Below are 56,476 nucleotides of genomic sequence, written 5' to 3'. Positions count from 1 at the left end.
GACGCACAAGGCGACGGTTATCCCCGAAACTCCGTTCGATACCGAGAACGAGCGCCTCAGAGCCTAAAAGACTTCCAACGGTTTGAAAGACAGGAAACGGCGTCCGCGAGGGCGCCATTTTCGTTGGCGTTCAATAGAGCGTGAACGGACTGTATCGGGCTTTGTATTGTGGCCGTTTGCGTTACACTTCCCCATGGCATCGCAACAGAAAGCTTCCGGCGGTTTTCTTCTCCTTGCTGCTTCGTTGGCAAGCTCAATCGCATGCGCCCAGCCGTCCCCCGTTGATGTTGATGTTGAACTGGTGCTGGCGGTAGATGCCTCCCGCTCCATGGAACCCTTTGAACAGAAGATTCAGCGTGACGGCTATATCGCTGCGCTGCGCCACAAAGAGGTGATCGATGCCATTCGCGAGGGCGTGCACGGCCGCGTGGCAATCACCTATGTCGAATGGGCAGGCGCCGGTGTGCAGCGGATCATCGTGCCGTGGACGCTGGTGGACGGCGTGGAATCGGCCGAACGGCTGGCTTCGGCACTGGACCAGCCTATTCCTTCGACGCAAAGCCGCACGTCCATTTCCGGGGCGATCGATTTTGGCGCGACGCTGTTCGACAACAATGCGTTCCGGTCGTCGCGCCACGTGATCGATATTTCCGGCGACGGCGCGAACAATCATGGCAGGCCGGTTGTCGAGGCGCGTGAAGAGGCGATAGCCAAGGGCGTGACCATCAATGGCCTGCCGTTGATGACGCAGAGCGATTTCTATTCGGACTGGGCTGTTTCCGATCTTGATGCATATTACGGCAACTGCGTCATCGGCGGGCGCGGCGCCTTCATGGTGCCTGTCACGTCATGGGAGCAGTTTCCCGAAGCCGTGCGGCGCAAGCTCGTTCAGGAACTGGCGGGCGATCCCGGCATCATAAGACATGCGGAATGGTCACCCCGAGCGAAGCTCCCCGTTGTTCTCGCCCAGGCGAAAAAAGACTATGATTGCCTCTCCGGCGAGAGGATATGGCAACGCCGCATGCAGGACTGGGAGACGCGATAGGCTGCATGTGCATTGTGCGTGGTTCGACAAGCTCACCATGAGGAAGAGTGGTGCTGCAAGGCTAACCGAAAACAGTGCAGACGCTATTCACCTACTTTGCAGAACTTGACTCCCTGCAACCCTCACTCCCCTCGTGGTGAGCTTCCTGAGCCTGTCGAAGGGCGAACCACGAACCACAGTCTCTGCCGCACCGTGCAGCAGAGCAAAACGGGAGAAACTCGTCCTAAGCCGCCATCAGCTGCTTGCGGTCGGCCCGTTCCTGCTGCGGCGAACGGCCATACAGCTCGCGGTAGCATTTGGAGAAATGCGATGCCGAGACGAAACCACAGGCAACGGCGACTTCAACGATGGGCATGGATGACTGGATCAGCAGGTGGCGGGCTCGGTCGAGCCTGATCTCCAGATAGTACCGTGCCGGGGACCGGCCCATTTCCTGCCGGAACAGGCGCTCGATCTGGCGGCGCGACAGGCCGACATGATCGGCGATCTCGATCAGCGACAGCGGTTCGGAAAGCCGGGCCTCCATCAACTCGATGATGGTAAGGACCTTGGAATTCTGCACGCCGAGGCGCGCGCGCAACGGCAGGCGCTGGCGGTCATGCGGGCTGCGGACACGATCTGTCAGCGCCTGTTCGCAGACGCGATTGACGATGTTGTCGCCGAAATCGTCGCCGATCAGCTTCAGCATCATATCAAGCGCGGCAGTACCGCCGGCGCAGGTGTAGATATTGCCATCCACTTCGAAGAGGTCGGCATAGACATCGGCTTTGGGGAATGATTCGGCAAACCCGGGCAGGTTTTCCCAATGGATCGCGCAGCGCTTGCCCGAAAGCAGCCCGGCGGCCGCCAGAATATGCGCGCCCGTGCAAAGACCGCCAACGGCCACGCCGCGGTTGAACTCTTCACGCAGCCAGGCATAGACGGATTTGTTCTGGAATTTTTCGACATGCACGCCGGAGCAGACAAACACCATCGAGGGGCGGTCTTCGCCGGTCAGGAAACGGCGCTCGTCTTCAAGCGAGGAGTTGGCAGCGCATTCAACGCCATTGGAGGCAGTGACGGGCTTACCGTCCACGGAAGCAAGGCGCCAGCGATAGGCCTCATATCCGAGCATGCGATTGGCAATGCGGAGCGGTTCGATGGCCGTCGCAAAAGCGATCATCGAAAAGTTCGGCACGAGGAAAAAAACAAAAGACCGCTTATTGAGGCCCGTCTGGTTCATGATGATTCTTGGTTCCCGTTTTTTACTACGAGGCCATGTCGCACCTGAAGTAGAGTCTTCAAATCACAAACGTGGTCTCTGGAGCTTTTTTTCAGATAGAACCATAGAATTATTCTAAAGGGAAGAGAGTGCGCCTGTGTCGCAAAAGCGCAGGTAGATGACATGATAAAGGGAGCAGACGTGGACCGGTCTGCTCCCTTACTGTTGTGTTCTCATGGCTTATTGGCGCGTACGGTTGACGTCGTTGCACTCGATAACCTGACGCTCGTACAAATCCGGCCAGCCAATATCGAAACGGATATTTTCCGGCAGACTGTCCAGAGCCGCTTCCGTTGCACGCAGACGGCGTTGGCGGACAATTGTATCGCGCGAGCTCGCTGCTATTGATGCTACGTTTTCCGCTGTGCGCGTCACGGCGGCGAAAAGACGTTCACTCAAACTTGCCTCGTGCTTGACATGAAGTTCATTGCAGACACTCATTTTACTGCTCCTATGCTTTAGATGACTGTTTTTCTACAGTCAGTTTGTTGTGTGATCTTGACTATCTGCTCAAGTTCATGTTCAATCAAACGAAATTATAGAACGCTATGGTTCAGAAAAATTGATGAAGGAGACGCCGCAATGTCAGCACCGATGCAGCATCCCATACCGATCCTTGATCTCGATGTGTTGCGCACATTTGCCATGATTGCCGAGACGGGCAGCTTTTCGAGTGCAGCTAACGCCGTGTTCCGGACGCCGTCGGCGGTATCCATGCAGATCAAGAAACTGGAAGAGACGCTTGGTCATATCCTGCTTGAGCGCGATGCGCGGTCGGTCAAGCTGACGCCGAGCGGCGAGCTTCTGCTGGGTTATGCGCGCCGCATGCTCGCGCTCAACCGCGAAACAGTTGCGAAGTTCATCACTCCGACTGTTTCCGGCGTGGTCCGGCTCGGTGCGCCCGATGATGTCGGCGAAAAGGTTCTGCCCTTCGTTCTCAAGCGCTTTGCCGAATCGCACCCGGATGTGACCGTCGATGTGGTCATCGACCAGAGCAACAGCCTGCGCAAGCGGCTCGATGAGCAACGGCTTGATGTGACCCTGGTCAATGTCAATGAAACACTGGCAAGGCTTGATGACGTCGAAGTCCTGATGACCGAAGATATCATCTGGGCCGGCGCCAAATGCGGTACGGCGCATGAACGCAATCCCTTGCCCCTGTCCATGTGGGAAGAAGGCTGTATCTGGCGCGCCAATGCCATCAGTGCACTGGAAAGTGCGGGCCGGGACTATCGCGTCGCCTATATGAGTGCGCATACAATGGGGCAGCGTGCCGCCATCGTGGCTGACCTTGCGGTTGCGCCATTTTCAAAATTCCTGCTTGAAGACAATATGGTTGAGCTTGGCGCCGAACACGGGCTGCCGCCCCTCGGGGAATCAAAACTCGGCATGCTGGTGGCCAAGAATGCCGGTGCGCATGTCAAAGCCGTCGCCCAGCATCTCCGGGTGTATTTCGAGGGTTATGAGCGGACAGGAAAGCTTTAGGGGGGTGAAAACGCACCCCAACACCTCAACGCGCGAGGCAAAACGCCTTCAATGCCCTGACCAGTTCAACACTGGTGCGTTTTTGCGTGGGGGTTTCGAAACCGAGCCGCTGTGCGGCAGCGCTTACCGGTTCAGCCGGCACAGCACAGGATGAATGGATTTCCCGGAAAGGAATGCGTTGTAAAAGTGCATCGGCATTACCGATGTTGACGCCGGAGCCGGGCATGACTTTGATGCGACCGGCAGCGAGCGCAAATGTCTTTTCCAGATCGTCGATCCCCTGCGCCGAGGTCGGCATCCGGCCCGACGTGAGAATGCGTTCGAAGCCGATTTCGACGGCTGTTTCAACGGCTTCCCCGAGGTCGGGCACAAGATCGAAGGCCCGGTGCAGCGTGACGCCAAGCCCGTCACAATTGCGTATCAGACGTTCCAGCGTGGTATGATCGAGGCTGCCATTAGCGTGGTTCGCACCGAAGACGACACCGGCAAGGCCGGCACTGCGGATCATGTCGATTTCCCGCAGCATCGCGTCGATATCGGCCTCGGCGAACACGAAATTGCCGGGGCGCGGGCGGATCATCGCATAGATCGGGATGGGTGAGGCAATCGCTTGGCCGATCAGGCCCGGTGTCGGGGTCAACCCGCCCAGTTCAAGCGCCGAGCACAGCTCCACACGGTCGGCACCGCCTGTTATGGCAGCGGCAAGGCCGTTGGAATCGTCCACGCAGACTTCCAGAAGAATGCCGCTCATTTCGTTTCGCCCATCAATCCGAGAACACCTGCACCGATCAGCCCGGGTTCGATTTTCAGCTGCCCCGGAATGACCAGCGGCTTGCCGGTCTTCCATAAGATGCGGTCGCGCACCGCCCGGTCCAGCCGCTCGATCAACGGGACGGCATTGGCCAGACCGCCGCCGACGGGCACAACCGACGCGCCGAGCACATTCAGCGTCATGGCCAGCGGCCCGCTGACGATATCGATATAGCAATCGATGGTGCGCTCGGCCGCCGCGTCGCCATTGTTCCATGCCGCGATGATTTCGGTGCTCGGCAGGTCGACGCCGTGGATATGGGCGTGCAGCCGCTCCATACCGCGTGCGGCGCCCACCGCATCGACACAGCCCACCTGGCCGCAGCCGCAGGCATAGCGCGGGATGGCAATGGGCGGATTGCCCGCCCATGTCGCGGAAATCGGCCCATGGCCCCATTCCCCGGCAAACCCGCCTGCGCCTTCGTGGATTTTGCCGTTGATGACCAGACCGCCGCCGACGCCGGTGCCCAGAATGATCCCGAACACCACGCGGTGGCCGCGTCCGGCGCCGACAACGGCTTCCGACAGGGCAAAGCAATCGGCATCATTGGCGACGAGGACCGGGCGGCCGAGTTTTTCACTCAGGTCCTTAACAAGGGGACGGCCATGGATGCAGGGGATGTTGGCGCAGGTGATCCTGCCGCTTTCGGCATCGACCACGCCAGCAACCGAGATGGAGATCAACGATGCCGGATCAGCGCCGCCGTCCGCCGCGATTTTTTCGATGACACTGGCAAAGGCGTCGAAATCATGCAGGGGCGTCGGCACTTTCGGTAGGGGCCTTATGTCTTCAGGTGCATAGGCCATTGCACCCTTGATGGCCGAGCCACCGATGTCAAAGCAGGCAATCATGGGAAAACAGGTCCGGAATCAATCATGGTGAATGTTGATAGCGGAATTTCCCCGCATGGCAAACTCAAGTGAATGGATTTATTCGCGCGACCGGCGGGCAGCCCTGTCCTCGCGTGAGCGGCGGCGCGGCGTTGCATCGCCGACCTGGCCATCCTCACCGACATTCTTGCGTGGCGGCAGACTGACGGCGAGCGAGAGTTTGGGGAAAGGGTCGACCTTGTTGGGCATGGCCATGGCATAGACGAAATGCTCCTGGAACTTCGGTTCCAGTGCCGTCTCGATCTTTTCGATGCGGGTGACTGTGTCTTCGATCTCGCGGCGGTAATCGCGGTTGAGCAGCGCCATCCGCGCACCGGTGCCGGCCGCATTGCCGACAGCCTTCACCTTGTCGAGGTCGCAATCGGGGATAAGCCCGAGCACCATGGCGTACTTCGGATCGATGAACGAACCGAAGGCTCCGGCAAAACGAATCTGGTCGACGTGATCGATACCCTGCTTGTCCATCAGCAGCTTGACGCCTGCATAGAGCGCAGCCTTGGCCAGCTGGATCGCCCGCACGTCGTTCTGCGTGATGATGATCGTCGGCGATCCCTCGTGCAGAAGATAGGAGAAGGTGCGGCCCGTTGGGCGGATGCGCGGTGATTTCGCGACCAGACTGCCATCCACCACGCCGTCTTCGGAAATAATGCCGGAAAGATACATTTCCGCGACGACTTCGATGATGGCCGAGCCGCAAATGCCTGTTATGCCGCTGGCCTGTACCGCTTCGGCAAAGCCGGGTTCATCCGACCATTGTTCCGTACCGATGACGCGGAAGCGCGGCTCCAGTGTCACCGGATCGATGCGCACACGCTCAATGGCACCCGGCGCGGCGCGCTGGCCGCCTGAAATCTCGGCGCCTTCGAAGGCAGGACCCGTTGGAGAGGAGGCGGCAACGGTGCGCTGGCGGTTGCCGAGCACGATTTCCGCATTGGTGCCGACATCGACGAGCAGCATCATCTCGTCCTGCCGGTGCGGGCCTTCCGCGAGGGTCGCGGCTGCCGCATCGGCGCCGACGTGACCGGCGATGCAGGGCAGCATATAGACCCGCGAACCCGGATTCATGGCGAGGCCGATTTCGTTGGCTTTCAGATGCACAGCACCGGAAACGGCAAGCGCAAAAGGCGCACCGCCCAGTTCGGTCGGGTCGATGCCAAGGAAAAGGTGGTGCATGATCGGATTGCCGACAAAGACCGCATCGAGAATATCTTCGCGTGCGACATTGCCTTCGGCGCAGACCTTGCCGATCAGATCATTGATGGCTTCACGCACCGCATTGGTCATGCCTTCGCGCCCATCCGGATTCATCATGACGTAGGAAACGCGGCTCATCAGATCTTCGCCGAAGCGGATCTGTGGGTTGGATGTTCCGGCCGAAGCAATGGTGCGCACCGACAAGAGGGACGACAGGTGCATGGCGATGGTGGTCGAACCGATATCGCAGGCGATGCCATAGGCCTCGTTCTTCAGGCCCGGCCACAGGCCGATCATGGTCGGCCGCGATGTTTCCTCATCGTGGTGGATGGCGGCGGTGACCGTCCATTCGCCCTTGCGCAGGATTTTCTGGATCTGCGGCAGAAGATAGGTATCCACATCGAGGTTGCGGATGCCCCATTCCTGTTCCAGCGCTGCCTTCAGGCGGTCGAGATCGCCGAGCGGCTTGTGCATGTCAGGCTCTTCCACCTCGACATAGCACATGTGCACGGCGGGATTGCGCTCGATGATGCGCGTGTCGGCATCCTTGCGCACGACCTGCGCATTGACCTGCACGTCCTGCGGTACGTCGACGACAAGATCGCCGAGAATGGTCGCCGAGCAGGAAAGCCGGCGTCCGTCCTTCAGGTCACGCTTTTCGGCATAGCGCTTTTCTTTCGGGCCGAATTCGGAAATGTGGTCGTTGGAGGAGGTGATGCCGTGTTTGGCAAACCGGCCTTCCTGCACATCAATCTGGCAGCGCCCGCAGATGCCGCGCCCGCCGCACACGCTTTCGACATAGACGCCCAGCGTCCGGGCCGCTTCGAGCACTGTCGTACCGACCGCAAAATGCCCGCGCTTGCCCGACGGCATGAACAGAACGAGGGCGTCCTTAGCCGATGCTTCAGTGTCTTTCACGGGTGCGTCCACGATCAATGCTCCAAGTCCCGCATGCCATTCGCCTGCAACGCCATTATGCGTGGTGTGTGGTTCGTGGTTCGACAAGCTCACCATGAGGGAGAGTGGTGCTCTCCATGAGGGGAGTGAGGCTCTCCATGAGGGAGATGGAGGATTGTAGGGAGCTATACCCTGCAATCTTTCCGGTTAGCCTTGCAGCCACCCATCTCCCTCATGGTGAGTTTGTCGAACCACGAACCACGCACAATGACTGATGCCGCCAATAGCGTGGCATTCCAAACCAATCAACCCGTCGCGCCGCGCCGCGCTTCACGGCCACCGCGCCGGCGTCCGCCGCCATTGGCATCGGCCGGTACTGAAACAGCAGGTGCTGCCCCGGCAGCGGCCGGCTGATGGTCACGATACTTCTTGATCCAATAGGTGCAGTTGGGGTCGGTGCCGTTGAGAACGTTGGCGGCGTGAACCGCTTCCATTTCCTGCGGACGGCAGGGATTCATGATTGCCGATGTCATGCCGGCGCCGATCACCATGGGAATGAACCCGGCATTGATGCCGTGACGATGAGGCAGGCCGAAGGAGATATTGGAGAGACCGCAGGTGGTGTTGACCTTCAGTTCTTCGCGCAGACGGCGCAGAAGTGCAAAAACCTGACGGCCCGCATCGCCAAGGGCTCCAATGGGCATGACCAGCGGATCGACGACGATGTCATGGGCTGGAATGCCGAAATCGGCGGCGCGCTGCACGATCTTCTTGGCAACGGCAAAGCGCACATCCGGGTCCATGGAAATACCGGTTTCGTCGTTCGAGATGGCGACGACGGGGACATTGTACTTCTTGATCAACGGCAGGATGGCCTCAAGCTTTTCCTCTTCACCGGTCACGGAATTGACCAGTGGACGGCCCTTGGCGACCTTCAGCGCAGCTTCGATGGCAGCAGTGACCGAACTGTCGATGGACAGGGGAATGTCGACGAGATTCTGCACGATTTCCAGTGTCTTGACGAGCAGACCGGGCTCCGTCGCATTCGGGTCGACGGAGGTGACACCCGCATTGACGTCGAGCATGGTTGCACCAGCGGCAACCTGTTCCAGCGCATCCTTGATCACCGTATCAAAAATGCCGGCAGCCATCTCGGCCGCAAGTTTCTTGCGGCCTGTCGGATTGATCCGTTCGCCGATCACGCAGAATGGCTGATCAAATCCGATGATGATTTCTCTGGTCGCCGAGGCAACGATCGTGCGGGTCATTCAGGAAATCCTTAATTCGCTGCTGCGGATGCGTATTGGGCCGATGCAACACTCCAGGAGCCGCGATCAACCAGCCATTCGGACGACTTCTTCAGGCCGCCGAACGGGAAAATGTGGATCTGCTTGATGGCAGAAGCCGGATTGTTGATGACATGCTGCTCGATCGGGCCAACAACGCCTTCCGGCGAATGGCTCGTGGCGAGTGCTGTCAGCGACAGGGCATTCTTCTTCAGGAAGCTGATCGAGTTGCCGACGCCGCACATGGCAGCATATTTGATCAGCGTGGTGATCTTGGCCGGACCGGCAACGCCGAGATGCACGGGCAGATCAACGCCATGTTCGCGCAGCGATTCCGAGTAGCGGATGAAACGGTCGGCATCAAAGCCGAACTGGGTAACCACGCGCAGACGGGCGCCGGTGCGCTCACCGAAATTCTTCTTCAGGCGCAGTGCTTCAAGGGCAACCGCCTCGGAAAATTCCGGGCTGCCTTCGGGATGGCCCGCGACGCCCATTTCTGTGATGCCGTATTTGTCGAAAAAGCCGGTTTCCAGCACTTCCATGGTGGAGGAGAAGTCGCCAGCCTGCCGTTCGAGGCCGCCGCCGATGACCAGAACATCGGTCACGCCAGCTTCTTCAGCGGCACGGCGAATGCGGGTTTCCAGAGCGGCCCGTGTTCCAAGGCGGCGCGATGCAATGTGCGGGACGGGCTTGTAGCCGAGATCATGGATGCGCTTGGCCGCAGCTGTCAGCGTGTCGACGCCATCGGTGCCCATATCTGTGATATAGACGCGGGTTCCCTCGGGGAACAGACCCGGCAGGTCCTGTGAATCAATCGCCTGGCGTGCCGCCACTTCGATGGATGCTGCGATCTTTGTCATGGGCTTTGCTTTCAATTCATGAATTGTCATGTCCGCCTGCCTTTACGAGCGCTACAAGCCGCTCCCGGTGATATTCACTGTCAATACGGGCGAGGGCTGCATCAGCCTCTGCGTCCAGATCATCACTCACTGGCACCGGAGTTCCCCGGCGCCATTCTGCCAGATAGGCGTCCGAATCCCGGGCACCTATACGCATCGCACACATGTCGATGGCTTCAGTAAATCGAAGAGGAAGTTCGCGCTTTGCGGCTTGACGTCCTTTTTTGACGGTCACCTGTGCAGGAATGTCCCGCCAATAAACGACAATAAGATCGGCCATGCACTTTATCCTCCAACAACGACCGTTTTGCCGGAAAATCAGGGGTTAAGCTTGCTATCTCACGACGTGCGTGCACTCAAATGCGACGTGCGCCATTGTTGCTTTTGCGACAGGAATTTTAGTGAAGGGATTGCATTCCCACTGTGCGTGGTTCGTGCTTCGACAAGCTCACCATGAGGGAGAGGGAGGATTGCAGGGAGTCAAGTTCTGCATCGCAGGTGACTAGTGCCTGCAATATCTCCGGTTGGCCTTGCAGCCTCCCTCACCCTCATGGTGAGCTTCCTTAGCTTGTCGAACCACGAACCACGCACCCGAGTATTGCAGTAATGTTCAAAACGGCCAGAAGGTAAGGAGATAGGCAAACACATTGGCGGCGATGAAGGCAAAGCCGAAGACAATGCTGATGGAAATGACGCCCAGGATGAGACCACCGAGCATCAAACGGCCATCGCGTTCGCACAGAGCGATACCGACTATGGCGGTTGCAAGGGCCGGGAGCCAGTTTGACAACGGCATGGGCAGGACGACGGACATGCCAAGGACTGTCGTAAAAGCGCCAAGCCAGCGATCACCCTGACGCTGCGAGAATGGCCAGTTGCGCGGGCGGATGAACCGCTCGAGCCATTGCAGCCACGGAACGACCCTGTTCGAGACCTGACGGAAGCGTTCCGGCGCGATTGTCTTGGTTCGCATGAACGCGGGCAACCAGACGGATTCGCGTCCCATGACCATCTGCACCGAGACCAGAACAAGCGGGATGCCGGTGACGATACCGGTCCCCGGCGGCAAAGGTAGCAGGTTGAGAATGGCAAAAAATGTCAGAAGGGCAGCAAAACTGCGATCCGTGAATGCGTCTTCAAGTTCTGTGAAAGAAACGGGCGCGTCGGTTGTCCGTGCAAGGTCTTCGAAAACCTGTGAGAGCGGGCGCGGATCATTGTCCGCATGCGTGGTCCCGTCCGCTTTCTTCTGATTTTTCGTGTCTAATGCAACCATGAGCTCATCTTTATTCAATCTTTGCCCATATGGAGGGGCAAAGGTGACATTGCAATGACGGAAAAGAGCTAGCGTCTGAATTCCATGACGTTGAGCAAGGATTCGTAATAGGGTGCGGGAAGCTCGATGCGAAAGGCATTTTTCCCGGTACGATAGGCATAACCGGCTTCGTCGGTTTTCGGTCCTGCGCCGTATTTGACCGGCTTTTGATCCGAGACATAGCCGGTGCCGAGATAGGTCAGGCGCGTATCGCTTTCGGTGTAGAAGCGGCCTTTGGTGCGCTGCGAGCCCGAAATCTTTTCCAGCGCCCAGCCCGAGCCGTCGTCGGTGACCTTGCATTTGAACCAGCCATAGACGATGAGCGCCGGTGCCATGCCACCGAGCTTGATGGTCCGGCATTGCCAGTTTCCGGTCATGTCAAAATCCTGGCTGAACGGAAGTCCGGGTTTGTTCAGCAAATCGTCCACCAGACGTACATCCGCTGCCGCTCCGGTGGCCTTCGCTTCTGCAACCGCTTTGGTTTTTGTCTGCTGATATTGCTCGAGACGCTTGCTGTCAGCGGCAGTGATGATCTTGGTGATCGCGCCGTCCGCATGGGCGGCACTCACCGTGCTCAAGCCAATCGTTGCAAGAAAAAACGTGCGAAACAACATGAGACAGTCCTTTGCTTTCGATTCCATCCGGGGCAGGAACATGCCGATTTCAGAACGCAAAGGAAAGCGTCAAAGAGCCGTAGCCGCCGCCTGTTGAAGAGCAGGTGTCAGATCGCCATAGGCGGTAAAGCGCCGTTCATAGGCAAGGCCGAGGAATTCCGCTGCCCGCTCCGCATTGGCATTGAGCTTGGGATCATCCGTCTGCGCGAGGTAGATCATCTTGGTATAATTGCCGAAATACATGTCGCGCAATTCCGGATGCCGGTCGAGGCCGAGGGGTTTGACCATGAAGGCTTCAAAATGCCGGGCGAGGAAATCGGTCATGAAAAATGACGTCATGTCATCGTCCCATTTGGACGCAAAAGCATTATTGCCCACGTAGAACGAGAAACAATGTGGTCCCTCAATGCGCTCCACTCCGTGTTTCTCACACACACGGTCAAGCATGCCGCCGGTGCCGCAATCCGCATAGCCGACGAAGATGCGCTTGATGCCCTGCGCCTTGGCTCGCACAATGGCCCGGTCAACGGATGGTGCGATCTTCTGGGGATAATGATGATAGACGGCGGGCAGGCATTTCAACTCGATATGATTGAGGCCAAATTGCTCGCGTATCGCCAGAATTTCACGGGCGATCATTCCGCAGGCAATAACGCGAACGGTGTCCGGTGAATTATTCGGTTTCTGGCTCATATTCATGGAACCGATTTCGCTCCATTGCGTTATGCGATTGTTGATTAAATTCTATCAGAACGGGAGACCCTGTCCATGAAACTATCACGCGTTGTACCAATCGCCGCTGTTCTTGCTGTTGTAGCCCTTTCCGGCTGCGCCAACACAATCCGCGGCATGGGTGCAGATACAGCCAATACAGTGAATGCAACCCAGTCCGCTGGTCATCGGGTAGCAAAATCTGCCAACTGATGACTTGATCCAGCCAGATCAATTTCAGCAAACTTATATTGCATGTATTGCATGAAAAAGCGGCCGCATTTGGATGCGGCCGTTTTGTTCTGGTTCAGGCACCGGCCAACTGGTTGTGCTTGCGCTTCATATAGTCCTTGGCGGTTTCAACCGCGACGGCCGCATCGCGGCAATAGGCATCCGCGCCCACGGCTTTGCCGAACTCTTCGTTTAGGGGAGCACCGCCAACGAGCACGACGTAATCGTCGCGAATGCCCTTTTCCTTCATCGTGTCGATAACGACCTTCATATAGGGCATCGTCGTTGTAAGCAGGGCGGACATGCCGAGAATGTCAGGCTTGTGTTCTTCAATGGCGGCCAGATAGTTTTCGACCGGATTGTTGATGCCGAGATCGATGACGTCGAAGCCAGCGCCTTCCATCATCATGCCGACGAGATTCTTGCCGATATCGTGAATGTCGCCTTTGACGGTTCCGATAACCAGCTTGCCCTGTTTCGGTGCGCCAGTTGCTGCAAGGAGAGGGCGCAGGATGAACATGCCTGCCTTCATGGCATTGGCTGAAAGCAGAACTTCCGGCACGAAAAGGATGCCGTCGCGGAAATCCTCGCCTACGATACGCATGCCTTCGACCAGCGCTTCGGTCAGAACCCGGTAAGGGACCCAGCCGCGCTCCAGAAGAATATTGGTACCTTCCTCGATCTCTTCCTTCAATCCGTCATACAGATCGTCATGCATTTGTTCGACGAGTTCGTCGTCCGAAAGCTCCGAAAGAATGATTTCATCGTCGGCCATGGGTGTTCTTCCTCTCAAGCGTTATGCACAGCTTTGTATCGGTACTGGCATTCCCTTAACATATCGGGCAAGTTGCTGAAAACGCATTGCTTAAATGCGACCTCGTAAAAGACGAAAACGACTGTCTGGTTGTCTTCCATGCGCCATTGTTTGACGCACACGGAAACGCCCCGATATGTGTCGCGGGTAGGATTTGACTGTTGAGGTCATGACCGAAGAACCAATCCGCGCATCAAGCGCCGGGAGAGAGAAAATGAATCAGGAAACGCCAGTCGATGCACCTGCGGACACGGCAGAAAGCGGCGGACGCCGCGGACGTGGTGCCGGTGCAGGCGCAGCTGCCCGCCGAGCAGCCCGTTCCGGCGGCGGCCCGGGCAAGTCGCTTACCTTTATCACGCGCAAGATTCGCGAATATGAGGTGCTGGATGAAGAAGGGCTGGCGCTGATCGAAGCCAATGCGGATACGGTGCTTGAAGAGATCGGCATCGAGTTCCGCGACGATGCGGAGGCCCTGCAGCTCTGGCGTGAAGCCGGAGCCGACGTTAAAGGCGAGCGGGTGCATTTCCCCAAGGGTCTTCCCCGGTCGCTTCTGAAAACGGCTCCTTCGGTTTATACGCAGTATGCACGCAACCCTGAACGGTCTGTACAGATCGGCGGCAAGGCCACGGTGTTCGCGCCGGTTTACGGTCCGCCCTTCGTGCGCGATCTCGAAGGCAATCGCCGTTATGCAACGATTGAAGACTTCAATAATTTCGTGAAGCTCTCCTACATGGCGCCGTCGATCCACCATTCCGGCGGAACCGTGTGCGAACCGGTTGACGTGCCCGTCAACAAACGCCATCTCGATATGGTCTACGCCCACATCAAATATTCCGACAAGCCATTCATGGGCTCGGTCACGGCGCCGGAACGGGCAGAAGACACGATTGCCATGTGCAAGCTGGTGTTCGGCGAGGATTATCTCGACCAGAACACGGTCCTGACCAGCCTGATCAACGCCAATTCCCCCATGGTCTTTGACGAGACGATGGTTGGCGCGCTGAAGGTCTATGCCCGCAACAATCAGGCCTGCATCGTCACGCCGTTCATTCTCGCCGGAGCGATGAGCCCGGTGACGGTGGCCGGTACGTTGACGCAGGTTCTGGCGGAAGTGCTGGCAGGCGCGTCCTTCACCCAGCTGATCCGTCCCGGCGCCCCGGTCATTTTCGGCACCTTTGCCTCATCGATTTCAATGCAGTCGGGGGCACCGACATTCGGCACGCCGGAGCCGTCGCTTGTTTCCTATGGCGCGGCACAGCTGGCACGGCGGCTCGGACTGCCGTTCCGTACCGGTGGTTCGCTCTGTGCCTCGAAGGTTTCCGATGCGCAGGCGGCCTATGAAAGCGCCAATACGCTGAACTCGACGCTTCTCGCGGGCACGAATTTCGTGCTACATTCGGCCGGCTGGCTCGAAGGCGGTCTCGTGTCTTCCTATGAGAAGTTCATGATGGACATCGACCAGCTCGGCATGGCGCAAAAATTCGCCGAGGGCATTGATCTTTCCGAGAACGGCCAGGCGATGGATGCGATCCGGCAGGTGGGTCCGGGCAGTCACTATCTCGGCTGCGATCACACGCAGGCGAACTTCCAGACGGCGTTCTACCGCTCGAACATTGCCGATAACAATTCCTACGAGCAATGGCTGGCCGAAGGCGAGAAACGCGCCGATCAACGCGGCAACGATCTGGCACGCCGATGGCTCGAAACCTATGAGGCACCCTATCTCGACCCGGCCATCGACGAATCCCTCAAGGAATTCATTGCGAAGAAAAAAGCGTCGATGCCCGACGCATTCACCTGAAAGAAGCCCGAAGACGGCCGGGCTAAAGTGGCCGATTTGATCCATCACGAAGTCTGGGCCTCTGCTGTCAAAGGTCCGGGTCCGGGATGACCGCTATTGATCCGATCATTGACCAGATCACCGCCGCGCTGGAACCGCATGGTCTCGTTCCGCGCGGCGGTTTTGTGTTTGGACCCGATGACGATGCGCCCCGCCTGAGCCATGGCGCTGCAGCGTGCAGCGTGGTTCTCGTCGGCCATTTTGGCTCATCGATCTGGCCGCCTTTCACACAATGGCGGCAGTCCCACAGGGATCAGCCCGATCCGCTGGACACGTGGTCCAAGGAGGTTCTCACGGACGTGGCTGGTGCGGTGGGAGGACAGGCGGTGTTTCCATCCGACAAGCCCTACATGCCGTTTCAGCAGTGGGCAAAACGCGCGGAAGGCCTGTCTGCCTCGCCACTGGGGCTCCTGATTCATCCCGAATACGGCCTCTGGCAGGCGTTTCGCGGTGCGCTGCTTTTTGACAGGATCATCCGTTTCGCACCCCACCCATCCAACAACCATCCTTGTGACAGCTGCGTCGAAAAACCGTGTCTGCATACCTGTCCGGTCGATGCCTTCGATGGAACCGGTTTTGCCGTTGACCGTTGCCGCAGCTATCTGGCGAGGCCGGAGGGCGCGCTTTGCATGGGTGGCGGGTGCCTCGCGCGTCTGGCCTGTCCGGTGGGGCAGGAACACGCCTATATGCCGGATCAGCAACGCTTTCACATGGCTGCGTTTGCCCACGGCTGATCATGGGCGAAAAATATTTTGATTGATTTCGATTTTTCACCCAAGGATTGATCCGGTTGCATCGTCAAAGGGGCGATGAACATGGTGACACGCATTTTGGACACTTCCGGTTTGATGGATGACACGGCTGATGTTTCAACCCTTGTGGCGCAAGCGCGGGCAGGGGATCGAACAGCATTCAGCGTTCTGGTTGAACAGAACTACGACTTCATCCATCGCATTGCCTGGCGCTGGTCGGGCAACCGCAACGATGCGGAAGATATCGCGCAGGATGTCTGTATCAAGCTCGGCAGTGCCATCCGGCAGTGGCGCGGGCAGGGCGCATTGCGCACGTGGCTTTACCAGATGACCCTGAATGCCGCCCGCGATCACATGCGCAGATATTCAAGGGAAAAGCGCAAGGCGGAGGCCTATCATCGCGAATTGCTCAACGATGTGCCGGTTGCCGATGGTTCGGATATCGACGCGGACGTTGGTGCCCTGTGGGCAGCGGTAAAGACATTGCCCGACAAGACCGCCGATGCGGTGCTACTGGTCTATGGAGAGGGATTGAACCACGCGCACGCAGCCGAAGTGCTGGACTGCGCCGAGGCCACGGTTTCGTGGCACATACACGACGCCAAAAAACGGTTGAAGCGCATTCTGCGCGCGCCGGAGGGCTTTTAGACATGACGAATGATCAGAAATTCAGCGAACTCGGCAAACTGACACCGCCGCAGCCATCTGACGCCGCAAAGCGCGCAGCCATGCATGCCGCCATGCAGGCGTTTGATCAGGCCGATGCGAAAAAAACTTCAGAGCAGACCCAAGGAAGCGGATTCATCCGTCGTCTTAGTTCCATCGCAACCCAATTGTGGAGTGAAACGATGGAAAAGAAGTTTCTGCTGTCAACGTCGGCCCTTGGCGGCCTGCTCATCCTGCCGATTGCCGGTTATCTCACCTGGAACATGATGCATGACCCACGCATGCTCACGGGCGATCAGACGCAGGACGAGACCACCATAAGCCAACCGCCGCTTGCAGCCGCACAGCAGCAGCCGGCGGAACCTGTCGTCCCGTCCCGTCCCGTTGTGGAACCGCTGGCAAAGCCTGCTCCCGCAGAGCGGCGCGTTGCGGCGCCGCAAACGGCCAAGCAGCAATCCGCGCCCGTAATGAAGGAACAGGCTGCGGCTGGCGCTCCGGCGGTCGTTTCACAGCCGTCGAGTGCAACAGTGGATCTGGCGCAGGACAGAACGGCTGTGCCGGCAGCCGAGCCTGTTCCCCCCGCTTTGAACCAGGGTTATGCGCGGATGGATGCCGAGGGATCGGCACCCCCGCAACCATCGCGTGATCGGGTTGCACAGTTCGAAACCAATCCGGTGAAACGCGTGGCCGATGATCCGGTGTCGACGTTCTCGATCGACGTGGATACGGCGTCCTATGCCATGGTGCGCCGTTCGTTGAAGGACGGCGTGCTGCCCGATCCCGACAGTATCCGGGTCGAGGAGATGATCAATTATTTCCCCTATGACTGGAAAGGACCGGACAACCGCGACACGCCGTTCAACGCGACGATTACCGTGACGCCCACGCCGTGGAACCAGAACACCAAGCTGATGCATATCGGTATCAAGGGATACGACGTTATCCCGGCGGAAAAGCCGCGTGCCAATCTGGTGTTCCTGCTTGACGTGTCGGGTTCCATGAACAAGCCGGACAAGCTGCCGCTGCTGAAATCCGCCTTTCATATGCTGGTAAGCAAGCTCGATCCGAAGGACACGGTGTCCATTGTCACCTATGCGGGGAATGCCGGAACCGTGCTTGAACCAACCGAAGTAAAGGACAAGGCCAAGATTTTTGACGCGCTGAACCGGCTGGAGGCAGGCGGATCGACAGCGGGCGAGGCTGGTATCAAGGAGGCATACCGGCTGGCCAAAGCCAATTTTGTCAAGGACGGTGTTAATCGCGTGATGCTGGCCACGGACGGCGATTTCAACGTCGGCCAGTCCAGCGACGAGGAACTGAAGAAACTGATCGAAGATGAGCGCAAATCCGGCGTCTTCCTGTCGGTCTTCGGGTTCGGCGAAGGCAATTACAACGACCAGATGATGCAGATCCTCGCACAGAACGGCAACGGCACCGCTGCCTATATCGACACGCTGGCCGAGGCTGAAAAGACGCTGGTGCAGGAAGCGACATCGACATTGTTCCCGATCGCCAAGGATGTGAAAATCCAGGTCGAGTTCAATCCGGCTGCCGTCGCGGAATACAGGCTCATCGGGTATGAAACCCGCGCACTCAAGCGCGAGGATTTCAACAATGACCGCATTGATGCCGGCGAAATCGGCTCTGGTCATACGGTCACCGCCATCTACGAGATAACGCCGAAAAACAGCCCGGCGGTGCTCACTGATGATCTGCGTTACGGCAAACCCGATGCAGCGGCTTCTGATGCCAAGACAGGTTCTGACGAATACGCGTTCTTCAAGATCCGCTACAAGCTGCCGAATGAAGACACCAGCAAGCTGATCACGACGCCTGTGACGAAAGCCAACGAGATTGCCGATGCAGTATCCGCATCGAGCGATGTGCGGTTCTCGACGGCAGTGGCGGCCTTCGGTCAAAAGCTGCGCGGGACGGACAGTCTGGCGAACTACAGCTATGCCGACATAGCCAAGCTCGGTGCCGGATCACGCGGCGACGATGCCTTCGGCTATCGCAGCGAGTTCCTGTCGCTGGTGCGCCTGGCCGATGCGCTGGAAGGCAAGAAGTAGCGCTCTGCAGGATTGTTCAAAAGCCAATGGCCGGGTTCGCCCGGCCATGTCTGTTTCATTGGGCTGCACGGCCATCGTGCGTGGTTCGCCAGGCTCACCATGAGGGAGGGTGAGGATTGCAGGGAGTCATATCCCGCAACACTTCTGAATCCTGCAATATTTCCGGTTAGCCTTGCAGCACCACTCTCCCTCATGGTGAGCCTGTCGAACCACGCACGATGGCCATGCAGCCGCGAATCAATAGGGCAGTTTCACCCCCGGCGGCCGCGGCGCTCACGTTTGGGCAGGTCATCAGCGTGGGCGGCGAGCTTGTTGCGCATTGGCCCAATGGTTTCCACAATGGATTCGATTGTTGGCCGCGTGCCCCGAATATGGCTGTCAAGCGCCTGCCGCATTGCTGCCAGATGCTGGAAGGAGGTGCCGCAGCAGCCGCCAATGATCTTCGCGCCGCCATCAATGGCTAACTTTGCATAGTCGGACATGAGTTCGGGCGTGCCTGAATAGAAAATCTCCGCGCCGCGAAATTCCGGAATGCCGCAATTGCCCTTGATGACGATGGTGGCCGACGGATCGGCTTCCGACATATCGAGGAGAGAGGCGAGAATATCCGAGGCGCCGACACCGCAATTGGCACCAACGGCGACAGGACGCGCCTCAAGTCCATCGACAACGGCGTGAATGTCCTTCGGTGGCAGGCCCATCATGGTCTTGCCAGCTGTGTCGAACGATCCGGTATAGACATAGGGCAGGCCGACTTTGACGGCTGCTTCCGCAGCGGCGCGAATTTCGCCGGGAGCCGACATGGTTTCGATCCAGGCCACATCGACGCCGCCAGCTTTCAGGCCTTCCAGCTGTTCAGTGAAGGCGGCAACAGCGTCCTCTTCGGTCAACGCGCCAAGCGGAACCAGCAGTTCACCTGTCGGGCCGACGGAGCCGGCAACAATCACCTTGCGGTCGGCCTTGTCGGCAACGGCGCGGGCCAGTTCAGCTGCCTTCTTGTTCAGTTCGAAAACACGGTCCTGCGCGTGATGTAGTTTCAGGCGATGCCGGGTGCCGCCGAACGAATTGGTGAGAATGATATCAGCCCCGGCATCAACGAAACCCTGATGCAAGGCGAGGATTTTTTCCGGCTGGGCTTCGTTCCACAGTTCGGGCGCTTCACCGGCTTCCAGCCCTGTCGCGAACAGGTTCGTGCCGGTTGCGCCGTCGGCCAGCAGTACACCTTTTTCAGCAAGAAGATCGGCAAGCGGATTGGCTGGGGTCATGGCGCGCAGTTCCTGTGATGATATCTAGATAACGATATAAGGAAGTCTTTATATGTGGTCAATCTTCATTTGCGACAAGACCTGCCGCATCATTCGACCTTGAGCGAAGAAATATAGGTGCCGACCTCGTGGGCATTGATCTTCGCCACCCGGATCAGCCCGTCGAAATGCCGCTGCATGGTCAGGACTGCTTCCGTGGTATTCAGGACAAGATACATCTCGCCGACGAAGATGGCGGCGCGGTAGGGGCCGAACACGGTGTAGGGCACCGAAAAGCGCTCACGCCCGTCAAACAGGTAAAGCCGGAAAGAGGGGTAGAGCTCGTCGATCAGCGCGCTCATATGCTCCAGCTGCTCAATGCGCGTGTCGCGCGGCAGGTCGCCCCAGATGCCGCCACCCATCGCGAAATCGCGCAGGGTCTGGTAGGGCATGCACACTTCCATGTCAGTGCCCGGCTGGCGGTTGTAGTCCAGCCGGAATGCCGTTTCGGTGATCTGGGTGGCAGGGTCGCGGTGCACCAGCGATGTCTCGTAGGCAATCACCGCCTGTGTGCGCAGGAGATCGGGGATGCGGGCCGGTACATAGCGGATCTTGCTGCCGGATGCTTCGCCGTGCCAGCGCACGAGGAGTGTCCGCTCGAAGCCGTCAACACCCTCCTCGATTTCCATACTGGCGCGCAGCTCGCCGATAATGCCTTCGTCCTGACTGAGGCCCAGCAGCCAGTCCAGCGACACCGCATAACGTTCGGCAATGTTGAGCAATGTTTCCACACGCGGCAGGCGCGTGGACTGGCCGGACAGGAGCTGGGACAGGGCAGAACGGTCAATGCCGACGGCGGAAGCGAAGGATGACTGGTTGTCGCCGCTGCGATTGAGCAGCATCCGGATCCGCTCCTGAAACAGGAGCGAGAGGTCGCGTTTATCCATTTTCCTGTCCTTTTGTTTACTAAATACAACAATTGCGCGATTTGGTGCGCAAAATCAACGGTTTCTCACAATAATATCATTGCTGACAGTTTCGGACGGTGAGACCATGAAAGTCATGGAATCAGAAGCACATACAACAAAATCAACTGACAAATTGAATCGCGAGCGCAAGCACGCGGGCTTGGAATGGCCAACCCTGGGATTGATGATTGTCTGCTACGGCTTGTGGTTCATCGCTGGCCTGTACATCTATACCGCCGCGCCCTTCTTTGCTTTGGTGCTGATGGCTGTCGCTGTCGCATTTCACTCATCGCTGCAGCATGAAGCCCTGCATGGTCACCCGACCCGCAGCGGTATGCTCAATGAAATTCTTGTCTCGCTGCCGATCGGTCTGTTCTATCCCTATCGCCGCTACAAGCATCTGCATCTCAAGCACCATGCGGACGAGCGTTTGACCGATCCCTATGACGATCCCGAGAGCTACTATCGCGCGCTTGGTGATTGGGAGAAGCTGCCTGCCGTCCTGAAGGCGCTTCTCAACTGGAACAACACATTGCTTGGCCGCATCATCATTGGTCCCGCGCTGATGATCGTTGGCTTTCTCTTCACCGATATCAAGTTGATTGCCGGCGGTGACCGTAAAGTGCGCACAGCATGGCTGCTGCACGGCATAGGGTTCGTGCCGATGTTCGCGCTGCTTCTCGCATTCGGCATTCCGCTCTGGCTCTACGCGCTGACGGCTGTCTACTGGGGCTTGGCGATCATTGCCATCCGCTCCTATTGCGAGCACCAGTGGTCGGAACGGCCGGACGGACGCACCATCATTGTCGAGAAATCGCCACTGGCGCTGCTTTTCCTCAACAACAATCTGCATTTCGTCCACCACAAGCGCCCGACCGTGCCGTGGTATCAATTGCCAAAGCTCTATCGCGAACAGCGCGAGGAGTGGAAGACGATGAATGGCGGCTATGTGTTCCGCAATTACTTCGAGATATTGCGGGCCTATGCGTTCCACAGCAAGGAAGACGTGGTTCACCCGGTATTGCGCCGTGAACCTGCGACCGCTCGTGCGTTCCGCCCGCGCCGCCATGGCATTTCCCTGCAGGGCGGAACAAGCGTGCCTATTCCCGCCGAGCCTCCGACAGAGTAAAATCTCCGCATGACCCTTGTTGCAGCCTTGCCGATGTATGACTGGCCGGAACGCCGTGCCGAAGTGGACGCACAATGGGTGGCCATCCGCGACAGACTTCGGGCCAAAGGTTTTGATGCGCCCGAACTTCTGACACGGCGCAATGGCGATCTTCCGGCTGTGCCCGGCGGCATTCGCGACGCTTCAGGCGCGGTCATTGCGCCGGACCCGGCAACGCTTCCGCCGGATGAGCTTGACTTGCCGACCCTCTGGCGCCATCCGGCACTCTTGTTCACCCAGACCTGCTGGGGGCCGATGGAGCTTGGTCTTGCCCCCCATGTGCATGTGGCGGGGCAGGATGATTATTCCGGCATGGCGGGCGGCGATGATGCACTCTATTCCAGCGCGCTGGTGATGCGCCGGGGCGAGGGGCTGGCCGTGCCCGCGCCTGATGGCAGCGAACCTGCCTTGCCCGCGAGTGCCCGGATGCGCGGCAAACGTCTTGCCTTCAACAGCCTGGACTCCATGTCCGGTTATCTCGGCATTCAGCGGGATCTGGCGGCTCGGGGTGAGGGTTTTGAGCTGTTTGCGCGGCTTGTCGAGACGGGCGGCCACCGTATGTCCATCGAGGCGGTTGCTTCGGGCCGCGCCGACATCGCCGCGATCGATTGCAAGTCATGGGCGCTGGCCCAGCGCTATGACGAAGCCGCAAGTGCCTTGATCGTCGTCGGCTGGACCGGCAAGCGCAAGGGCCTGCCGTTCATCTCGGCATTTGAGGATGTGGTGATCTAGAAGATTGCATAAGCAAGGATGCGTGGTTCGACAGGCTCACCATGAGGGAGAGTGGGGATTGCAGGGAGCCAGGTTCTGCAATGTTTGTTATTGGCTCGTTCTGCGATGTTTCCGGTTAGCCTTTGCAGCACCACTCTCCCTCATGGTGAGCTTGTCGAACCACGCACAATGCTAATGCAAAGGGCTTCACCACACAGCAATGTGGTGAAGCCTGTTTAATCACCCGCGCATTTTGGAGCCGGATGGATCAAATGGCGGCTCGATGTTGATGCGGGCGGTGCGGCGAAGACCGAGAATTTCGACTTCGAACAGGCCGGCGTTCTCATTTTCCGCGAGTTCCGCAGGCACATAGCCCTGCGCCATGGAATGGCCGACATAATGGGCGTAGCCGCCTGACGTGACCCAGCCGACGACACGCCATTCACCCTGCACGGCACCCTTGTCGCCCTCGAAGGAAACGACCGCGCCCGCATCGTTGAAGCGCGGCGCGCCGATGCCGTGTCCGGCTTCCACCACGCCATAGTCCTTGCTGACCTTGGCCCAGATCGGCTCATCACCCATGACATCGGCAGCGCCGTCGCCATCAGGCACGTCGATGATCAGCGAGACCCGCCGCAGCTTCTTGCTGGTGCCGGCATCAAACTCGGCCTTTTCCTGCGCTGCCGCCTCGCGGCCGATGAAATCATTTTTGCCAAGCTTGATGAAACGATCCATAGAGCCTTCGTAAACGCCGTAGATCGGACGCAGTTCGCGGAACCATGTCGGGAAATTCTTTTCAAGCCGCATGGAGAGCAGCGCGCGCATGCCGAAATCGACAATGCCGAATTCCTCGCCCGCGTCCTTGATGGCGGCATAGACCAGCCGCTGATAGGCGGGTTCCATCCAGATTTCGTAGCCGAGATCGCCCGTATAGGAAATGCGGTTGACCTTGCAGGGGGCACCGCCGACGGCCATTTCGCGGAAATCCATGAACCGGAAAGCGGCGTTCGACACGTCCTCGTCCACCAGCTTGGCCAGAAGATCGCGCGATTTCGGACCGGCGATGGACAGGCCGACGAGCGTCTGGTCGAAACGATGAATATGCACCGACCCATCCTTGGGCTGGTGCTGCTGGAACCAGCGCATGTGATAGCGCTGGGCCGCGGACGAGCCCCAGATGAGGAACCGCTCTTCAGCCGCCTTGGCGATGGTGAAATCGCCGATCAGCTTGCCGGTTTCGTTCAGCATGGGGGTGAGGACAAGCCGGCCGGTTTTCGGCATCGTGTTGGTCATCAGGTGAGACAGGAATGCTTCTGCTCCGCTGCCGGTGACTTCATATTTGGCGAAGTTGGCGATTTCGGTAACGCCGACCCGCTCACGCGTGGCGCGGACTTCGTTGCCGATATGCTCGAAATCGTTGGAGCGGTGATAGGAAACGATATCTTTGGCCTCGGTACCCTTGGGTGCGAACCAGAGCGGGGTTTCAAGACCCCAGGAATCGCCCATGACGGCGTTCTGGCGCAGCATCGTGTCGTAGAGCGGTGTTGTCTGCTGCGGCCGTGCGGCAGGCAGTTCCTCGTTGGGGAACCGGATGGAGAAACGGCGCGAATAGTTTTCGCGCACCTTGGCATTGGTGTAGCGCAGGGTTGCCCATTCGCCGAAACGTGCGACATCCATGCCCCAGACGTCAAAGCCGGGCTCGCCGTGCACCATCCAGTTGGAAAGCGCGAGGCCGACGCCGCCGCCCTGGCTGAACCCGGCCATGACGGCGCAGGCGGTCCAGTAATTGGTCAGGCCCGGGACGGGGCCAACCAGCGGATTGCCATCCGGCGCAAAGGTGAAGGGGCCGTTGATGATCTGCTTGATACCGGCTTTCTCGATGCCGGGAAAATGTTTGAAGCCGACTTCGAGGGAAGGGGCGATACGGTCAATATCCGGGGCCAGCAGTTCATGGCCGAAATCCCATGGCGTATTGACCGGCGACCATGGCTTTGCCGCCTTTTCGTAGGTGCCGAGCAGGATGCCGTTGCGCTCCTGTCGCGTGTAGATCTCGCCCTTGAAATCCATGACGCCGATCAGCTCGCGTCCGGTCGACTTGTTGAATTCCATGACCTCTGGCACATCCTCGGTGAGGAGATACATGTGCTCCATGGCCAGAACCGGCAGTTCGAGGCCGACCATGCGACCGACTTCACGCGCCCACAGGCCACCGCAATTGACCACGTGCTCGGCCTTGACGGTTCCCTGTTCGGTGACGACATTCCACGTTCCGTCGACCTCCTGCGTGAGTTCGACGACGCGGTTGCGCAGGGAGATTTCAGCACCCAGCTTGCGGGCGGCCTTGGCATAGGCATGGGTGGTGCCGGATGGATCGAGGTGACCTTCGACCGGGTCCCACATGGCGCCGACGAAATTGGTTTCGTCCATCAGCGGGAACATGGCCTTGGCTTCGGAAGGGGTGATTAGCTCGGTATCCATGCCGAGATAGCGGCCGCGCGCATGGGCAAGGCGCAGGAAGTCCATGCGCTCCGGGCTGTCGGCCATCATCACGCCGCCGGTCAGGTGCAGGCCGCAGGACTGGCCGGAGAGTTCCTCGATTTCCTTGTAGAGACTGACCGTATAGGCCTGCAGCTTGGCGACATTGGGATCGCCGTTCAGCGTATGAAAACCGCCAGCCGCATGCCAGGAAGACCCTGAAGTCAGCTCCGAGCGTTCGATCAGCAGGACATCGGTCCAGCCGGCGCGGGCGAGATGGTAAAGGACCGAACATCCGACTACGCCGCCGCCAATGACAACTGCTTTAACGTGCGATTTCATTCACTTATGCCTCTTGTATAAAAATGTGATTCAATGCGTTGAGAGGTTGATTCAATCGCCGTGTTTAGAAATCCGTCGGCGCGCCGCCCTCGGCCTTGCGCCGGGCAACGAAGGCGTTGATCTCTTCTTCGATCGCCGGATCGATGGCGGGCTTTTCATAGGTGGCCAGCCGCTCTTTCCAGACGCGGTTGGCGCGTTCGATGGCCGTGGGCGAGCCTGCTTCCTGCCATGTTTCATAGTTGCGCCAGTCGGAAATGATCGGGGCGTAGAACGCCGTCTTGTAGCGCGACTGGGTATGGGCTGTACCGAAGAAATGACCGCCGGGGCCGACATCGCGCATGGCTTCGATGCCGAGCGCATCTTCCGACAGGTCGAGCGGTGTCAGGAATTCCGCCACCATCTGCAGGAGGTCGAAATCGAGGATCATCTTTTCATAGGAACAGCAGAGGCCACCTTCCAGCCAGCCGGCGGAATGCAGCATGAAATTGCCGCCGCCCTGAATGGCGCCCCACAGCGAGAAGACCGATTCATAGGCCGCCTGCGCATCGACCGTGTTGGCGGCGCAGACATTGGAGGTGCGGTAGGGAATCTTGTAGCGGCGGGCAAGCTGGCCGCCGACCATCTGTGCCTTCATGTATTCGGGCGTGCCGAAAGCGGGCGCTCCGGATTTCATGTCGACATTGGAGGTAAAGCCGCCATAGCCGACCGGCGCCCCTTTTTTGACCATCTGCGTGAAGGAGATGCCCGCAAGGGCTTCGGCGTTCTGCTGCACCAACGCACCGGCGATGGTCACCGGCGCCATGGCGCCAGCCAGTGTGAACGGCGTGACAATGACGATCTGGCCATTGCCCGACATATGGATGATGCCTTCCATCATCGGAACGTCGAGCTTCAGCGGCGAATTGGTGTTGATGATGGTGTAGCAGGAGGCCTCGTTCTGCAGCTGCTCCAGGCTGATGCCGCGGGCAAGACGGGCGATCTCGATACCATCCAGATTGCGTTCCTTGCCGAGCGAATAGATGTGGAACGCCTTGTCGGACAGGATGGAAAGATCGCGGATGCATTCGAGGTGGCGTACCGAGGGGTGGATGTCGATCGGCTCGACGGGATAACCGCCCGTGGTGTTGATGATGTTGTGCATCTGCGCCAGTTTGACGAAGTTGCGGAAATCCGCCTGATTGCCGGAACGTCGGCCATTGTCCGTATCGGAACAGTTGGGGGCGGAACCCATCTGCGAGAAAATCAGATTGTTGCCGCCGAAGCGCACATTATGGGCAGGGTTGCGGGCATGCAGGGTGAATTCCGACGGCGCATAGCCGACATATTCGAGGATCATGTCCTTGTCGAAATGCACGCGCTGCGAGCCGGGGCGCACGTCGGCACCGGCGGTTTTCATGATCTCGCGCGCGCCGTCATGCAGCACGTCGACGCCGATCTCCTGCAGCACCCGCAGCGAGGCATTGTGGATCGATTCCAGTTCGTCGTCGGAAATGATCTTGGTTGGCGCGAACGGAATTTTCAGCTGACGGAAAGGTGGCTGGTCGAAGGCGCCGCTTTCGAGGCTGCGGGGGCGGGACCGTCCGCCACGTCGGCCATGATCGCGTGCCGTTGCGGGGATTTCGATGTCTGCTGCCGGTTCACTCATTGCTCATGCCCTTCACTTGCGATGGTGCCACTATCGCCAGAGACGGGGCAATCGTGCGCGGCGTGAGCGACGCCGAGCGCAAGGGAAGCGACATGGGTGGGAGAGTATGTCTGGAAGCGCATTTGCCGGGAACTGCAGAGTCGCAATAGACGATGATATCTGTTGTATCACCCCCTCCGGGCTGTCGCCCTACCGGGGCGAGCCACGGGTCTCGCCCGCCTTCGGCCCCCCACAAGGGGGGAGATCACATCGACATCAGAGATTTCGCGCTATTTTCAACATTGCAAATTATGCGAAGGAAGTCATGAAGGCTGATCTCCCCCCTTGTGGGGGAGATCGGCGACAGCCCAGAGGGGGGTGAAAATACATATAAATTTTGCATAACCAGCTAGAACTCACTCCGCCGCCTGATGAGTCAAATGGCTGATGGGTGTGACCATCGCCTGAATCAGGTTGTTCATGGTGATGACCCCGAGCGGCTTGCCGGCGTCGTCCACAACTGTTGCGTGCTGCTGGTTGGCATCCGTCATGGTCTTGGCGGCTTCCTCGAGGATCGTCCCGGTCTTGACCGTCACGCCGCCCGCATTGGCCGAACCGTCGCCCTTGGTGGAGATGGTATCGACCATGATCACCCGCCCGCGGTTCACTTCCTTGACGAAGCTTGAAATATACTCGTCGGCCGGTTTCAGCACGATATCCTGACCCGTTCCCTGCTGGACCACCTCGCCATCGCGCAGGATGGCGATCCGGTCGCCGAGCCGCAGTGCTTCATCGAGATCGTGGGTGATGAAAACGACGGTTTTCTTGATTTCCTTTTGCAGGTCCAGAAGCACGGACTGCATATCCATGCGGATCAGCGGATCAAGGGCCGAAAATGCCTCGTCCATCAACAGGATCGGTGCGTCATTGGTCAGGGCGCGGGCAAGCCCGACACGCTGCTGCATGCCGCCTGACAGCTGGTTCGGATAATTGTCCTCGAAGCCCTTCAGTCCTACCCGTTCAATCCAGCGACGCGCCTGTTCTTCCTGTTTTATCCGGCTAAGACCCTGGATTTCCAGACCATAGACCGTGTTGTCGAGAACCGTCCGATGCGGAAGCAGCGCGAACTTCTGGAAAACCATCGCGGTCTTGTGACGGCGGAATTCGCGCAGATCGTTCTGATTCATCTTGCAGACGTCGGCCTTGTCGACAATGACTTCGCCGACGGTCGGATCGATGAGCCGGTTGATGTGGCGGATCAGTGTTGACTTGCCTGAACCCGAGAGACCCATGACCACCTGAATGCAGCCGGCGGGCATATCGATATTGATATCGCGCAGGCCGAGCACGTGGTTGTGCTTTTCATTGAGCTCGGTCTTGGTCATGCCGTTCTTGACGGCATCGACATAGGCTCCCGGTTTGTGGCCGAAGATCTTGTAGAGATTCTTGATCTGGATACCGGCGCCCTGAACGGAACGATCAGCCATGAACCACCTCCTGGTGCTTTTGAAGGCGCATGCCATAGGCCTGGCTGACGCGGTCAAAAATGATGGCAATGCCGACAATGGCAAGACCGTTGAAAAGTCCGAGCGAGAAGAACTGGCCGTTGACCGAGCGCAGAACCGGCTGGCCGAGGCCCTGTACGCCGATCATCGAGGCAATGACCACCATGGCAAGCGCCATCATGATTGTCTGGTTGATACCGGCCATGATGGTGGGCAGGGCCAGGGGAATCTGTACGTTCTTAAGCCGCTGCCAACTGGAGGAGCCGAAGGCATCGGCGGCCTCAAGCACATCCTTGTCGACGAGCCGGATGCCAAGATTGGTCAGGCGGATCATCGGCGGGATGGCGTAGATCACCACGGCGATGAGGCCGGGAACCTTGCCGATGCCGAGAAGCATGACAACGGGGATGAGGTAGACGAAGCTTGGCATGGTCTGCATGACGTCAAGAATGGGATTGACGATACGCTGGAAGCCGTCGGAACGCGCCATGACAATGCCGATAGGAATGCCGACAACGACGGACACGACTGTTCCCACGAAAATCATTGCGATGGTCTTCATCGCGTCGCTCCACATATCGAAATAGCCGATCAGGAGAAGGGTGAGGACTGTTCCGGCAACGATCTTCCAGTTGCGGCTGGCGAGCCACGCAATGCCCGCGATCAGCAGAACCATGATCGGCCATGGGGTCGAAGTCATGAACTTCTCGGCCTGGATCAGGAAATATTGCAGCGGCTGGAAAAACGACTCGATCACATCGCCGTAGCTGCGGGTGAAAGCCTTGAAGCCTTCATCCATGGTTTTTTTCAGATTGCGGAGTGTCTCGTCATTCATTTTCGGGAATGAGTAGAACCAATCCATATGTCGCGTCCCCTTCTTTGTGGGTCAGAAATGACCATCGCGACCGAACGCGTTGACGCTCGGCCCATTCAAGATGGTGCGATGCGGCGAAGAGGGTCTTCGCCGCATCAGTCTGTTATTGAACTGCAGCCTTGATCTTGGCAGCGGCTTCCGGAGAAACCCACTTCGACCACGTGGCTTCGTTGTTCTTCAGGTAATATTTTGCACCGTCTTCGCCGGTGGCCTGGTTGTCGACCATCCATGCGAGGAGCTTGTTGAACTCGACCGTGGAAAGCTGACGCTGCTTCAGATAATCGAATGCAGGCCCCGACTTGTCGGCGAATTTCTTTGTGACAATCGTGTAGATGTCGGATTTCGCCCATCCATTCGGCTTTGGATCCGGACAATCGGCAATGGTTGTGCAACGCTGCCATTCCTTCTCGTCAAACGGTACACCGTTGTCGAGCTTGACCATGGGGTATTTCCCAAGGATCGCGGTCGGGCCCCAGTAGTAGCCGAGCCAGGGTTCCTTACGCTCGTAAGCCTTGGCGATTGAGCCATCGAGACCCGCAGCCGAGCCGGTGTCGACAAGGGTAAAGCCATGCTTGTCGCCTTCATAGGCCTTGTAGAAATTGGTGGTCGTGATCTGGCAGGCCCAGCCTGACGGGCAGTTGTAGACAGCGCCCTTCTTCGGATCTTCGGGGGAAGGGAAAAGCTCCGGATGCTTCATGGCATCGGAAATCGTCTTTATATCAGGATGTGCGTCAGCGAAATATTTGGGGATCCACCAGCTCTCCGTACCGCCTTCGGTGATGGCGGGTGCGGCGTAAACCAGTTTGTTTTCCTTGACCGCCTTTTCAAGCGGCTCACGAACGGAATTGAGCCAGCCTTCGGGTGCGATATCCGGTTGTCCCTTTTCGATCATCGATGTGAAAGTCGGCACCGTGTCGCCAGCGACCAGTTCCGCATCACAGCCATAGCCTTCCGTCAGGACCAGCTTGTCCAGATTGGCCAGGGCTTCCGCTGACGGCCAGTTCATATTGGCAATGGTAACCGAACCGCATTCTGCGGCCGAAGCGGCTCCGGCAAAGCCGAAAAACCCTGCGGCCAGTAAAGTTGAAGCAAGCAGCTTCTTCATAGGTTTTGTCTCCCACTCGTTTTGACAGTTCACCCGGTACGAATCTTAACTTGGTACTGCCTTACCCAGTCGTTCGCTTGCGTGCCATTTGGCATCCTTATCGCATCAGAATGCAATGGTTTCCCTGAATTAATGAGGTATATCGCGACAGCACCTGTCGATATAGCGACGCGGGAAAATCAATTGTGAAGGCGGAAATCACAATGTTCATGGGGATAGTGTAACAAGTCGGCTGATGAAAGATCAATGCTTTAGGCAATTTTTCTTCACCAATTCATTCACCGAAAGGCGCTTTCTGCCGGTTTATCTGGTTCTAAGCGCGGGAATTTCCTGTGAAAGAATTCCAATGGACTTTCTCATCTGAACGGTCTCAATCTGCGGTTTCATCCCCGCCGTCCGGTCTGTGCGGACGGCTCTTTGCGACGCCCTGGGAGTGCGAGAGAGCAGAATGACTGACGAAACTATTGTTCCGATGATCGAGTATGGACAGGCAGATGAAGCGGTACGCGCGGTCTATGACGACATCATGCACACGCGCGGTTCGGACTGGATCAACAATTTCTGGAAGGTGCTGGCCAACGATCCGAAGCTCTTGAAGCGGACATGGGAAAGCCTCAAGGAGGTCATGGGGCCGGGCGCTCTCGATCCGCTGGTCAAGGAGATGATCTATATCGCCGTTTCCGCCACCAACAATTGTGACTATTGCAGCTGGTCGCATACCGCTTCCGCGCGGGCCAAGGGCATGACCGATCCGCAGCTCATGGAACTTCTTGCGGTTGTCGGCATGGCCAATGAAACCAATCGGCTCGCCAATGGTTTAAAGCCACCGGTCGATGCCGCGTTCAAACCAAAAGGGCCCAAACAATGAAGTCTCCGACAAAAAGCCGCGCGCCTGTTCATGATTTGCAGATGGCGTCGATGGTTATCGCGATGCGCCTGCCCATGATGATGATGGAGGGGATGACGGATAAAACCGACAAACCGGAGTCAACGCGGGCGGTTTCGGAAAAGATGGCGGCGGTGACAGACGGCGTCGTCGCGGCGCAGATTTCGGTCATGAACTCCGCAGCGACATTCTGGCTGGATGTGTGGAGCGGCAAATCACCCGCCGCCATCGCGCAGGCGACCATCGATAAAGCGACAAATGCGGCACTCCAGCCCGGGCGGAAAACGCTGCGGGCCAATTACAAGCGTTTGACAGGCGGACGCTGAATTAAGGCGGGTTTTCGGCCTTGTTGTCTGCGCCATCATTGATATTGCTGGTGCTTCGATCGAAACACCAGTAATTGTGGCAGAAGAGGCGGCGTTTTAGCATGGCTGCCATGCATATTTGCAATGGTCATTGCTGTAAATGCGACACGCCATGGCGAAAAAACGTGATCAAACTTTAGGCAAAGAGCGCATTTGAGCGGCAACAAACGTTTTACCCTTAGGTGCTCAAATGCTTTACATCTTCAATCGCAACAATCGCGTTCACATTGCCTGGAATGCTACGGAAAAGCGCAATGCGCCATCCAGCAATCTCAAGAGCGGCATTGCTTCCGCGGTTTCCTTTATCTGGACCCGTTCGGCCGGCTGATCGCTGACGCTTCAGGAATTTCCGAGAACCGCTGCCTCAGGGCGGCGGTTTTTCTTTGCGCTGTTTTCTGGAATGACCTCAAGTCAAAAACCGCCCTGTCCGTAAGGAACAGCGCGGTTTTTTGCCAAGTTACGCATGGCTTTCTGCCGTACAATACGCTGGCAGAAATTACAGCTCCGGTACGCAGTACCTGATCCGGAGCATGGAGCAGGGTCTTGTCCGCTCCATGCAAAGTTTTAACCGGACATCGTTACCGCGAGGTTAGCGAGAGCTTAAGCAAATCTAAATTTTGAAAATTTCCAGACTTTTCTTCGCACGTGGCGTCAGCCTTCCCCGGGTGGCGTCAGCCTTCCCGGGTGGCGTCACGCAGATAATTGATGATGCCGGAGAAATCCGACCCTTCGTTGCCAGCGGCGCCGAATTGGGCATAGATCTCTTCCGCGTGCTGGCCGAGCGGTGTCGCAGCACCGACACTGCGGGCGGCTTCCTGCGAAAGCTTCAGATCCTTCAGCATCAGAGCGGCGGCAAAGCCGGGCTTGTAGCTGTTGTTGGCCGGGGATGTCGGCACGGGGCCGGGAACCGGGCAATAGGTGGTCAGTGACCAGCACTGGCCCGATGAGGTCGAGGCGACGTCAAAGAGTGCCTGATGCGACAGGCCGAGTTTTTCGGCAAGCGTGAAGGCTTCGCTGACGCCGATCATGGAAATGCCGAGGATCATGTTGTTGCAGATCTTGGCGGCCTGACCGGCGCCGGGCTCGCCGCAATGGACGATGCGGCCTGCCATTGGTTTCAAGATTGGCTCGGCAACGGCAAAAGCATCGGCAGCGCCGCCAACCATAAACGTCAGGGTTCCTGCCGCCGCGCCGCCAATGCCACCGGATACCGGAGCATCGACCGAGAGCAGGCTGTGGGTTTTGGCGATCTCGTGCGCCTTGCGGGCAGAATCCACGTCAATGGTCGAGGAGTCGATGAGCAGCGCACCCTTTTTGGCGTGCGGGGCAATCTCGGCATAGACGGACAGGACGTGCTTGCCCGCTGGCAGCATGGTGATGACGACATCGGCGTCGGCAATAGCGGCAACCGCGCTTGCTGCAATGGTCACGCCATTTGCTTTGGCGGTTGCGAGATTGTCCGGCAAAAGATCAAAACCCAGCACCGTATGGCCAGATTTGACCAGATTGGCGGCCATGGGATTGCCCATATGGCCAAGACCGATAAAAGCGACTGTCGTCATCGCAGCGTTCTCCCTGATTGTGTTCTTTATGTCGGATGCGGTGTGGTTCAGCGGCCCATCATCGAGCGGGAAATGATCACCCGCATGATTTCATTGGTGCCTTCCAGAATCTGGTGGACGCGCAGGTCGCGCACCAGTTTCTCCACGCCGTAATCGTGCAGGTAGCCGTAGCCGCCGTGTATTTGTAGCGCGTCATTGGCGACGTTGAAGCCGGTATCGGTGACGAAGCGCTTGGCCATGGCTGACCATTTCGATGCATCATGCGCCTTGCGGTCTAGCTTTGACGCCGCCGTGTAGAGGAGAACCCGCGCCGCCGAAAGTTCCGTTTCCATATCGGCCAGCTTGAACTGCAGGGCCTGGAACTGGTTGATGGCCTTGCCGAACGCCTTGCGCTCCGACGCATAGGTCACAGCCTTGTCGAGTGCAGACTGGGCGCCGCCGAGCGAGCAGGCGGCAATGTTGAGGCGCCCGCCATCGAGGCCGCCCATGGCGATCTTGAAGCCATCGCCTTCCGCCCCAAGCCGGTTTTCCACGGGAACGCGGCAATTGTCGAAAATCACCTGCCGCGTCGACTGGGCGTTCCAGCCCATCTTGAATTCATTGGCACCAAAGGAAAGGCCGGGCGCATCCTTTGGGATGATCAGGGTAGAGATGCCCTTCGGGCCATCCTCGCCGGTGCGCACCATGGTGACGTAAAGGTCGGTATCGCCGGCACCTGAAATAAACTGCTTGGCGCCGTTGAGGACGTAATGGTCGCCGTCGCGCACTGCGCGGGTTTTGAGAGCGGCGGCATCCGAGCCGGAATTGGGCTCGGTCAGGCAATAGCTCGCCAGCCACTCCATGGATGTCAGCTGTGGCACGAAGCGCTGTCGCTGTTCGTCATTGCCATAGAGATCGATCATCCATGTCGCCATGTTGTGGATCGAAATGAAGGCCGAAAAGGCCGGGCAGGCCGCCGACAGCGCTTCGAAGATTAGCACCGCATCGAGCCGCTTCAGTCCCGAACCGCCGAATTCTTCCTTCGTGTAGATACCGCCCATGCCGAGCGGGCCGGTTTCACGAATCACATCGGCCGGAAAATGCTTGTCCCGATCCCAGGCCAGCGCGTTCGGCGCCACACGGTCTGCCGCAAAGGCGCGCGCCATGTCCTGAATCGCCAGCTGATCCTCATTGAGTTCGAACTGGCTGGACGCCGTATCAATGACCGCATCCATGATAACCTCCCTGTATTCCTCTTGATTTCCACTCTATCGCAAGCGCGGGGCCGCGCAACGATTCAGATGCGTTTTGCCGGGGGCTAGGAAGAGAAAGACATATCCGCTACTCAAAGCCCATGACGCACGCAATCATGTTGCAAGGAACAGGGTCAGATGTTGGTAAATCCGTCCTGGTGGCCGGACTTTGCCGGCTTGCCCGCAATCGCGGATTGGATGTTCGGCCGTTCAAACCGCAGAATATGTCCAACAATGCAGCGGTGAGCGACGATGGTGGCGAGATCGGCCGGGCGCAATGGCTGCAGGCCGTCGCCTGCGGTGTGCCCTCGTCCGTGCACATGAATCCAGTGCTGTTGAAACCGCAGTCGGAGACCGGCAGTCAGATCATCGTGCAGGGGAAAGTCTGGGGGCAGGCCAAGGGCCGCGATTACCAGAAATTCAAGGCGCAGCTGCTCGATGCGGTGATGGCCTCGTGGGACATTGTTCGCGATGGCGCCGATCTGGTTATTGTGGAGGGCGCGGGTTCTCCTGCCGAAATCAACCTGCGGGCGGGCGATATCGCCAATATGGGCTTTGCCATCCGCGCCAATGTTCCCGTGGTTCTGGTCGGCGACATCGATCGCGGCGGAGTGATCGCCTCGCTTGTCGGCACCCATGCGATCCTGCAGCGGGAAGACCGGGAGATGATTGCCGGCTATATCATCAACAAGTTTCGCGGCGACGTCTCGCTGTTTGACGATGGCCTGAAAGCCATTACCCAGTTCACCGGCTGGCCGTCTTTCGGTGTTGTTCCGTGGCTGAAGGACGCGGCGCGGCTGCCGGCCGAAGATTCCGTCGTGCTGGAACGCCTGGTGAAGGGTGAGGGCCGGGCGCTGAAGATCGCCGTGCCGGTGCTCGACCGTATCGCCAATTTTGACGATCTCGACCCGCTGATGGCCGAACCGCAGGTGGATGTAGTGATGGTGCGCAGCGGTGAGCGCCTGCCTGCCGATGCGGGGCTGGTCATCATTCCCGGCTCGAAATCCACCATCAGCGACCTCCTGCGCTTCCGCGAGAACGGCTGGGACAAGGATCTCGACCTGCACCGGCGGCGCGGCGGCCATATCATCGGCATATGCGGCGGTTTCCAGATGCTCGGCAGAACCGTACGCGACCCCAGCGGTATCGAGGGCAGCGTAAAGGAAACCGCAGGGCTCGGTCATCTCGATATCGATACGGTGATGGAGCCGGAAAAGACCGTGCGCAATGTGGCGGCGCATTCCCTGCAATTCGATCTGCCGCTTGATGGCTACGAGATTCATCTGGGCAGGACGACCGGCCCGGATTGTTCCAGTCCGGCTGTCCGTATCAACGGCGTCAATGACGGCGCCATATCGGCCGACGGCAAGGTTTTCGGCACCTACCTGCATGGACTATTCGGGGCGGACCAGTTTCGCGCCGCGCTTCTCGGCACGATGGGCATTGCAGCGGAGGCGTTCGATTATAAGGCCGGGGTGGATGCTGCGCTTGATGCCATCGCGGCGGAGCTGGAAGCCGTACTTGATGTGGATGCCTTGTTTGCATGTGCTGCGGTGGGTGGTTCGACAAGCTCACCATGAGGGAGATGGAAGATTGCAGGGAGCTAGTTCTGCAAGAATATTCATACTGCAATATTTCCGATTGGTCTTGCAGCTATAATCTCCCTCATGGTGAGCTTGTCGAACCACGCACCGCAGCACATGCGAGCAAAGCATCGCTGCCCGAGCAAACCACGCAGTTTCAATTGACATTTCCCGTGGGGGATGAATAACGTCCCAGCCATGATTGGTTCCCATATTGGCCAAAGGCCAAGGGATCAAAAGGGAATGCGACGGTCGTACCCTAAAGGGCGATCCCACCGCAGCCGACCCCGCGACTGTAGAGCGGCGAGGATCAATGCAAAGCCTGACGCATGTGCAGACGGCAGCCACTGGGAAACCGGGAAGGCGGCATTCATCCTGTGACCCGCGAGCCAGGAGACCTGCCAGTCATAGAGCGTTTCCCAGGAATCGCTTGGGGTAATCCTGCCCAAGAACCGGAGGGTCGTGTCCCTTCAAGCCCAGCACGGAGGTTGTTATGGCTGCTCGCATGGCGCATTCGCCCGTTTTCCCGCCACCATTCTGTTTGATCACGCCTGACGGTTCATTGCGATTGCAGTGACGGCGATGCATCAGCTGAATCACGGCATATCGTTCATTCTCGGCGGTGCCCGCTCGGGCAAATCCAGCTTTGCTGAAGGCCTGATCACGGCCTCCGGTCTTGAGCTGGTCTATGTCGCAACCGGCCGAGCCTGGGACGAGGAAATGTCGGTACGCATCGACCTGCACAAGGCGCAGCGTGGTTCATCCTGGCACACCATTGAAGAACCGCTCGATCTGGTGGACACCCTGCAAGGGGTTGCTGCCGACGGAAAGGCGATCCTCGTCGATTGCCTGACGCTCTGGCTGACCAATCTGATGATGGCCGAGCGCGATATCACCGCCGAGACACGGCAGCTCGTGCAAGCGCTGCCGAAACTTCAGGGCTCGATCGTTCTGGTTTCGAACGAAGTGGGTCTCGGCATTGTTCCGGAGAACCGCATGGCGCGCGATTTTCGTGATCATGCCGGACGTCTCCATCAGGCCGTGGCGCAGGCCGCGGCAACAGTCTATTTCGTGGCAGCAGGGCTGCCGCTCACAATGAAGGGATAGGAATATGCAGGGTCAGAAGATTCCAGCAACGGTCATCACCGGTTTTCTCGGTTCGGGCAAAACCACGATGATCCGCAATCTGCTCGAAAACGCCAATGGCAAGCGCATCGCACTCATCATCAATGAGTTCGGTGATCTCGGTGTCGATGGTGGCCTGCTCAAGGGTTGCGGCATTGAAGCCTGCCGCGACGAGGATGTGATCGAGCTTAACAATGGCTGCATCTGCTGCACCGTGGCCGACGATTTCATTCCGACCATGACCAAGCTGCTCGACCGTCCGGACCGTTTTGACCATATCGTCATCGAGACCTCGGGCCTTGCACTGCCGCAGCCGCTGGTTGCCGCATTCAACTGGCCGGAGATCAAGACGCAGGTGACGGTTGACGGTGTTGTCACGGTGATCGACGCTTCCGCCGTGTCCGAGGGCCGGTTTGCCGATGACCATGATAAGGTGGATGCCCAGCGCATTCAGGATGAATCGCTTGACCATGACAGCCCGCTCGAAGAACTGTTCGAAGACCAGATCCGTGCTGCCGACCTGATTGTTCTAAACAAGACGGACCTGATCAGCGACAAGCAGCTGGAGGGTGTGCGCGGCGATGTGCAGAGCCGCTCGTCGCGCTCGCTCAACATGGTGTCGGCAAGCTTCGGCAAGCTCAGCAATGAATTGCTGCTTGGCCTTGGTGTCGGCACCGAAGAGGACATTGCCAACCGCAAGTCGCATCATGAAATGGAACATGAAGCGGGTGAAGAACACGACCATGACGAGTTCGAAAGCTTTGTCGTTGGACTTGGCCCGGTTACCGAACCCAAGAGCTTTGTCGAAAAGCTGAAAACCGTGATTGCCGATCACGATATCCTGCGCCTCAAAGGCTTTGCCGATGTTCCCGGCAAGCCCATGCGTCTGGTGGTACAGGCTGTCGGCACGCGCATCGAACATTACTTCGACCGCGCGTGGAATCCGGGTGAAGAGCGGCAGACCCGTTTCGTCGTCATCGGCCTGCATGACATCGACAATGATGCCATCACATCGGCTGTCACCGCCGCTGCTGCCTGACGATAGGAACCTGAATGCATCTCCTACTCGCCCAGAAAGGCACCATCGCTGAAGGCACCGAGGCTATCGACCTCGGCCAGACGCCGGGAGATGTGTTGTTTCTCTCTGCTGCCGATACGGAGCTTGCCAGTCTGGCCTCCGCACGGCGGCAGGGCGACGGCGCGGTTTCGTTGCGCCTTGCCAACATGATGAGCCTGTCACACCCGATGTCCGTCGATGCCTATGTCGAGCGGACGGCGCGGCATGCCAGGCTGATTGTCATCAGGGTGATTGGCGGCGAGAGCTACTGGCCCTATGGTCTGGAGGCGCTGCATGCCTGCGCGGTCAATCACAAGGTAAAACTTGCGGTGCTGCCGGGTGACGACAAACCCGATCCGGGGCTCGACCGGTTTTCGACCATTGCCCGGCATGATCGCGATGCGCTCTGGCATTATCTGCTGGAGGGCGGGGCGCAGAATGCCCAGCGCTTCCTCGATTATTGTGCAGCACTGATTTCTTCGGGTGAAAAGCCGCAGGAAGCTGCTCCTCTGCTCAAGGCTGGGTTGTGGTGGCCCGGCAATTCAGCACCCTCTCTGGAAGAGATGCGCCATGACTGGACCGAAGGAGCGCCTGTCGTTGCGATCTGCTTCTACCGGGCGCTGGTGCAGAGCGGCCAGACGCAGCCGGTTGCGGCGCTCCTCGATGCGTTGCGTGTCAAGGGGCTCAATCCCCTGCCAGTGTTTGTCTCCAGTTTGAAAGACCCGGTTTCCATCGCGACGCTGGAGAGCATTTTTGCCGAAGCGCCGCCCGCCGTTGTTCTGAATGCCACTGGGTTTGCCGTGTCGGCACCGGGCTCCGCGCGCAAGCCGACCGTGCTTGAATATGATGGCGCAATGGTGCTGCAGGTCATCTTTTCCGGCTCCAGCGCCGAACAATGGCGTCTGTCGGATCAGGGGCTTTCCGCGCGCGATCTGGCGATGAACGTTGCCTTGCCCGAGGTGGATGGCCGGGTGCTGTCGCGTGCGGTCTCGTTCAAGTCGGCGCAGCATTTCGATGAGGCGGTGGAAGCCAATATCGTCATGCACGAACCGCAGGCGGATCGCGTGGCGTTCGTTGCCGAGCTGGCATCGAACTGGGCGCGCCTGCGCAGGAGCAAACCGAGTGAGCGCCGTGTTGCGCTTGTCATGGCCAACTATCCCAACCGGGACGGACGGCTTGGCAATGGCGTCGGGCTCGACACCCCTGCGGGTACATGGCAAGTGCTGAAATCCATGCGCGATGCCGGGTATGACATCGCCGATATGCCCGCCGACGGCGAAGCGCTGATCCGTCATCTGATGGCCGGGCCGACCAATGCGGCCAGTGACGGGCGCGACATCCGCGAGACGATTTCCCTGAATCAATACAACAGCTTCTTTCAATCGCTTCCCCAGGTGATTCAGGAGAAGGTGACGGCGCGCTGGGGCGCGCCGGATACTGATCCGTTCTTCCTCGATGCGGCGCGCGGCTTTGCGCTGCCGCTCAGCCGGTTCGGTTCGGTGCTGGTCGGCATTCAACCCGCGCGCGGTTACAATATCGATCCGAAGGACACCTATCATTCGCCGGATCTGGTGCCGCCGCATGGCTATCTCGCCTTCTATGCCTATCTGCGCGGTGTCTACGATGCGCATGCCATCGTGCATGTCGGCAAGCATGGCAATCTCGAATGGCTGCCGGGCAAATCGCTGGCGCTGTCGGAAACCTGTTTCCCCGAGGCTGTGCTGGGGCCGGTGCCGCATATCTATCCCTTTATCGTCAACGATCCGGGTGAGGGCACTCAGGCAAAACGCCGTTCCTCCGCCGTCATCATCGATCATCTGACGCCGCCGCTGACCCGAGCCGAAAGCTATGGGCCGCTGAAGGATCTCGAGGCGCTTGTCGACGAATATTACGAAGCATCCGGCGTTGATCCGCGCCGCCTCGTGCGCCTCAAGGTGCAGATCCTCGATCTGGTGCGCGATATCGGTCTCGACAGTGATGCGGGCATTCATGAACATGATCCTGACGATCTCGCCCTGCAGAAGCTTGATGCCTATCTCTGCGATCTCAAGGAAATGCAGATCCGCGATGGTCTGCACATCTTCGGCCTGTCGCCGGAGGGGCGACTGCTCACCGATCTGGTGGTTGCGCTGGCACGTGTGCCGCGCGGTTCGGGCGTCGGGGCTGATCAAAGCCTGCAGCGCGCCATTGCCGGTGATCTCGGCTTTGCCGGTTTCGATCCCCTGGATTGTGATATGGCCGCGCCTTGGAGCGCGGAACGGCCAGAAATTCTGAGCGCGGTCACGAACGAGCCATGGCGCATTGCCGGTGATACGGTGGAGCGCATCGAGTTGCTGGCGGCCAAGCTGGTGGCTGGTGAAATCACTTGCGCTGCTGAATGGCAGGCGACGCAAACGGTTCTGGACGGCATTCGCACCAATCTGCATCCGGCTGTGATGGCCTGCGGTGAGGCCGAAATGACCGGGCTCATGACGGCTCTGGATGGTCGCTTTGTGGCACCGGGACCATCAGGCGCGCCGACGCGCGGCCGCCCTGATGTTCTGCCGACCGGACGCAATTTCTTTTCCGTCGACAGTCGTGCCGTGCCGACACCCGCCGCATGGGAACTCGGGCAGAAATCGGCTGAGCTGTTGATCCGTCGCTATACGCAGGATCACGGGGAGTGGCCGACATCGCTGGGGCTGACCGCGTGGGGCACATCGAACATGCGCACCGGCGGCGATGATATTGCGCAGGCGCTGGCCCTGATCGGGGTCAAACCCGTCTGGGACATGGCTTCGCGGCGTGTCACGGGATACGAGATCATTTCGCCTGCCGTGCTTGGCCGTCCGCGCGTCGACGTGACCTTGCGCATATCCGGCTTTTTTCGCGATGCTTTCCCGGACCAGATTGCATTGTTCGACACGGCGGTGCGGGCGGTCGGCGCATTGCAGGAGGATGCGGAAGACAATCCCATCGCCCTGCGCATGCGCACCGAACAAGCACGGCTTGTGGCTGAGGGAGCCGATGAAAAGACGGCGAAGCAGCGGGCGGGTTTTCGCGTGTTTGGCTCAAAGCCCGGTGCCTATGGTGCCGGCCTGCAGACGCTGATTGACGAAAAGGCCTGGGACAAGCGCGACGATCTCGCCGAGGCGTGGCTGGTCTGGGGCGGCTATGCCTATGGCGCGGGTGAAGAGGGCAAGGCTGAGCGCGGTCTCTTGGAAGAGCGCCTGCGTAGCGTTCAGGCGGTGGTGCAGAATCAGGACAACCGCGAGCACGACCTGCTCGATTCCGATGACTATTATCAGTTCGAGGGCGGGATGTCGGCGGCGGTCGAGCAGCTGTCCGGCGAGCGCCCGACCATCTACCACAATGATCATTCGCGTCCCGAAAAGCCTGTCATCCGCACGCTCGATGAAGAAATCGGCCGTACCGTGCGCGGCCGTGTGACCAATCCGAAGTGGATCGCCGGGGTGATGCGCCATGGCTACAAGGGTGCCTTCGAAATGGCGGCGACGGTCGACTATCTCTTCGCCTTTGCCGCCACGACAGGCGCTGTCCGCAACCATCATTTCGAAGCGGTCTATCAGGCTTTCCTGATGGACGAGGACGTGCGGACATTCCTGAAAGACAAGAACCCGCATGCCCTGCGGGACATCGCCGAAAAGCTGGAGGAGGCCGTGGAGCGCGGCTTCTGGACCCCGCGCTCGAACTCGGCGCGTTATGAACTCGGCAAGCTTGCCGCCTGAGACAATGATTCGGAAGGAGACGCCAAATGGCTGAAAAATCAGAGAAACTGTTGAACCTGACCGAAGAGGAAGTCAACGCGCGCCACGCCGACAAGATGCGCAAGAAGAAGGTCGTACGCGACAAGATCCTCGCCACCAAGACCGATGAAAAAGGCTTGGTCATCGTCAATACTGGCAAGGGCAAGGGCAAGTCGACGGCGGGTTTCGGTGTTGTCTTCCGGGCGCTTGGTCACGGCATGAAGATCGGTGTGATCCAGTTCGTCAAGGGATCATGGGATACGGGCGAGCGCTGGGTTCTGGAAAAATTCCCGGAGCAGGTGACCATCTCTGCCATGGGCGAAGGGTTTACCTGGGAAACACAGGACCGCGCCCGTGATATTGCCATGGCAAGGGATGCGTGGGAACAGGCCAAGACAATGATCCTCGATGACGAAACGGATATTGTCCTGTGCGATGAACTGAACATCGCGCTGCGCTACGACTATCTGCCAGTTGAAGAAATCATCGATGTGCTCAAGCAGAAGCCGCATATGAAGCACGTGATCATCACGGGGCGGAATGCCAAGGATGAACTGATCGAGTTTGCGGATCTTGTCACGGAGATGGAAATGATCAAGCATCCGTTCCGTTCCGGTATCAAGGCGCAGAAGGGGATTGAATTCTGATGACGGCAACCTGGCAATTCTGGGCGGTTCTCTCCGCGATCTTTGCGGCTCTGACCGCCATTTTTGCCAAGGTCGGTATCGAGAACATCAATTCGGATTTTGCCACGCTGATCCGGACCTTCGTCATCATCGGTGCGCTTTGCCTGTTCCTGACCGTCAGCGGCCAGTGGCAGAGCCCTTCGACCATTTCAACCAAGACATGGACGTTCCTGATCCTGTCAGGTCTGGCAACGGGCGCGTCGTGGCTCGCCTATTTCCGCGCCCTGAAAATCGGTGATGCGGCGCGCGTTGCACCGATCGACAAACTGTCGGTCGTGATGGTGGCGATTTTCGGCGTTGCCTTTCTTGGCGAGAAGCTGTCGGGTCTGAACTGGCTCGGCGTGCTGCTGATCGGCGCCGGGGTTATTCTGCTCAGTTTCAAGTTTTAGAGCGTCGCGATCCACAGGCGGATCGGGTTACTGGGATCGAGCAGAAGCTTTACCGCAAGGGCAAGGCAGACGATGACCAGCAAGGGCTTGATGATCTTAGCGCCGTTCTTCATGGCCATGGCGGCGCCGACCCGCGCACCGATGAATTGCGCAACGCCCATGCACAGGCCGACCTTCCAGTTGATCACACCGAGAAAGGCAAACGTGACAAAACCGCCGAGATTTGAGGCGAGGTTGAGGAGCTTCGTATGGGCCGTGGCCTTGAGCAGGCCGTAACCGGCCAGCGACACAAAGCTAAGCATGAAAAAAGAACCGGCGCCCGGTCCGAACACGCCGTCATAAAATCCGATCAGCGGAACAATTGCCAGACCGAACAGGAACGGCGTCATCCGCTGCGCCCGGTCGATATCGCCCATGTTGGGTTTCAAGGCAAAATACAACGCGATGGCGATCAACAATACGGGCAGAAAAGCACGCAGGACATCACCGGGCAAGAAACCGGCGAGGAGTGCACCTGCGATAGCTCCGAGAAATGACATAAAAGCCGATGGAAGCTGTTTCTTCAGGTTCACATGGCCCTTTTGCGCATAGGCGATGGTTGCCGAAGTCGAGCCGAACAGAGATTGCAGCTTGTTGGTTCCCAATGATTCCACCGGCGAGAGACCGGCTAGGAGCAATGCCGGAACGGTGATCAGGCCTCCTCCTCCGGCTATGGAGTCAATGAAACCTGCGGCGAAGCCAGCAATGATCAGAAGGACGGGAATATTTTCGAAGAAGGCAGACATGGCGGGGAGACTCTTTGAGAATGCGCCGGACCATAGAGACAATTTCGGTTTTGGCGAGAGCATTTGCGCGCCGAGTCAATCCTCTTGTGCGAATCGCACTGTGGTGTGTTGTTTGCGCACTTGAATTCGGCCGCCCGGGCTGCGATCAATCGCAGGAACACTGTTTGGGGGTATAATGAGCGAGAGCATTTTTGATCGCATCACCGCATTTCTCGGCGCGAAAAGCGCTGTGCAGAAGGTGGCCGATGATCCGGTTCTGACGGCCGAACTGTTGCTTCTGCTGCATGTCGCTCTGGCGGACGGCAAGACCGAGAAGTCGGAATACGCGGCGATCCTGCGTATCGCCTCCAGTGATTTCGGCATTTCGCCAGACGAGTTCGGCGAAGTTGCCACCTATCTCAAGGACTTCGGCTATGAAACATCCAGCGAGCAGGCAGCGCTGGCTTTTGCCGATGTGCCTTTCGAACGGAAAGTGCTGCTGCTGCGCCACCTCCTTGCGATTGCCAATGCCGATGACGATCTTGATCCCAAGGAAGCAAACCTTATCCGCCGGACGGCGGATCTGCTTGGCGTGACACCGGAAGAGCTGCACAAACAGCATTGATGGTTGAGAAATCCGGCACTGTCTACACGCTTGGACTGGGTTGCGAGCGCGGGTGTGACCCGGATGAGCTCTTGACACTGGCCGTGACGGTTTTGCATGCGGCTGACATAACGCTCGGCGATCTGGCAGGCATCCATTCCCTTGATGCACGTGCGGGTGAACCGGCCATGGTTCTGCTGGCCGAGCGTTGGCAATTGCCTTTCATCTGCTTTGATGCTGCAACACTGGACAAAGGAACACCCCGGCTTGCCAATCCGTCGGAGCGGGTATTTGAGCTGACGGGCAGCCATGGTGTGGCAGAGGCAGCCGCACTTGCCGCTGCCGGACCGGATGGCCACCTGGTGGTTGGCAAGATAAAATCCGCCCATGCAACGGCTGCATTGGCAAGAAAGAGATAGACAATGACGGTTCACTTTATTGGCGCGGGGCCCGGCGCCCCCGATCTCATCACCGTGCGCGGTCTGAAGCTTATCCAGTCCTGCCCGGTCTGCCTGTATGCGGGATCACTGGTGCCGCCGGAAATGGTCGCTGAAGTGCCGGAGGGCGCGCGCGTTGTCGACACCTCTTCCCTGACGCTGGACGAGATCATCGCCGAGTTTGAGCGGGCGCATGCGGAAGGCAAGGACGTGGCGCGTGTGCACTCAGGTGATCCGTCGATCTATGGTGCGGTGGCGGAGCAGATGCGCCGCCTTGATGCGCTCGGCATTGATTATGACGTGACGCCCGGCGTGCCGGCTTTTGCCGCTGCCGCCGCCGCGCTGAAGAAGGAACTGACGGTTCCCGAGGTTTGCCAGACCATCATCCTCACCCGCACATCGATGAAGTCGTCAGCCATGCCCGAGGGTGAGGATCTGGTGACACTGGGCAAATCCGGTGCCACGCTGGTTATTCATCTTTCGATCCGCAATCTCCAGCGTATCGAGACCGACCTCGCGCCGCTCTATGGTGCGGATTGCCCTGTCATCGTAGCCTATCGCGTGGGGTGGCCCGATGAGCAGTTCATTCACGGAACATTGGCGGATATTGCCGGGAAAGTGCGGGAGTCGGGCCTGGCACGCTCGGCCATGATCTTTGTCGGCAAGGGTCTGTCAGCGGATGCGTTCCGTGATTCCGCGCTTTATCACAAGGATCACAGCCACACCTTGCGGTCACGGCCGGAGTAGATGGCATTCGGGGTGGATTATGCCGTTGCACCCCCTCCGCCCTGTCGGGCATCTCCCCCGCAAGGGGGGAGATCAGCCTTCATTAATATTTCGATCAGTTTTGAGACATTTCAGAATAAGTAAAAATGTTGATGTCGATGTGATCTCCCCCCCTTGCGGGGGGCGAAGGCGGGCGAGACCCGTGGCTCGCCCCGGTAGGGCGACAGCCCAGAGGGGGGTGAAAGTCTCATTATGCCTTGCAACTATCTCAACGTCTCCTCAACGAACTGCAGAACACCCGGTGTATCGGGCAGGGTATGGCTGGCAGGGCGGTACGGGCGTTCGATCATGATGACAGGCAGACCAAGTTCCCGCGCCGCGGCGATCTTGGCATAGGATGCGCCGCCGCCTGAGTTGCGGCACACGATGTGGGTGAGGCGTTTGCGGGTGAGAAACGCCGCCTCGTCATCCTTCTTGCCCGGCCTTGACAGTTCCAGTTCGAAATCAAACAGGTCAAGCGGCGCTTCCGGCGGATCGATCATGCGCACGACAAAGTGCACATCGTGTCTTCGGGAGAACGGCGCGATGTGCTGACGGCCGAGCGCCAGCAGTATCCGCGCCTTTGAGGGAATGGCGGATACAGCGTCTTCAATGCTGGTCACACTGGTCCAGCTATCGCCGGGCTTGCGCTGCCAGTCCGGCCGTTCCAGCCGGACAAAGGGAATGCCTGTCGCGTCCGCTGCAGCGAGCGCATTGTCTGATATCTGCGTGGCGAAGGGGTGGGTTGCATCGACGAGCAGTGCGATGTTTTCGCGGCGCAGATAGTCGGCAAGACCGTCCGCACCGCCAAAGCCGCCAATGCGCACTTCGCCCTCGATCTTGCCGGGATTGCTTGTCCGGCCCGCGAGGGAAGATATCGTGCGATAACCCATGGCGACAAGGGCAGAGGCGAGTTTGACCGCTTCCGCCGTTCCACCCAGAATGAGTACGGGACGATCAGAGGCGGGCAAGGATTACTCCCTTGCGGTCCGTCACGATCATTTCCACCTCGACAGGTGCACCCTTGAGGGTGGCAAGCGCCACGGTCTTGGCTTTTTCGGCGATGGATTTCGGCAGGTCGATACCAAACCCTTGAGTCATTTCAAGCACTTCCTGCGCGGTATTGGCATTCAGAATCCGGTCCCTCATGTTCTTGTCGAATCCGAGTTTTTCCGCTTCATCCGCCAGAAATTCCATGCTCACCTGACTGCGGGCGGAGTGGAGGTCAAGCGCGCCCTGTGCCAGCTTTGTCAGCTTGGCAAATCCACCCGCGATGGTCAGTTTGTCGATGGGGTGAACCCGCAGATATTTGAGTAGCCCCCCGGCGAAATCGCCCATGTCGAGGAGCGCGATGTCAGGCAGATCATAGATCGCCTGCGCCGCATCTTCCGAGGTCGAACCTGTGGCCGCCAGCACATGGGTGAGCCCGGCGGCGCGGGAAACGTCGATGCCGCGATGGATCGAGTGTATCCATGCGGCGCAGGAGAACGGATGGACAATACCTGTCGTGCCGAGAATGGAGATGCCGCCGACAATGCCCAGACGCGGGTTCCAGGTTCTCTTGGCCAGTTCCTCGCCTTCCGGCACGGAGATTGTCACGACGAGATCGGCGGGTAGATCGTACTGGGCGCAGATTTCCTCGCAGATCGCGGTCATCATAGCGCGCGGAACCGGATTGATGGCGGCTTCACCCGGCGGGATCGGCAGGCCCGGCAAGGTGACCGTTCCAACGCCGTCACCGGCGACAAACTGAATGCCGCTGCCGGGAGGCGCCGGGTAGACTGTGGAAATGATGGTGGCGCCATGGGTGACATCAGGGTCATCCCCGGCGTCCTTGACGATGCCGGCAATGGCGTAACCATCGCCGATTGATTCGAGTGCCAGGGGAAAATGCGGAACCTCGCCTTTCGGCAGGATGATGGCGACCGGATCGGGAAATTCGCCTGTTATCAACGCAATCAGAGCCGCCTTGGTTGCGGCAGTCGCGCAGGCGCCCGTTGTCCAGCCCCGGCGGAGGGGAGCAGGGTTGGCATCGTCTGGTTTTCGCAATCCGGCATCAGGTTCGTCGCTCATGCGCGTCTTATAGACCAGCTTGGGATAGAGTTGCATGATTTTTCCGATAAGTTCATGCTTGCGATGCGGAAAATTATGCTATGCGCGATACAACAGATACGGGGAGCGCGATGAGCGCAGTGACGTCAAAATTGCCGAAGTTCGAAGCCGGCCATGTCTGGCTTGTCGGGGCCGGGCCGGGTGATCCCGGTCTCCTGACGCTGCATGCGGTCAACGCTCTCGAACAGGCGGATGCCATTGTCTATGATGCGCTGGTCAACGAGGAATGCCTTGCCTTTGCCCGTCCGGATGCCGAACTGGAATATGCCGGCAAGCGCGGAGGCAAACCTTCGCCGCAGCAGCGCGATATCTCGCTGCGTCTGGTGGAACTGGCCAAGGCGGGCAAGCGGGTTCTGCGCCTGAAGGGCGGCGACCCCTTTGTTTTCGGCCGCGGCGGGGAGGAAGCGCTGACGCTGGTCGAGCATGGCATTCCGTTCCGCATCGTGCCTGGAATCACCGCCGGAATCGGCGGGCTTGCCTATGCGGGTATTCCGGTGACCCACCGCGAGACCAATCAGAGTGTGACCTTTCTGACCGGCCACGATGCAACCGGCCTGATTCCGGATACAATGGACTGGCAGAGCATCGCCAAGGGGTCATCCGTCATCGTCATGTACATGGCAATGAAACATATCGGTGTTATCGCCGCCAAACTGATGGCCGCGGGCCGCGCAAAAGACGAGCCGATGGCCTTTGTCTGCAACGCCACGACGGGCGAGCAGAAAGTGCTGGAAACGACGCTTGCAAAAGCCGAGCGAGACGTGGAAAAGGCGGGCCTGCGGCCGCCAGCCATCGTTGTCATCGGTGAGGTGGTACGCCTGCGCAATGCGCTTGACTGGCTGGGCGCTTTGGACGGCCGCGTCTTGCAGGTCGATCCGCTGGGAACGCGCCGCGAAAAGGATGCGGGATGAAAGGCTTTGTCATCGCCGCCCCGTCATCGGGAAGCGGCAAGACGACGGTGACGTTGGGATTGCTGCGCGCGCTGCGTGATCGCGGCGTGAAGACTGCGCCTGCGAAAGCCGGCCCCGATTATATCGATCCCGCCTATCACAGCGTTGCCAGCGATGTGCCCTGCATCAATCTCGATCCCTGGGCCATGCGGCCCGACCTGATCAGTGCTTTGGCCTCGCGCCATGCGGAAGGCGGCAAGACACTGGTTGTCGAGGGGATGATGGGACTGTTCGACGGTGCGCTGGATGGCACGGGCTCGGCGGCCGATCTTGCCGTGCATCTGTCGCTTCCGGTCATTCTGGTGCTGGACTGTGCAAAACAGTCGCATTCGATTGCAGCCGTGGTCAGCGGCTTCAGGGATTTCCGCCGCAATCTGATGATCGCCGGGCTGGTGCTCAATCGGGTCGGCAGTGCGCGGCACGAAGCAATGCTGCGTTCGGCGCTTCAACCCATCGGCATTCCAGTGCTCGGTGTCATTGCACGGGACCCGAAGCTGCATCTTCCGGAACGCCACCTCGGGCTGGTACAGGCGGGGGAACATTCCGAACTTGATGCCTTCATGACGCATGCGGGCGATGTCATGGGGGGGCAGATCGATCTGGCAGCGCTGCAGCAAATCGCGGGGCGTTTGGGCCCTGTTGCATCTATGGCCAATATCGCGCGGGTGCCGCCGCTCGGCCAGCGCATTGCGGTCGCACGCGACAATGCCTTTGCCTTTTCCTACCTGCACCTGCTTGATGGCTGGCGGCGACGCGGCGCGCAGATCAGTTTCTTTTCGCCGCTGAGTAATGAAGCCCCGGCAGCGGACAGTGACGCCATCTATCTGCCGGGCGGCTATCCCGAGCTTTATGCGGAACAACTGGCTGCCGCCGCCAATTTTGCCGGGAGTATCCGGGCTGCGGCGGCGCGTGGTGTTTCCGTCTACGGGGAGTGCGGCGGCTATATGGTGCTGGGTGAAAGCATCGAGGATGCCGCCGGGAAAACCCATGGCATGCTCGGCCTGCTGCCGCTGGAAACCAGTTTTGCCCAACGCCGGATACATCTGGGCTACCGGCGGGTTGAACCACTGGCCGCTTCACCATTCCCGTTTCTGTTCACCGCGCATGAATTCCACTATGCCAGCATTGTCCGTGAAGGGGATGCCGCGCGGCTGTTTCGTGTCCGTGATGCGTTGGGCGAGGATCTGGGCGAAGCGGGCCTCCGGGTTGGTTCCGTGTCGGGTTCCTACATGCATATGATTGATATGGCCGGATGATGCAGATTGAGCATGGCGGCGCGCTTGACCGCGCCATGAGCCGCTTCGGCGGACGGCGTGATGACTGGATTGACCTGTCCACCGGCATCAACCCGGAGGTTTTTCCTCTGCCGTCCATCGGTTCGGATGTGTGGAACCGTTTGCCGGATGAAAACCTGCTGGCATCGGCACTCGGTGCCGCCCGTAAATATTATGGCGCTTCGGCAGATGCAGGGATTGCCGCCGCACCGGGAACGCAGGCACTGATCCAGATCATGCCTGATCTGACGGATCACGGCGAAGTGGCGATCATCGGTCCGACCTATCAGGAACACCAGTCATCGTTCGGGCGCGCAGGCTGGAAAGTGACGTTGTGCGATGCCATCTCGGGTATTCCGCAGTCCGCCAAAGTTGTGGTGATCGTCAATCCCAACAATCCGGATGGGCGTATCGTTGCAAAGGACACATTGCTGGAGCTTGCGGGAACATTGCACGCCCGGGGCGGATTTCTGATCGTCGATGAGGCCTTTGCCGATCCGCACCCCGAAACCAGTATTGCGGCGCAGTGCGGGCGGGACGGCCTGATCGTGCTCAAGTCCTTCGGCAAGTATTTTGGCCTTGCGGGGTTGCGGCTTGGCTTCGCCCTGACCAACCCGGCGCTTGCGGGGAAACTGACAGAACGCATGGGGCCGTGGGCTGTGTCCGGCCCGGCGTTGGCGATCGCGAAACATGCCTTCAGCGATACAGCCACGCTCGCTGCCTTCAGGGACCGGCTGACCCATCGGCGCAGGTTGCTCTCCGATGTTTTTTCAAGGACAGGCCTGAAGGAAAGCGCCGGCACTGATCTGTTTGCGCTGGTCGGGCATGAACACGCCCACGCCCTGTTCGATGCCTTGTGCACGCAGCATGTGCTGGTGCGTAAATTTGCCTACGCGCCAAATTGGTTGCGCTTTGGCCTGCCATTGGATGAGAATGACGCAGAGACATTCCGCCAGCGCGCCATTATAGCAATAGACGCCATCAAGTTGATACTTTGATTCAACGGGATCGAATTATTCATGGAAATCAATCTTTTGATTCTGTTTCTTGCTCTGCTTGCAGACCGCTATGTCGGCGATCCCGATTGGCTCTGGCAGCGGCTTCCGCATCCTGTCGTGCTGTTTGGCAAGGCCATCACCTTCATTGACAAACGTTTTAACAGGACTGGCAATACCGAGCAGGAAAGGCGGCGTAGCGGCTTTCTCGCCATGCTCGCCCTGCTGCTTGTCGCGGCTGGTATTGGTGTGCTGATCCATTGGGCGCTGACGATGATCCCGCCTTTTGGCGGTTTGATCGAAGCGCTGATCGTGGCTGTGTTCCTCGCGCAGAAGAGTCTGGGTGAGCATGTGGCACGGGTTGCCGATGCGCTGCGCAATGACGGGCTGGTCGGCGCGCGCCGCGCTGTGTCGATGATCGTCGGGCGCGATCCGCAGGTGCTGGATGAGTCGGCCATTACACGCGCAGCGATTGAAAGCCTTGCGGAAAACACGTCAGACGGGATTATCGCGCCTGCCTTCTGGTATGCGCTGTTCGGCCTGCCGGGGCTTCTTGCCTACAAGATGCTGAACACGGCGGACTCCATGATCGGCCACCTCAATGACCGTCACCGCGACTTTGGCCGCTTTGCAGCGAAACTGGATGATGTTGCCAATTGGATTCCGGCGCGCCTCACCGGACTTCTGATCGCGGCGGCCGCCTGGATTTTGCGGGGAGGGAAAGCTGCTGCCCGCGCATTCAATGTGATGATGCGCGATGCGCGGCTGCACCGTTCGCCCAATGCGGGATGGCCCGAAGCGGCTATGGCCGGGGCCATTGATATCGCTCTTGCCGGGCCGCGCATCTATGGCGGGGTGGTTGCCAACGAGCCGATGCTCAATGGAGCGGGTCATCGCGATGCCGGTGCCGAGCACATTGATGCAGCATTGCAGGTTTACGGCGTGGCGACAGCGCTTTTCATGGGTGTGCTACTGGTCTTGTTTTTCCTTGGATTGTTCTAACCCTGTTCGCCGATGCGGCGGGCGAGCGCCTTGTGCAGATCGGGTGACGCTTTGACCAGCGCCCGGCCCGCTTCGGAGCGCGGCTGGCGCAGGATTTCTTCTGTCTCGCCGCGCTCGACGATCTTTCCCTCGGACATGACCATGACCGTGTCGGTGATGGCCCGCGCTACGGCAAGATCATGGGTGATGAACAGATAGGCGATGCCCAGCCGGTCGTTGAGGTCAGCGAAGAGATCAAGAATCTGGGCGCGGATCGACACGTCGAGGGCAGAAACCGGCTCATCGGCGACGATGAGTTTCGGCTCGGTGATGATCGCACGGGCAATGGCCAGCCGTTGACGCTGACCGCCGGAAAACTCGTGCGGATATTTGTGCTTGTCGGCACGCGGAATGCCGACTCGCTCCAGTGCGCGGTGTACCCGGTCGCGCCGCTCCGTGTCGGACAATTCCCGGTCGAGCAGATAGAGCGGTTCGGAGATCAGGCGTTCGGCTTGGTGGCGCGGATTGAAGGAACTATAGGGATCCTGAAAAACCACCTGCATATTGCGCCGTACCGGGCGCAGATCGTTCTGCGTCAGCTTGTCGATACGGCGCCCGGCGAAATGAATCTGACCTTGGGTTGGCCTGTCAAGCGCCAGAACCATGCGGGCGAGGGTGGACTTGCCGCAGCCGGACCGCCCGACGAGAGCCGTGGATTGCCCAGGCTTGATATCAAAAGTGACGTCGTCCACCGCCCGGAAATCCGGATCGCGGCCGAACAGTCCCTTGCGGCTGCCCGGATAGGTGCGCGACAGATTGCGGATCGCCAGCAATGGGCCATCCGGGGTTGTCTGGGTCAGGTGATGCGGCGTACGTTCGGGGACATGCATCGATGCCTGTGCCAACTGGCGCGTGTAAGGGTGCGTTTGTTCTGTCAGGATTTCTGTGGTTTCGCCATTGTCCATGACTTCGCCATGCCGAAGCACGGTAATCGAATGGGCCATGTCGGCGACCACGGCAAGGTCGTGGCTGATCAGCAGCAGGCCCATCCGCTCTTCGTCGACGAGGCTTTGCAGAAGCTCGAGAATTTGTTTCTGCAGGACCACATCGAGCGCAGTGGTAGGCTCATCGGCGATCAGCAAACGGGGTTTGAGTGCGCAGGCAATGGCGATCACCACGCGCTGGCGCTGGCCGCCGGAGAGCTCATGCGGATAGCGGCTGAGCGGAAACTTTTCGGCCGGCAGGCCGACACGATCGAGAATGGCGCGCGTCTGCTCCTCGGCGACGGCACGGGTGGCGCCGGTATGCAGCCTGATGCCTTCCGCGACCTGCTCACCAATAGTTTTGACCGGATTGAGCGCGGTCATCGGCTCCTGAAACACCATGCCGATCTCGTTGCCGCGAAGGCGGCACATTTCCGCCTCGCTGGCTGCGAGCAAATCCTTGCCATCGAAGCGGATTTGCCCCTCGGTTCGTGCACCGCCGGGCAACAGCTTCATGATGCTGAGTGCCGTCATGGATTTGCCCGAACCGGATTCGCCGACGAGTGCGCGGATTTCACCTGTCCTGACGGAAAGGTCGATGCCCTTCAGGGCCTCGAAGGCACCGATGCGCAGGGTCAGCTTGCTGATTTCAAGCAGGTTCATGACCGTTCCCGTCGCATTTTAGGGTCGAGAACATCGCGCAGACCGTCGCCGAGAAGATTGAGCCCGAGCACGGTGATGACGATGGCAAGGCCGGGGTAAAGCGCCATGTGTGGTGCCATGCCGATCATGGTCTGGGCTTCGAACAGCATCCGGCCCCAGCTGGGCATGGGCGGCTGCGAGCCAAGGCCGACATAGGAAAGACCGGCTTCCGCCAGAATGCCAAGGGAGAACTGGATGGTGCCTTGCACGACAAGAATGTTCATCATGTTGGGCAGGATGTGCTCGATGGTAATGAGCAGGCTGCTTTTGCCCGACGCGCGGGCCGCCAGAATATATTCACGCGGCCACAGCGACAGCGCCGCACCACGTGCCACGCGGGCAAACACGGGAATGTTGAAAATACCAATCGCGATGATGGCGTTGACCGCGCCGGGACCGAATACAGCCGTGATCATCACGGCGGACAGAAGTGCGGGAAAGGCAAAGACAAGATCGTTGAAGCGCATCAGGGCTTCATCGATCAGGCCGCCCCTAGCTGCCGCCCACAGACCCAGCGGCACGCCGATGCCGGCGCCGATGATAACGGAAACAAGGGCAACGGCGATGGAATTGCGGCTGCCGACCATGATCATCGACAGGATATCGCGGCCGAAATGGTCGGTGCCGAGCCAATGGGCTGATGATGGTGGTTTGAGCTTGCCGAGAATATCGAACGAACCGACGGCATAGGGTGTCCAGACGAAGGACAGTGCCGCCATCAGCGCCAGTAGGGCCGTGATCGTCAGGCCGATCACGAAGGACCGGTTGGAAAAGGCTTTCGAGATGTTGGCCTGCCATTCGGTGGGTGCACTCATGAACGACCCCGCAGGCGCGGATCGACCAGCGCATAGGATAGATCGACCAGAAGATTGACGAGGATGACCGTGGCAACGAGCAGCATGACGACACCCTCGACCACGATCAGATCGCGCTGGGTGATGGCCTGGAACACCAGACGGCCAAGGCCAGGCAGGTAGAACACATTCTCGATGATGATCGTGCCCGCCAGCAGAAACGCAAATTGCAGGCCGAGAATGGTCAGGACCGGAATAAGGGCATTGCGCAGGGCATGCCGGTACAGCACCTTGCGGCGAGTGAGGCCCTTGGCACGGGCCGTGCGGATATAATCCTCGCCAAGCACATCGAGCAGGGCGGAGCGCGTGACGCGGGCAAGGATCGCAGCCTGCGGCAGCCCAAGCGCGATGGAGGGCAGGATCAGCGATTTCAACCCGGCCCAGACACCGGCATTCCAACCGGGAAAGCCGCCTGCCGGAACGAGCCGTAAGCTGACGGCAAAGACATACACAAGCAGGAGGGCAAACCAGAAATTGGGAATGGCAACGCCGACCTGGGCGATCGCCATCGTGCCGCTATCGGTCATTGTGCCACGCCGCGACGCCGAGAACAGGCCGACAGGAATGGCGATGATTGTCGACAGAAACAGCGAGATCAGGGCCAGCGGCAGCGAAACGGCAATGCGTTCCGTGATGAGGTTCAGGACGGGAACCGAATAGGTATAGGACTTGCCGAAATCACCGACAAGAAGCCCGCCGATCCAGCTGAAATAGCGGATCAACAGGGGCTGATCGAGCCCCATCTGCTGCTGCAGGGCCTGAACGGCATCTTCCGTGGCATTCATGCCGAGCATCAACCGCGCCGGATCGCCCGGCACAATTTCAAGCACGATGAAAACGACGATGGAAGCGGCCAAAAGCGTCAGGATGCCGATCAGAATCCGCTTCGACACGTAATTCAGCATGGGAACGCTGACGTGGGTTTTTGAAAGGGATATTCACCCCCCTCTGCCCTGTCGGGCATCTCCCCCGCAAGGGGGGAGATCACATTGGCAGAAACGCCTTCGCACAAAGGGAAATGTTTCAATTTTCGCAGAAACGGCAATGTAGACTGATCTCCCCCCTTGCGGGGGAGATGCCCGACAGGGCAGAGGGGGGTGCAAGAACCGTGCAGATCCATCAATCTGTCATTCCGCCCATTTCACTGCTGTCAGGTCATTGGCGGGAATGGGGCCGTTTTCCCAGAGCCCTTCGACCTTGGCATCCCAGATACCGGTTTTGGGCAGCTGGAAAAGAAACGCGGCGGGAACATCGGCGGCGAGAATCTTCTGTGCCTGCTGATAGAGTCCGGTGCGCGTGGTCGTATCGGATGTGGCTTCGATCTGCTTGATCACCTCGCGGAAGGCAGGACTGTCATAGTTGAAGTAATAATTGTCCCGAGCGAAGATATTGAGGTCGTTCGGCTCGGTGTGCGACACGATGGTCATGTCGTAATCCTTGCCCTTGAACACCTGTTCAAGCCATTGCGCCCATTCAACCGGAATGATTTCGGCTTCGATGCCGATTTCGCGCAATTCCGCCGCAATGATCTCGCCGCCGCGACGGGCATAAACGGGAGGCGGCAGTTTCAGCGTGGTCTTGAAACCGTCGGGATGGCCGGCCTCCGCCAGCAGCTTCTTCGACAGTGCCGG

54 protein-coding genes and 1 riboswitch (2 of these 55 only partly in view) are annotated in these 56,476 nt (G+C 59.0%); of the genes, 26 read left to right on the top strand and 28 right to left on the bottom strand.

Annotated features, from left to right (window positions below):
- Both FHW16_RS11245 and FHW16_RS11240 read left to right on the top strand, forming a co-directional pair.
- Nucleotides 1–67 carry the 3' portion of a GcvT family protein gene (locus FHW16_RS11245; protein WP_182549279.1) on the top strand. Its footprint begins 2,450 nt before the window's first position, so only the last 67 of its 2,517 coding nucleotides appear in the window; its start codon lies beyond the left edge, outside the window; it ends in the stop codon at nt 65–67.
- A gap of 126 nt (nt 68–193) precedes the next feature.
- On the top strand, nt 194–1,045 hold the full coding sequence (locus tag FHW16_RS11240) for a DUF1194 domain-containing protein (protein ID WP_182549278.1): 852 nt from the start codon (nt 194–196) through the stop codon (nt 1,043–1,045).
- 223 nt (nt 1,046–1,268) lie between these two features.
- On the opposite strand, the gene FHW16_RS11235 is transcribed toward FHW16_RS11240, so the two are convergent.
- The gene (locus FHW16_RS11235; protein WP_182549277.1) at nt 1,269–2,267 is read right to left on the bottom strand and encodes a GlxA family transcriptional regulator; all 999 of its coding nucleotides are present in this window, start codon (nt 2,265–2,267) and stop codon (nt 1,269–1,271) included.
- A 219-nt stretch (nt 2,268–2,486) separates the two neighbouring features.
- Nucleotides 2,487–2,747, bottom strand: coding sequence for a hypothetical protein (locus tag FHW16_RS11230; protein WP_182549276.1), 261 nt, complete (start codon nt 2,745–2,747; stop codon nt 2,487–2,489).
- 141 nt (nt 2,748–2,888) lie between these two features.
- On the opposite strand from FHW16_RS11230, the gene FHW16_RS11225 reads away from it, so the two are divergent.
- A complete protein-coding gene (locus tag FHW16_RS11225) occupies nt 2,889–3,791 on the top strand; it encodes a LysR family transcriptional regulator (protein WP_182549275.1) in 903 nt (300 codons plus the stop codon).
- A gap of 25 nt (nt 3,792–3,816) precedes the next feature.
- Here FHW16_RS11225 and FHW16_RS11220 read toward each other — a convergent pair whose 3' ends face one another.
- The 9 genes from FHW16_RS11220 to FHW16_RS11180 form a co-directional block, all read right to left on the bottom strand.
- Nucleotides 3,817–4,542, bottom strand: a complete 726-nt coding sequence (locus FHW16_RS11220; protein WP_182549274.1) for a copper homeostasis protein CutC — start codon at nt 4,540–4,542, stop codon at nt 3,817–3,819.
- Nucleotides 4,539–5,453, bottom strand: a complete 915-nt coding sequence (locus FHW16_RS11215) for an ROK family protein (RefSeq protein WP_182549273.1) — start codon at nt 5,451–5,453, stop codon at nt 4,539–4,541. Before FHW16_RS11215 ends, FHW16_RS11220 begins: the two co-directional genes overlap by 4 nt.
- Nucleotides 5,454–5,531: 78 nt before the next feature.
- Nucleotides 5,532–7,559, bottom strand: coding sequence for an ASKHA domain-containing protein (locus FHW16_RS11210; protein ID WP_210278110.1), 2,028 nt, complete (start codon nt 7,557–7,559; stop codon nt 5,532–5,534).
- 329 nt (nt 7,560–7,888) lie between these two features.
- Nucleotides 7,889–8,851 carry a methyltetrahydrofolate cobalamin methyltransferase gene (locus FHW16_RS11205; RefSeq protein ID WP_182549272.1) on the bottom strand — a complete coding sequence of 321 codons (963 nt, stop codon included), beginning with the start codon at nt 8,849–8,851 and terminating at the stop codon, nt 7,889–7,891.
- Nucleotides 8,852–8,862: 11 nt separating this feature from the next.
- The gene (locus FHW16_RS11200) at nt 8,863–9,729 is read right to left on the bottom strand and encodes a methylenetetrahydrofolate reductase (RefSeq protein WP_182549271.1); all 867 of its coding nucleotides are present in this window, start codon (nt 9,727–9,729) and stop codon (nt 8,863–8,865) included.
- Nucleotides 9,730–9,745: 16 nt separating this feature from the next.
- Entirely contained in the window at nt 9,746–10,048 is a 303-nt protein-coding gene (locus FHW16_RS11195) for a virulence factor (RefSeq protein WP_091877734.1), read from the bottom strand.
- Nucleotides 10,049–10,378: 330 nt separating this feature from the next.
- Entirely contained in the window at nt 10,379–11,041 is a 663-nt protein-coding gene (locus tag FHW16_RS11190) for an exopolysaccharide biosynthesis protein (RefSeq protein WP_182549270.1), read from the bottom strand.
- A 68-nt stretch (nt 11,042–11,109) separates the two neighbouring features.
- Nucleotides 11,110–11,694 carry a DUF4893 domain-containing protein gene (locus FHW16_RS11185; RefSeq protein WP_182549269.1) on the bottom strand — a complete coding sequence of 195 codons (585 nt, stop codon included), beginning with the start codon at nt 11,692–11,694 and terminating at the stop codon, nt 11,110–11,112.
- Nucleotides 11,695–11,763: 69 nt separating this feature from the next.
- On the bottom strand, nt 11,764–12,387 hold the full coding sequence (locus tag FHW16_RS11180; protein WP_432652018.1) for a DUF1638 domain-containing protein: 624 nt from the start codon (nt 12,385–12,387) through the stop codon (nt 11,764–11,766).
- Between the two features lie 75 nt (nt 12,388–12,462).
- Between FHW16_RS11180 and FHW16_RS11175 the strand changes: the two genes are divergently transcribed.
- Nucleotides 12,463–12,618, top strand: a complete 156-nt coding sequence (locus tag FHW16_RS11175) for an entericidin (RefSeq protein ID WP_182549267.1) — start codon at nt 12,463–12,465, stop codon at nt 12,616–12,618.
- Between the two features lie 94 nt (nt 12,619–12,712).
- On the opposite strand, the gene FHW16_RS11170 is transcribed toward FHW16_RS11175, so the two are convergent.
- Nucleotides 12,713–13,411 (bottom strand): corrinoid protein, encoded by a 699-nt coding sequence (locus tag FHW16_RS11170; protein WP_182549266.1) that lies wholly within the window; start codon nt 13,409–13,411, stop codon nt 12,713–12,715.
- 253 nt (nt 13,412–13,664) lie between these two features.
- On the opposite strand from FHW16_RS11170, the gene FHW16_RS11165 reads away from it, so the two are divergent.
- The 4 genes from FHW16_RS11165 to FHW16_RS11150 all read left to right on the top strand — a co-directional run bounded on the left by FHW16_RS11165 (nt 13,665) and on the right by FHW16_RS11150 (nt 18,777).
- A complete protein-coding gene (locus FHW16_RS11165; protein WP_182549265.1) occupies nt 13,665–15,251 on the top strand; it encodes a trimethylamine methyltransferase family protein in 1,587 nt (528 codons plus the stop codon).
- An 86-nt stretch (nt 15,252–15,337) separates the two neighbouring features.
- On the top strand, nt 15,338–16,024 hold the full coding sequence (locus FHW16_RS11160) for a 4Fe-4S dicluster domain-containing protein (protein ID WP_182549264.1): 687 nt from the start codon (nt 15,338–15,340) through the stop codon (nt 16,022–16,024).
- 81 nt (nt 16,025–16,105) lie between these two features.
- Complete coding sequence (locus tag FHW16_RS11155) at nt 16,106–16,690, top strand: RNA polymerase sigma factor (RefSeq protein ID WP_246711714.1); 585 nt, start codon at nt 16,106–16,108, stop codon at nt 16,688–16,690.
- Nucleotides 16,691–16,692: 2 nt separating this feature from the next.
- Nucleotides 16,693–18,777, top strand: a complete 2,085-nt coding sequence (locus FHW16_RS11150) for a vWA domain-containing protein (protein WP_182549263.1) — start codon at nt 16,693–16,695, stop codon at nt 18,775–18,777.
- Between the two features lie 251 nt (nt 18,778–19,028).
- Here FHW16_RS11150 and bmt read toward each other — a convergent pair whose 3' ends face one another.
- Together bmt and FHW16_RS11140 are read right to left on the bottom strand one after the other, a co-directional pair.
- Complete coding sequence (gene bmt, locus FHW16_RS11145; RefSeq protein ID WP_182549262.1) at nt 19,029–20,042, bottom strand: betaine--homocysteine S-methyltransferase; 1,014 nt, start codon at nt 20,040–20,042, stop codon at nt 19,029–19,031.
- Between the two features lie 89 nt (nt 20,043–20,131).
- Entirely contained in the window at nt 20,132–20,968 is an 837-nt protein-coding gene (locus tag FHW16_RS11140; RefSeq protein WP_182549261.1) for a helix-turn-helix domain-containing protein, read from the bottom strand.
- 115 nt (nt 20,969–21,083) lie between these two features.
- Between FHW16_RS11140 and FHW16_RS11135 the strand changes: the two genes are divergently transcribed.
- Nucleotides 21,084–22,118, top strand: coding sequence for a fatty acid desaturase (locus FHW16_RS11135; RefSeq protein ID WP_182549260.1), 1,035 nt, complete (start codon nt 21,084–21,086; stop codon nt 22,116–22,118).
- Between the two features lie 9 nt (nt 22,119–22,127).
- Nucleotides 22,128–22,889: a PhnD/SsuA/transferrin family substrate-binding protein gene (locus FHW16_RS11130; protein WP_182549259.1), complete on the top strand. Its 762-nt coding sequence runs from the start codon at nt 22,128–22,130 to the stop codon at nt 22,887–22,889.
- A gap of 219 nt (nt 22,890–23,108) precedes the next feature.
- On the opposite strand, the gene FHW16_RS11125 is transcribed toward FHW16_RS11130, so the two are convergent.
- From FHW16_RS11125 to FHW16_RS11105, 5 genes are all read right to left on the bottom strand, one after another.
- A complete protein-coding gene (locus tag FHW16_RS11125; RefSeq protein WP_182549258.1) occupies nt 23,109–25,685 on the bottom strand; it encodes a GcvT family protein in 2,577 nt (858 codons plus the stop codon).
- A 64-nt stretch (nt 25,686–25,749) separates the two neighbouring features.
- Nucleotides 25,750–27,330, bottom strand: coding sequence for a trimethylamine methyltransferase family protein (locus FHW16_RS11120; protein WP_182549257.1), 1,581 nt, complete (start codon nt 27,328–27,330; stop codon nt 25,750–25,752).
- Nucleotides 27,331–27,725: 395 nt separating this feature from the next.
- Entirely contained in the window at nt 27,726–28,796 is a 1,071-nt protein-coding gene (locus FHW16_RS11115; RefSeq protein ID WP_182549256.1) for a quaternary amine ABC transporter ATP-binding protein, read from the bottom strand.
- The gene (locus FHW16_RS11110) at nt 28,789–29,676 is read right to left on the bottom strand and encodes an ABC transporter permease (protein ID WP_182549255.1); all 888 of its coding nucleotides are present in this window, start codon (nt 29,674–29,676) and stop codon (nt 28,789–28,791) included. Before FHW16_RS11110 ends, FHW16_RS11115 begins: the two co-directional genes overlap by 8 nt.
- A gap of 115 nt (nt 29,677–29,791) precedes the next feature.
- The gene (locus FHW16_RS11105) at nt 29,792–30,793 is read right to left on the bottom strand and encodes an ABC transporter substrate-binding protein (protein WP_182549254.1); all 1,002 of its coding nucleotides are present in this window, start codon (nt 30,791–30,793) and stop codon (nt 29,792–29,794) included.
- Between the two features lie 448 nt (nt 30,794–31,241).
- Here FHW16_RS11105 and FHW16_RS11100 point away from each other — a divergent pair, with 448 nt between their 5' ends.
- The 3 genes from FHW16_RS11100 (at nt 31,242) to FHW16_RS11090 (ending at nt 32,372) form a co-directional block, all read left to right on the top strand.
- Entirely contained in the window at nt 31,242–31,661 is a 420-nt protein-coding gene (locus FHW16_RS11100; protein ID WP_182549253.1) for a carboxymuconolactone decarboxylase family protein, read from the top strand.
- Nucleotides 31,658–32,005 (top strand): hypothetical protein, encoded by a 348-nt coding sequence (locus FHW16_RS11095; RefSeq protein ID WP_182549252.1) that lies wholly within the window; start codon nt 31,658–31,660, stop codon nt 32,003–32,005. Before FHW16_RS11100 ends, FHW16_RS11095 begins: the two co-directional genes overlap by 4 nt.
- Before the next feature lie 229 nt (nt 32,006–32,234).
- Nucleotides 32,235–32,372: a hypothetical protein gene (locus FHW16_RS11090; protein ID WP_162700203.1), complete on the top strand. Its 138-nt coding sequence runs from the start codon at nt 32,235–32,237 to the stop codon at nt 32,370–32,372.
- Nucleotides 32,373–32,715: 343 nt separating this feature from the next.
- Here FHW16_RS11090 and mmsB read toward each other — a convergent pair whose 3' ends face one another.
- The gene (gene mmsB / locus FHW16_RS11085) at nt 32,716–33,606 is read right to left on the bottom strand and encodes a 3-hydroxyisobutyrate dehydrogenase (protein ID WP_182549251.1); all 891 of its coding nucleotides are present in this window, start codon (nt 33,604–33,606) and stop codon (nt 32,716–32,718) included.
- 47 nt (nt 33,607–33,653) lie between these two features.
- Nucleotides 33,654–34,808: an acyl-CoA dehydrogenase family protein gene (locus tag FHW16_RS11080; protein WP_182549500.1), complete on the bottom strand. Its 1,155-nt coding sequence runs from the start codon at nt 34,806–34,808 to the stop codon at nt 33,654–33,656.
- Nucleotides 34,809–34,939: 131 nt separating this feature from the next.
- Here FHW16_RS11080 and FHW16_RS11075 point away from each other — a divergent pair, with 131 nt between their 5' ends.
- The 6 genes from FHW16_RS11075 (at nt 34,940) to FHW16_RS11050 (ending at nt 43,424) form a co-directional block, all read left to right on the top strand.
- Nucleotides 34,940–36,418 carry a cobyric acid synthase gene (locus FHW16_RS11075; RefSeq protein ID WP_182549250.1) on the top strand — a complete coding sequence of 493 codons (1,479 nt, stop codon included), beginning with the start codon at nt 34,940–34,942 and terminating at the stop codon, nt 36,416–36,418.
- Nucleotides 36,419–36,607: 189 nt separating this feature from the next.
- Nucleotides 36,608–36,841: riboswitch (cobalamin riboswitch) on the top strand.
- Between the two features lie 162 nt (nt 36,842–37,003).
- Nucleotides 37,004–37,528, top strand: coding sequence for a bifunctional adenosylcobinamide kinase/adenosylcobinamide-phosphate guanylyltransferase (gene cobU / locus FHW16_RS11070; RefSeq protein ID WP_182549249.1), 525 nt, complete (start codon nt 37,004–37,006; stop codon nt 37,526–37,528).
- A gap of 4 nt (nt 37,529–37,532) precedes the next feature.
- Nucleotides 37,533–38,585: a cobalamin biosynthesis protein CobW gene (gene cobW, locus FHW16_RS11065; RefSeq protein ID WP_182549248.1), complete on the top strand. Its 1,053-nt coding sequence runs from the start codon at nt 37,533–37,535 to the stop codon at nt 38,583–38,585.
- 14 nt (nt 38,586–38,599) lie between these two features.
- Entirely contained in the window at nt 38,600–42,331 is a 3,732-nt protein-coding gene (gene cobN / locus FHW16_RS11060; RefSeq protein WP_182549247.1) for a cobaltochelatase subunit CobN, read from the top strand.
- A gap of 26 nt (nt 42,332–42,357) precedes the next feature.
- Nucleotides 42,358–42,996, top strand: a complete 639-nt coding sequence (gene cobO, locus FHW16_RS11055) for a cob(I)yrinic acid a,c-diamide adenosyltransferase (RefSeq protein WP_182549246.1) — start codon at nt 42,358–42,360, stop codon at nt 42,994–42,996.
- A complete protein-coding gene (locus tag FHW16_RS11050) occupies nt 42,996–43,424 on the top strand; it encodes an EamA family transporter (protein WP_182549245.1) in 429 nt (142 codons plus the stop codon). Before cobO ends, FHW16_RS11050 begins: the two co-directional genes overlap by 1 nt.
- Here FHW16_RS11050 and FHW16_RS11045 read toward each other — a convergent pair.
- Nucleotides 43,421–44,209, bottom strand: a complete 789-nt coding sequence (locus FHW16_RS11045; RefSeq protein ID WP_182549244.1) for a TSUP family transporter — start codon at nt 44,207–44,209, stop codon at nt 43,421–43,423. The two genes, FHW16_RS11050 and FHW16_RS11045, sit on opposite strands and share 4 nt — an antisense overlap.
- Before the next feature lie 175 nt (nt 44,210–44,384).
- On the opposite strand from FHW16_RS11045, the gene FHW16_RS11040 reads away from it, so the two are divergent.
- The 3 genes from FHW16_RS11040 to cobM are packed head-to-tail and all read left to right on the top strand — an operon-like array spanning nt 44,385 to nt 45,976.
- The gene (locus FHW16_RS11040) at nt 44,385–44,813 is read left to right on the top strand and encodes a TerB family tellurite resistance protein (RefSeq protein ID WP_182549243.1); all 429 of its coding nucleotides are present in this window, start codon (nt 44,385–44,387) and stop codon (nt 44,811–44,813) included.
- A complete protein-coding gene (locus FHW16_RS11035; RefSeq protein WP_182549242.1) occupies nt 44,813–45,211 on the top strand; it encodes a cobalamin biosynthesis protein in 399 nt (132 codons plus the stop codon). Before FHW16_RS11040 ends, FHW16_RS11035 begins: the two co-directional genes overlap by 1 nt.
- Nucleotides 45,212–45,214: 3 nt before the next feature.
- The gene (gene cobM / locus FHW16_RS11030) at nt 45,215–45,976 is read left to right on the top strand and encodes a precorrin-4 C(11)-methyltransferase (RefSeq protein ID WP_182549241.1); all 762 of its coding nucleotides are present in this window, start codon (nt 45,215–45,217) and stop codon (nt 45,974–45,976) included.
- A gap of 242 nt (nt 45,977–46,218) precedes the next feature.
- Here cobM and FHW16_RS11025 read toward each other — a convergent pair whose 3' ends face one another.
- Nucleotides 46,219–46,965: a cobalt-precorrin-6A reductase gene (locus tag FHW16_RS11025; protein WP_182549240.1), complete on the bottom strand. Its 747-nt coding sequence runs from the start codon at nt 46,963–46,965 to the stop codon at nt 46,219–46,221.
- Nucleotides 46,952–48,067 carry a cobalt-precorrin-5B (C(1))-methyltransferase gene (locus FHW16_RS11020; RefSeq protein WP_182549499.1) on the bottom strand — a complete coding sequence of 372 codons (1,116 nt, stop codon included), beginning with the start codon at nt 48,065–48,067 and terminating at the stop codon, nt 46,952–46,954. The genes FHW16_RS11025 and FHW16_RS11020 overlap by 14 nt, the downstream gene beginning before the upstream one ends.
- 110 nt (nt 48,068–48,177) lie before the next feature.
- On the opposite strand from FHW16_RS11020, the gene cobA reads away from it, so the two are divergent.
- The 4 genes from cobA to cbiB are packed head-to-tail and all read left to right on the top strand — an operon-like array spanning nt 48,178 to nt 52,327.
- Nucleotides 48,178–49,017, top strand: coding sequence for a uroporphyrinogen-III C-methyltransferase (gene cobA, locus FHW16_RS11015; protein ID WP_182549498.1), 840 nt, complete (start codon nt 48,178–48,180; stop codon nt 49,015–49,017).
- Entirely contained in the window at nt 49,014–50,312 is a 1,299-nt protein-coding gene (locus FHW16_RS11010) for a cobyrinate a,c-diamide synthase (RefSeq protein ID WP_182549239.1), read from the top strand. The genes cobA and FHW16_RS11010 overlap by 4 nt, the downstream gene beginning before the upstream one ends.
- Nucleotides 50,312–51,328 carry a threonine-phosphate decarboxylase CobD gene (gene cobD, locus FHW16_RS11005; protein ID WP_182549497.1) on the top strand — a complete coding sequence of 339 codons (1,017 nt, stop codon included), beginning with the start codon at nt 50,312–50,314 and terminating at the stop codon, nt 51,326–51,328. The genes FHW16_RS11010 and cobD overlap by 1 nt, the downstream gene beginning before the upstream one ends.
- A gap of 21 nt (nt 51,329–51,349) precedes the next feature.
- Nucleotides 51,350–52,327 carry an adenosylcobinamide-phosphate synthase CbiB gene (gene cbiB, locus FHW16_RS11000; protein WP_182549238.1) on the top strand — a complete coding sequence of 326 codons (978 nt, stop codon included), beginning with the start codon at nt 51,350–51,352 and terminating at the stop codon, nt 52,325–52,327.
- Here cbiB and FHW16_RS10995 read toward each other — a convergent pair.
- From FHW16_RS10995 to FHW16_RS10980, 4 genes are all read right to left on the bottom strand, one after another.
- Nucleotides 52,324–53,952 carry an ABC transporter ATP-binding protein gene (locus FHW16_RS10995; RefSeq protein WP_182549237.1) on the bottom strand — a complete coding sequence of 543 codons (1,629 nt, stop codon included), beginning with the start codon at nt 53,950–53,952 and terminating at the stop codon, nt 52,324–52,326. The genes cbiB and FHW16_RS10995 overlap by 4 nt on opposite strands.
- Nucleotides 53,949–54,806 (bottom strand): ABC transporter permease, encoded by an 858-nt coding sequence (locus FHW16_RS10990; protein WP_182549236.1) that lies wholly within the window; start codon nt 54,804–54,806, stop codon nt 53,949–53,951. Before FHW16_RS10990 ends, FHW16_RS10995 begins: the two co-directional genes overlap by 4 nt.
- Nucleotides 54,803–55,750, bottom strand: coding sequence for an ABC transporter permease (locus tag FHW16_RS10985; protein WP_182549235.1), 948 nt, complete (start codon nt 55,748–55,750; stop codon nt 54,803–54,805). Before FHW16_RS10985 ends, FHW16_RS10990 begins: the two co-directional genes overlap by 4 nt.
- Nucleotides 55,751–55,972: 222 nt before the next feature.
- Nucleotides 55,973–56,476, bottom strand: the final stretch of a protein-coding gene (locus tag FHW16_RS10980) for an ABC transporter substrate-binding protein (RefSeq protein WP_182549234.1). 981 nt of this gene lie beyond the right edge of the window; only the last 504 of its 1,485 coding nucleotides appear in the window; its start codon lies beyond the right edge, outside the window — the gene reads right to left on this strand; it ends in the stop codon at nt 55,973–55,975.

Origin of the sequence: Phyllobacterium myrsinacearum (assembly GCF_014138285.1) — a bacterium.
GTDB lineage: Bacteria > Pseudomonadota > Alphaproteobacteria > Rhizobiales > Rhizobiaceae > Phyllobacterium > Phyllobacterium myrsinacearum_A.
Note: the sequence above shows the minus strand (reverse complement) of the source record. Positions and strands in the feature narration are given on the sequence as shown.

What these genes read in the sequence shown, in the direction of transcription:
- FHW16_RS11240 (WP_182549278.1), top strand. Translation starts at nt 194, where the DNA reads ATGGCATCGCAACAGAAAGCTTCCGGCGGTTTTCTTCTCCTTGCTGCT.
- FHW16_RS11235 (WP_182549277.1), bottom strand. Translation starts at nt 2,267, where the DNA reads ATGAACCAGACGGGCCTCAATAAGCGGTCTTTTGTTTTTTTCCTCGTG.
- FHW16_RS11230 (WP_182549276.1), bottom strand. Translation starts at nt 2,747, where the DNA reads ATGAGTGTCTGCAATGAACTTCATGTCAAGCACGAGGCAAGTTTGAGT.
- FHW16_RS11225 (WP_182549275.1), top strand. Translation starts at nt 2,889, where the DNA reads ATGTCAGCACCGATGCAGCATCCCATACCGATCCTTGATCTCGATGTG.
- FHW16_RS11220 (WP_182549274.1), bottom strand. Translation starts at nt 4,542, where the DNA reads ATGAGCGGCATTCTTCTGGAAGTCTGCGTGGACGATTCCAACGGCCTT.
- FHW16_RS11215 (WP_182549273.1), bottom strand. Translation starts at nt 5,453, where the DNA reads ATGATTGCCTGCTTTGACATCGGTGGCTCGGCCATCAAGGGTGCAATG.
- FHW16_RS11210 (WP_210278110.1), bottom strand. Translation starts at nt 7,559, where the DNA reads ATGCCGTCGGGCAAGCGCGGGCATTTTGCGGTCGGTACGACAGTGCTC.
- FHW16_RS11205 (WP_182549272.1), bottom strand. Translation starts at nt 8,851, where the DNA reads ATGACCCGCACGATCGTTGCCTCGGCGACCAGAGAAATCATCATCGGA.
- FHW16_RS11200 (WP_182549271.1), bottom strand. Translation starts at nt 9,729, where the DNA reads ATGACAAAGATCGCAGCATCCATCGAAGTGGCGGCACGCCAGGCGATT.
- FHW16_RS11195 (WP_091877734.1), bottom strand. Translation starts at nt 10,048, where the DNA reads ATGGCCGATCTTATTGTCGTTTATTGGCGGGACATTCCTGCACAGGTG.
- FHW16_RS11190 (WP_182549270.1), bottom strand. Translation starts at nt 11,041, where the DNA reads ATGGTTGCATTAGACACGAAAAATCAGAAGAAAGCGGACGGGACCACG.
- FHW16_RS11185 (WP_182549269.1), bottom strand. Translation starts at nt 11,694, where the DNA reads ATGTTGTTTCGCACGTTTTTTCTTGCAACGATTGGCTTGAGCACGGTG.
- FHW16_RS11180 (WP_432652018.1), bottom strand. Translation starts at nt 12,387, where the DNA reads ATGAGCCAGAAACCGAATAATTCACCGGACACCGTTCGCGTTATTGCC.
- FHW16_RS11175 (WP_182549267.1), top strand. Translation starts at nt 12,463, where the DNA reads ATGAAACTATCACGCGTTGTACCAATCGCCGCTGTTCTTGCTGTTGTA.
- FHW16_RS11170 (WP_182549266.1), bottom strand. Translation starts at nt 13,411, where the DNA reads ATGGCCGACGATGAAATCATTCTTTCGGAGCTTTCGGACGACGAACTC.
- FHW16_RS11165 (WP_182549265.1), top strand. Translation starts at nt 13,665, where the DNA reads ATGAATCAGGAAACGCCAGTCGATGCACCTGCGGACACGGCAGAAAGC.
- FHW16_RS11160 (WP_182549264.1), top strand. Translation starts at nt 15,338, where the DNA reads ATGACCGCTATTGATCCGATCATTGACCAGATCACCGCCGCGCTGGAA.
- FHW16_RS11155 (WP_246711714.1), top strand. Translation starts at nt 16,106, where the DNA reads ATGGTGACACGCATTTTGGACACTTCCGGTTTGATGGATGACACGGCT.
- FHW16_RS11150 (WP_182549263.1), top strand. Translation starts at nt 16,693, where the DNA reads ATGACGAATGATCAGAAATTCAGCGAACTCGGCAAACTGACACCGCCG.
- bmt (WP_182549262.1), bottom strand. Translation starts at nt 20,042, where the DNA reads ATGACCCCAGCCAATCCGCTTGCCGATCTTCTTGCTGAAAAAGGTGTA.
- FHW16_RS11140 (WP_182549261.1), bottom strand. Translation starts at nt 20,968, where the DNA reads ATGGATAAACGCGACCTCTCGCTCCTGTTTCAGGAGCGGATCCGGATG.
- FHW16_RS11135 (WP_182549260.1), top strand. Translation starts at nt 21,084, where the DNA reads ATGGAATCAGAAGCACATACAACAAAATCAACTGACAAATTGAATCGC.
- FHW16_RS11130 (WP_182549259.1), top strand. Translation starts at nt 22,128, where the DNA reads ATGACCCTTGTTGCAGCCTTGCCGATGTATGACTGGCCGGAACGCCGT.
- FHW16_RS11125 (WP_182549258.1), bottom strand. Translation starts at nt 25,685, where the DNA reads ATGAAATCGCACGTTAAAGCAGTTGTCATTGGCGGCGGCGTAGTCGGA.
- FHW16_RS11120 (WP_182549257.1), bottom strand. Translation starts at nt 27,330, where the DNA reads ATGAGTGAACCGGCAGCAGACATCGAAATCCCCGCAACGGCACGCGAT.
- FHW16_RS11115 (WP_182549256.1), bottom strand. Translation starts at nt 28,796, where the DNA reads ATGGCTGATCGTTCCGTTCAGGGCGCCGGTATCCAGATCAAGAATCTC.
- FHW16_RS11110 (WP_182549255.1), bottom strand. Translation starts at nt 29,676, where the DNA reads ATGGATTGGTTCTACTCATTCCCGAAAATGAATGACGAGACACTCCGC.
- FHW16_RS11105 (WP_182549254.1), bottom strand. Translation starts at nt 30,793, where the DNA reads ATGAAGAAGCTGCTTGCTTCAACTTTACTGGCCGCAGGGTTTTTCGGC.
- FHW16_RS11100 (WP_182549253.1), top strand. Translation starts at nt 31,242, where the DNA reads ATGACTGACGAAACTATTGTTCCGATGATCGAGTATGGACAGGCAGAT.
- FHW16_RS11095 (WP_182549252.1), top strand. Translation starts at nt 31,658, where the DNA reads ATGAAGTCTCCGACAAAAAGCCGCGCGCCTGTTCATGATTTGCAGATG.
- FHW16_RS11090 (WP_162700203.1), top strand. Translation starts at nt 32,235, where the DNA reads ATGCTTTACATCTTCAATCGCAACAATCGCGTTCACATTGCCTGGAAT.
- mmsB (WP_182549251.1), bottom strand. Translation starts at nt 33,606, where the DNA reads ATGACGACAGTCGCTTTTATCGGTCTTGGCCATATGGGCAATCCCATG.
- FHW16_RS11075 (WP_182549250.1), top strand. Translation starts at nt 34,940, where the DNA reads ATGACGCACGCAATCATGTTGCAAGGAACAGGGTCAGATGTTGGTAAA.
- cobU (WP_182549249.1), top strand. Translation starts at nt 37,004, where the DNA reads ATGCATCAGCTGAATCACGGCATATCGTTCATTCTCGGCGGTGCCCGC.
- cobW (WP_182549248.1), top strand. Translation starts at nt 37,533, where the DNA reads ATGCAGGGTCAGAAGATTCCAGCAACGGTCATCACCGGTTTTCTCGGT.
- cobN (WP_182549247.1), top strand. Translation starts at nt 38,600, where the DNA reads ATGCATCTCCTACTCGCCCAGAAAGGCACCATCGCTGAAGGCACCGAG.
- cobO (WP_182549246.1), top strand. Translation starts at nt 42,358, where the DNA reads ATGGCTGAAAAATCAGAGAAACTGTTGAACCTGACCGAAGAGGAAGTC.
- FHW16_RS11050 (WP_182549245.1), top strand. Translation starts at nt 42,996, where the DNA reads ATGACGGCAACCTGGCAATTCTGGGCGGTTCTCTCCGCGATCTTTGCG.
- FHW16_RS11045 (WP_182549244.1), bottom strand. Translation starts at nt 44,209, where the DNA reads ATGTCTGCCTTCTTCGAAAATATTCCCGTCCTTCTGATCATTGCTGGC.
- FHW16_RS11040 (WP_182549243.1), top strand. Translation starts at nt 44,385, where the DNA reads ATGAGCGAGAGCATTTTTGATCGCATCACCGCATTTCTCGGCGCGAAA.
- FHW16_RS11035 (WP_182549242.1), top strand. Translation starts at nt 44,813, where the DNA reads ATGGTTGAGAAATCCGGCACTGTCTACACGCTTGGACTGGGTTGCGAG.
- cobM (WP_182549241.1), top strand. Translation starts at nt 45,215, where the DNA reads ATGACGGTTCACTTTATTGGCGCGGGGCCCGGCGCCCCCGATCTCATC.
- FHW16_RS11020 (WP_182549499.1), bottom strand. Translation starts at nt 48,067, where the DNA reads ATGAGCGACGAACCTGATGCCGGATTGCGAAAACCAGACGATGCCAAC.
- cobA (WP_182549498.1), top strand. Translation starts at nt 48,178, where the DNA reads ATGAGCGCAGTGACGTCAAAATTGCCGAAGTTCGAAGCCGGCCATGTC.
- FHW16_RS11010 (WP_182549239.1), top strand. Translation starts at nt 49,014, where the DNA reads ATGAAAGGCTTTGTCATCGCCGCCCCGTCATCGGGAAGCGGCAAGACG.
- cobD (WP_182549497.1), top strand. Translation starts at nt 50,312, where the DNA reads ATGCAGATTGAGCATGGCGGCGCGCTTGACCGCGCCATGAGCCGCTTC.
- cbiB (WP_182549238.1), top strand. Translation starts at nt 51,350, where the DNA reads ATGGAAATCAATCTTTTGATTCTGTTTCTTGCTCTGCTTGCAGACCGC.
- FHW16_RS10995 (WP_182549237.1), bottom strand. Translation starts at nt 53,952, where the DNA reads ATGAACCTGCTTGAAATCAGCAAGCTGACCCTGCGCATCGGTGCCTTC.
- FHW16_RS10990 (WP_182549236.1), bottom strand. Translation starts at nt 54,806, where the DNA reads ATGAGTGCACCCACCGAATGGCAGGCCAACATCTCGAAAGCCTTTTCC.
- FHW16_RS10985 (WP_182549235.1), bottom strand. Translation starts at nt 55,750, where the DNA reads ATGCTGAATTACGTGTCGAAGCGGATTCTGATCGGCATCCTGACGCTT.